We start from the raw sequence: 55,094 nt of genomic DNA, 5'->3' as shown, positions 1-55,094 counted from the left end.
CTCGACGCCCTCCGCGATGCCGGCGTCGACACGACGTTCGTCCGCTCGGTGGACGGACCGACCGGCGTCGCCCACATCCGCGTCGACGCGAGCGGCGAGAACGACATCGTGATGGTGCCGCTCGCCAACTCGTCGCTCGACGAGGCGCACATCGACGAGGCCGTCGCGGATCGGGCCGCGACGAGCTCCGTGCTGCTGACCCAGCTCGAGACGCCCATCCACCTCGTGCGACACACGATGGCGACGGCACGGGCGGCGGGTCTCACGACCATCCTCGATCCCGCGCCGGCGCAGCCTCTCGACGACGACATCTGGAGTCTCGTCGACGTCGTGACGCCGAACGAGACGGAGGCCGCGATCCTCACGGGCGCCACGGTGTCGGACGATGCCAGCGCCGAGGCCGCCGGCCGGTGGTTCGTCGACAGGGGTGTCCGCTGCGCGATCGTCACGCGGGCGGCCGACGGGGCCACGCTCGTCTCGGCCGACGCCGTGACGCACCTGCCCGCCATCGCGGTCACGGCCGTCGACACGACGGCGGCAGGGGACGCGTTCGCCGGCTACCTCGGCGCGGCTCTCGCCTCCGGGGCCTCGATGGACGAGGCCGCGCGGGTCGCCTCGGCCGCTGGCGCCCTCGCGGTGACGCGGCGCGGCGCCTCGCCGAGCATCCCGCGCCGTTCCGAGGTGGACGAGAGACGGCGGCACGCAGCGGGCTGACGTCCCGCCACGACTCGACCCGAAACGGATCCTCCACACCGAGGACGGATCCACCACACGGAGGATGTGGGATGTCGGAGGTCGGGAGTACGCTCGGCGATGCCGCTCACGGCACGATCGAACGGACCCCACCGTGGCTCTTCTCCGCATGTCCCTCCGCTACGCGAAGCCCTACACGCGCTTCGTCGTGGCCGTCGTCATCCTGCAGCTGCTCTCCACCATCGCGGCGCTCTACCTCCCGAGTCTCAACGCGCAGATCATCGATCGCGGCGTGGCCACGGGAGACACCGACTTCATCTGGTCGACGGGCATGACCATGCTCCTGGTCTGCGTCGCCCAGGTGGCCACCGCCATCGCCGCCGTCTACTTCGGCGCGCGCACGGCCATGTCGGTGGGCCGCGACATCCGCCGCGACGTCTATCGCAAGGTCGACGAGCTGAGCGGCCTCGAGATCGGCACCTTCGGCACCGCCACCCTCATCACGCGCGGCACCAACGACGTGCAGCAGGTGCAGATGCTCGTCCTCATGACCCTCAACTTCATGGTGTCCGCCCCGATCATGTGCGTAGGCGGCATCATCATGGCGCTCCGCGAGGACGCCGGGCTCTCGTGGCTCGTCTGGGTCTCCGTCCCCCTGCTCTTCATCATCGTGAGCGTCCTCGTGGGCATCCTGCTGCCGCTCTTCCGCCTCATGCAGGACCGGATCGACGGCATCAACGGCGTGCTGCGCGAGCAGATCACCGGCATCCGCGTCATCCGCGCCTTCGTGCGGGAGCCGTACGAGTCCGAGCGCTACCGGAAGGCGAACGAGCGGCTCACGCAGGTCTCGGTGCGGGTGGGCAACGTCTTCGTGCTCATGTTCCCGGTGATCATGATGGTGCTCCACCTCGCGACGGCCGCCGTCCTGTGGTTCGGCGGCCAGCGGGTCGACGCCGGCGAGATGCAGGTGGGTTCGCTCACCGCGTTCCTGCAGTACCTCCTGCAGATCCTCACGGCCGTCATGATGGGCGTGTTCATGGTCATGATGATCCCCCGCGCCATCGTGTGCGCCGAGCGCATCGACCAGGTGCTCGGCACCGACACCGGGCTCGCCGCTCCCACGGGCGGGGCGACGACGCCCACGGTCGGGCGGGTCGAGTTCTCCCACGTGAGCTTCGGCTACCCCGGCGCGGAGCGCCCGGTGCTTGACGACGTGTCGTTCACGGCGGAGCCGGGCAAGACGACGGCGATCGTCGGATCGACGGGCGCCGGGAAGTCCACGCTCGTCACCCTCATCCCCCGGCTGATGGATCCGCAGTCGGGCACCGTCTCGATCGACGGCGTTCCCGTGTCCGAGCTGACCCGAGACCAGATCGCCTCCGTCGTGGGCCTCGTGCCGCAGAAGCCCTACCTGTTCTCGGGCACCGTCGCCACGAACCTCCGCTTCGGGCGCGACGACGCGACGGATCCCGAGCTGTGGGACGCCCTCCGGGTGGCGCAAGGCGCCGACTTCGTCAACGCGAAGCCCGAGGGACTCGACACGCCGATCTCGCAGGGCGGGACCAACGTCTCGGGCGGCCAGCGACAGCGGCTCTGCATAGCGAGAGCGCTGGTGGCGCGGCCCCGGGTCTACCTCTTCGACGATTCCTTCTCGGCGCTCGACGTCGCCACCGATGCTCGACTGCGCGCGTCCCTCGGCGAGGCGACGGGAGGCGCGACGGTCATCATCGTGGCGCAGCGCGTGTCCACCATCCGCGAGGCCGACCAGATCATCGTCCTCGACGCCGGACGCATCGTCGGTCGGGGCACGCACGACGAGCTCCTCGAATCGAACGACACCTATCGCGAGATCGTGCAGTCACAGCTGAGCGTGGAGGGGGTGGCCTGATGGCCCGCCGCAAGAAGATCGACGCGCCGGACGACACAGCCGGGGTCGCCCCCGCGACGCCCGATCAGACGGGCGCCGAGGCTGACGAGTACATGCCGTCGAGCAGCGACGGCGACATGTTCGGCGACATGCCGGCGCGCAAGGCTCAGCAGTTCTGGCCGTCGGCGAAACGCCTCTTCGGGCTCCTGGCGCCCGAGAAGGCGAAGATGTGGCTCGTCGTCGGCCTCGTCACCGTCTCGGTCGTCCTCACCGTCATCGCCCCCAAGGTCCTCGGGCAGGCGATGGACGTGATCTTCAACGGCGTCATCGGGTCGCAGCTCCCATCGGGCGTTCCCCTCTCCCAGATCGTCGACCAGGCCCGCGCCGGCGGGAACGACGACTACGCCGACCTGCTGGAGAAGGCCCAGATCGTTCCGGGGGCGGGTATCGACTTCACGACGCTCGGCCGGCTGATCCTCATCGTGCTCGCCCTGTACGTGGTCGCCTCGACCCTCATGTGGGCCCAGGGGTTCATCCTCAACGCGCTCGTCATGCGGGTGGTGTTCCGGCTCCGGCAGGACATCGAGGCGAAGATCAACCGTCTGCCGCTCAGCTACTTCGACACCCGGCAGCGCGGCGACATCATGTCGCGTGTGACGAACGACGTCGACAACATCCAGACCGCCCTCCAGCAGGCCTTCTCCCAGCTCGTCCAGTCGGTGCTGACGATCATCGGCATCGCCGCGATGATGTTCATCGTCTCGTGGCAGCTCGCCCTCATCGCGCTCATCTCGTTGCCGCTCTCCGCCATCATCGCCGGTGTCATCGGCGTGCGCTCGCAGAAGCTCTTCGCCGCTCAGTGGAAGAACACCGGCTCCCTCAACGGCCACATCGAGGAGTCGTTCTCCGGGCTCGAGCTCGTGCGCGTGTTCGGCCGCGACCGGGAGATGCTCGCCGAGTTCGACGACCGCAACGAGAAGCTGTACCGCGCGTCGTTCGGGGCGCAGTTCGTCTCCGGCATGATCATGCCGTCGATGATGTTCGTCTCGTATCTCTCGTACGTGCTCATCGCGGTGGCCGGAGGGCTGCGGGTCGCGTCCGGACAGCTCACGCTCGGCGACGCGACGGCGTTCATCCAGTACTCGCGCGAGTTCTCGCAGCCGGTGAGCCAGCTCGCGGGCATGGCGAACATGCTCCAGTCGGGCGTCGCATCGGCCGAACGCACGTTCGAGCTGCTCGACGCGGAGGAGGAGAGCGACGACGCCCCCACCTCCACCCTCCCCGGACGCACGGACGGCCACGTCGAGTTCCAGGGCGTCTCGTTCGGCTACTCCGAGGACTCACCGCTCATCGACGACCTCTCATTCGCCGTGCAGCCCGGACAGACCGTGGCCATCGTGGGACCGACGGGAGCGGGCAAGACCACCCTCGTGAACCTCGTCATGCGGTTCTACGAGCTGAACGGTGGACGCATCCTGCTCGACGGCACCGACGTCACCACCCTGTCGCGCGCCGACCTCCGTTCCCAAGTGGGCATGGTCCTGCAGGACGCCTGGCTCTTCGAGGGCAGCATCCGGGAGAACATCCGCTACGGCCGTCTCGACGCCACCGACGAGGAGGTCCTCGACGCGGCGAAGGCCACGATGGTCGACCGCTTCGTCCGTCAGCTCCCCGAGGGGTACGACACGGTCCTCGACGCCGAGGGCGGGTCGGTGTCCGCGGGCGAACGGCAGCTGATCACGATCGCTCGCGCCTTCATCGCCCAGCCGTCGCTCCTCATCCTCGACGAGGCCACCTCGTCGGTCGACACCCGCACCGAGCTTCTCGTACAGCACGCGATGGCCGCTCTGCGCTCCGACCGCACGTCCTTCGTGATCGCCCACCGCCTGTCGACCATCCGCGATGCCGACACCATCCTCGTCATGGAGAACGGACGCATCGTGGAACAGGGCGACCACGACACGCTCCTCGGACGCCGCGGCCCGTACCACATGCTCTACATGACGCAGTTCCGCGGCGGGGAGAGCGACGCCGCAGACGCCGGGGCGGAGTCCGCCTCGACCGCGGGACCGACCCGCGGTCGCAGCTAGCGCAGCTCAGCGCGGGGCGCTACGAAGCCAGCGGCGAACCCATCGCCGGGCTCAGCATCTCGACCCCCACGGCGATGGCGCCGCCCATGATGAACAGGAACGTGCCGAACTGCATGGTCCGCGACTTGTTCCGGCTGGCGACGGGCACACTGACCTCGAGGATCGGGCACCCTGACCAGCCGATGAGGCCGACGCTGAGCGCCACGGCGAACGCACCGATCCACCAGATCGCCTGCAGAGGCTCGGGCAACACGGCGGGACGCCATCCAGACGAGATGAGCATGCCGACCGAGAGGGCGATGGAGACGACGACCGCAGCGAACCAGATCGTGCCCGTCCACATGATCCTCTGGACGTTCGGCTCCGGCTCCATCATGCGGTCCGTCGTCAGGTCCGTTCCGGTCTCCCGCAGGTCCTCGCTCATCGTGTTCACTCCTCACATCCGCTCTGACTCGGCGGCAGCATCAGGCTAGTCACCGACAGCCCGGCGCGGAGACCGTGGCAGCTCTCAGGAAAGCGTGACTACCATGCGCGTTGCGCGAAGACGTAGGCCTGCCGCACGCGCTCCGGCGGCGCCGGCTCGCGGACCGTGCGTGACTCGACCGTGAAGCCGGCGGCACCGAGGGCACTCTCGACGACGTCGACGTCGTGTCGGATGGCGTCGAGCTCCACGTCGTGACCGTATGGGCGCACGAGCCGCACGCGCTCACCACCGATCTGGAAGGCCAGCAGCACCCAGCCGCCGGGCACGACGACGCGGGCGAACTCCTCGAACACGGCCGCGAGGCCGTCGGTCTCCGTGTGGATGATCGAATACCAGGCGAGGACACCGCCCGACGAGGCGTCTCCGGTTTCGAGGGCACCGAGCGACCCGACAGCGAAATCGACGTCGGGGTAGGTGCGTCGCGCGATCGCGACCATGCCGGGTGAGAGGTCGACACCCGACACGTCGAGGCCGAGACGTCGAAGGTGTCCGGCGATGCGCCCGGGCCCGCAGCCGGCGTCGATGACCCGGACGTCCCCGGTGGCGGCGACCCGTTCGGCGAAGGCGCCGAGTAGTGCACGATCCAGCGGCTTGCCGCCGAGCTCGTCCCGGAGGAGCTCGGCGTAGTCCTCGGCGACCGCGTCATAGGCGCGCCGGACATCGTCGAGCGGTGAGGGATCAGCCATGCAGCGAGGGTACCGTCGGCGGTGGCGGCAGGGCATCGGACGTTGCGGCGGGGCGGCGCGGGGTCAGCGGAAGGCCTGGACCCCCGTGAGGGCGCGGCCGACGACGAGGGCGTGGATCTCGTCCGTGCCCTCGTACGTGCGCACGGCCTCGAGGTTCGCCATGTGGCGCATGACGGGGAACGCGTCCGTCACGCCGTCGCCGCCGAGGATCGAGCGGGCGAGGCCGGCGATCGCGATCGCCTCGCGCACGTTGTTGAGCTTGCCGACGCTGATCTGCTCGGGAGTGAGCGTTCCGGCCTCCTTGCGACGACCCGTGTGCAGCGCGAGCAGCACGCCCTTCTCGTACTCGAGGAACATGTCGGCGAGCTTCGCCTGCGTCAACTGGAAGCGGCCGATCGGCCCGCCGAACACCTGCCGGCTCGACGAGCGCTCCACGGCAGCCTCGAGGCAGCTGCGCGCCGCCCCCATGACGCCCCAGATGATGCCGTAGCGCGCCTCGTTGAGGCACGAGAACGGACCCCGCAGGCCGATCGCGTCCGGGAGACGGAGGGACTCGGGCACCCGGACGCCGTCGAAGACGATGTCGCACTGGATCGAGGCGCGCATCGCGAGCTTCCCGTCGATGGGCGTCGCGGAGAACCCGGCGCTGTCCGTCGGGACGATGAAGCCACGGACGCCGTCCTCCGTCTGCGCCCAGACGATCGCGATCCCCGCGATGCTCGCGAGTCCGATCCACCGCTTGGCGCCCGTGATGACCCAGTCGTCGCCGTCGCGGACCGCGCGCGTGCCCATGGACGCCGGGTCGCTCCCGCCGTCGGGCTCGGTGAGCGCGAAGCACCCGACGACCTCTCCGCTCGCCATCCGCGGCAGCCACTCCGACTTCTGCTCCTCCGATCCGAACTTCGCGATCGCACTCATGGCGAGCGACCCCTGCACCGACACGAACGTGCGCCACCCGCTGTCGGCCGCCTCGAGCTCGAGGCACGCGAGGCCGTAGCTCACGGCACCGGCGCCCGCCGTTCCGTAACAGGAGAGGTGCATGCCGAGGAAGCCGGCCGCGCCGAGCTCCGGGATGAACTCCGAGCGGAAGTGCTTGTCCTCGAAGTCCGCCTCGATGGTCGGGACGATACGGTCCTGCGCGAACGCACGCGCCTTCGCCTGCCAGGCGCGCTCGTCATCCGTGAGGAGGGAGCCGAGGTCGAGGAGGTCGTCGACGGAGGTGGAGGAGGTGAGGTCGGGGGCTGCGTGGTGGGACATGGGATTCTCTTCCGGTGCGGAGGGTCGGGTCTGCTGCTGGGTTCGGAACGGATTGGGGGGCGGGGTCCGGGGCCGGTCAGGTGGGACGGCCCGTCACCGCCTCGCCGAGATGCGGTGGGCGCGAGCGGTAGCGCACGGGTGTGGCCGACAGGGTGAGCGGACTCGCGACCTGCGGGCTGCCGTCGACGTCGACGACGGGACCGAGCCCGAGGCTCTCGGCGAAGGCGAACGCCTCGGAGATCGTGTTGATGGGACCGGCCGGCACGTCGTTGGCCGTCATCCGACCGAACCAGTCGTCGGCGGACGCCGCGGCGAGCACCGGTCCGACGATCGCATTCAGCTCCGCCCGGTGTGCGACGCGCTGCGTGTTCGTGCGGAAGCGCTCGTCGTCCGCGAGCTCCGGTCGCCCGATCGCTTGGGCGAACGCGCGGAACTGGCCGTCGGTGCCGACGGCCACGACGAGCGGCCGGTCGGCGGTCGCGAAGGTCTCGTACGGCGCGATGCTCGGGTGGGCGTTGCCGATGATGCCGGGCACGACCCCGGCGCCGACGAACCCGGATGCCTGATTGACGAGGGCCGAGAGCAGACTGGACAGGAGATTCACCTCGATGCGCTGGCCCTCCCCCGTGCGGGCACGGTGGAAGAGGGCGGCGAGGATGCCCGTGGTGGCGTGCAGACCGGTGACGACGTCGACGAGCGCGACGCCCGTCTTCGTGGGATCCCCCGGGTGCGTGCCCGTGATGCTCATGAGGCCGCCGACCGCCTGGACGAGGAGGTCGAAGCCCGGCAGGCCGGCGCCGGCGCCGCTGCCGAATCCCGTGATCGAGCAGTAGACGACGTCGGGGCGGATCGCGCGGACGTCGTCGTAGCCGAGGCCGAGCCGCTCCATGGCACCGGCCCGGAAGTTCTCGACGATGACGTCGGCTGTCGCCACCCGCTCACGGAGCTCGGCCAGCTGCGCGGGATCGCGGAGGTCGACCGCGAGCGACGACTTGTTGCGATTGACGGACGTGAAGTAGGTGGACGTGCCTGTCGCATCGAACGGCGGCCCCCACGCACGCGTCTCGTCGCCGACCCCGGCGCGCTCGATCTTGACGACCGTGGCACCGAGGTCCGCGAGCATCATCGTGGCGTACGGACCGGCGAGCACTCGACTGAAGTCGAGCACCGTCACGCCGTCGAGCGCTCCCGGCATGGTGTCCTCCGTCCTCGACCGTCATCGTGTCGTGTCCCTCGGGTGGAGCGTGGGCGCCCGGTGAGGGGTCCGGACGCCCACGGTTCAGTATCGGCGACGAAGCCGGATGTGGCGCTGCTGCATGAATCCGTGCAGGCCCTCCGGTCCCAGTTCGCGGCCGAATCCCGACATCTTCCAGCCTCCGAAGGGAGCCTGGAGTTCGGTGATGTCGTTGACGTTGACGCCGACACCGCCGGCGTGGATGTGCTCGGCGACCGACCAGGCACGATCGAGATCGCCGCCGAAGACGTAGGCGGCGAGACCGGCCGGGCTGTCGTTCGCGATCGCCGCGACGTCGGCGTCCGAGCCGAAGCGGTGCACGGCGACGACGGGACCGAAGGTCTCCTCCACGAGGGAACGGGCGCCGAGGGGAACACCGTCGAGCACCGTGTTCTCGAAGAACGTCCCGGCGTCGTAGTCGCCGCCGGAGAGACGCTTCCCGCCCGTCACGACGCGCGCGCCGCGCGCCACGGCGTCGGCGATGTGCGCCTCCGCCGTCTCGATGACGCCCGTCGTGGTCGTCGGTCCGCCCGTGACGCCGTGCTCGACGCCGTGCCCGATACGGATCGCGCGTGTGTGCTCGGCGACGGCGTCGACGAACTCGTCCGCGACCGCGTCGGCCACGAGGATGCGGTTGACGGCGATGCAGATCTGTCCGGCGTTCGAGAAGGACCGACGGGCGGCAGCGGCGGCCGCCTCGGCGATGTCCGCGTCGTCGAGCACGATGAAGGGGCTCTGCCCTCCGAGCTCGAGGGACACACGCTTCATCGTGGCCGCGGCCGAGCGCATGATCGCCTGGCCCGTGCGCGTCGAGGCTGTGGCCGTGATCATGCCGACGCCGGGGTGCGCCGAGAGCCGCTCCCCGGCCTCGAGACCACCCGGGAGGTCCGCGAGCAGACCGGCGGGCAGTCCCGCGTCCTCGAGGCACTGCACCACGAGGCCCACCGCGAGCGGTGACTCGAGCGGAGGCTTGACGACGATCGCGTTCCCCGCGGCGAGCGCCGGGGCGACCTTCCACGCGTAGAGGTCGACGGGGTAGTTCCACGGCACGACGGCCCCGACCACACCGATCGGCAGCCACTCCACGAGGGAGCGGATGTCGGCGCGCTGCACGGGGCGGATGCTCCCACCCACGCGGAGTCCCTCCTCGGCGTAGTAGTGGAAGACCTCGGCCCCGAACGCGATCTCCTTCACGCTGTCGGGCACGGGCTTGCCCTGCTCGCGCGTGAGGAGCTCGGCGATGTCGTCGATGCGCTCCATGATCAGGTCGGCGGCGCGGTGGAGGATGCGGGCGCGCTCGGAGGACGGCAGCGCCGCCCACGCGGGCTGAGCGCGCTGCGCCGCATCGACGGCCGCGTCGACGTCGGCTGCGCCGGCCACGGCCGACCGCGCGACGAGCTCGCCCGTCGCCGGATCGTGGACGTCGATCCGCTCCCCCGAGAGGCTCGGGCCCCAGGCTCCGCCGAGGTAGAGTCCGCGGTCGTCGAACCGCCCGCTCACTTGACCACCGGAGCCGAGAACTCGCGACTGCGGAGTCGACGCCAGAGTTCCGCGTAGTTGCGGTCGTTCTGCTGGTGCGCCTCCTTCGTGCGGTTGGAGTTGGTGTTGACCATGATCATCGGCTCCACGCCGCGGGCGACGAGGTCGGCGGTCGTCGAGGCGTTGATCGCGTGCGAGACGGCGACGGCGACCGACGTGGACGTCGGGCCGACGGGGTACTCGAGGCCGTCGATGAACTGCGACGCGTCCTCGAGCGGGATACCGGTGTCGATCGTGACGTCGGCGATCTCGAAGAGGCGCTTGCCGCTCGAGTGGCGGCTCGCCACCTGCGAGCTGTGCGGCACGCTCGTGACGCCGATGACCTTGAGACCGCGCTCCTGGAACTCCACCGCCATGTCGAGGATGACGGGGTTGATGCCCGAGTGGCTGAACAGGATGAGAGCGTCGCCGTCCTTGAGCTGGTGGGAGCGCAGGATCGCCTTGCCGTACCCCTCCTGCGTGTGGAGGAACCGGTACTGCGCCGTCCCCTGGTCGCCGAGGACGTGGTGCATGAGCGCGATCGACGACTCGACGATGGGGCGAAAACCCGTGACGCCACCGGTGCGCGGGAACGACTCGAGCGCCGCGAACCCGCCGTGGCCCGTCCCGAACGTGAAGACGAGGCCGTCGCCCGCGATCGTGTCTGCGCAGATGGCGCCGGCGGCGGCGATGTTCTCCGCCTGCGTGTCGCGGACCCACGCCATCTTCGCGATGACGTCGTCGAGGTAGGTCTGGGCGATGGTCATGGTGGACTCCTTCGGTGGCAAGACGCGGCTCAGGCCGCGGGGACGGGGGTGGGGTCGGCCGCGGCGGCCGACGTGGCGAGGGCGTCGAAGCCGGCGCGGAGGAGCTCGGCCTCGGCCGCGACGCGCGCCGAGTGCTCCATCTTCGAGTTGTCTGCGCCGGAGACGCTCGCGAGGCACAACGAGCCGGCCGCGACCCCGAGGGCTCGGGCGGCGACGAGCAGTGCGCTCGTCTCCATGTCCGCGGCGACGACGCCGACGCGGGCGAGGGCCTCGTACCGTTCGGCGACGGGTCGCGAGCCGAAGCCCGTCTCGAACATGTCGGTGTAGAAGCCGTCGTAGGTGGCGAATATGCCGGAGCGCGTCGGCACGCCCGCGGCGGCGACCGAGCGCTCGAGCTGCGCCGTGAGAGGGAAGTCGGGAACGGCGGGGAACTCGACGGGAAGGTAGCTCGCCGACGTCGACTCGCCGCGCACGGCGCCGTGGGCGACGACGAGCTCACCGAGCTGCGTCTCCCCGAGCGTCATGACGGTGCCGAGCCGGACGAAGCGGCGCACGCCGAGGCCCGCGAGCTCGTGCATGACGACGGCGGCGATGGGGGCGCCCATGCCGAAGGCGCTCACCGTGATGCGCTGGCCCTCGTGGTAGCCCGTGGCCGTCGTGAGACCCCGGTCCTCGTTGAGGATCACGGCGTCGTCGAGGAGGTCGGCGGCGAGAAGCACGCGGCCCCGATCCCCGACGAGGACCGCCGACTCGCCGACGTCCTCCGGTCCGCAGCGCAGGTACCAGGCGTTCGAGCTCGACATCAGTGGGTCTCCTTCTGTGGTGCTCCGGCGGATCCGCCGGGTTCGATTCGTGATCGCAGGAGCGCCGTCGCGGCACTCGAGGCGACCTGGATGAGGTCGGTGAGGGTGGTGTCGTCGAGCTCGGCGGCGGGTCCACGCGCGGCGAGAAGGGCGGTGAGCGCACCGATGAAGGTGTCGCCGGCCCCCGTCGTGTCGTGCACCGCGACGGCGTCGGCGCCGATGCTGCCGGCCCGCTCGCCTCCGTCCGGCGATCCGATCGACCACGCGACCCCGTCGGCCCCGCGCGTCTCGACGACGAGAGCACCGGGTCGCACGAGGCGCTCCGGCTCGACGCCGTCGAGGGTGAGCCACGGCCGCTCGCCCCGGCTGAAGCTCACGACGTCCACGCGGCCGAGGAGGCGGCGGACCGTCGCCTCGTCGTAGGCGTCGTCGTCGTGCTTGACCGCCCACACGACGGACTGGTCCAGGTTGACGGCGTCGAGGATCTGCGCCGTGATCGACCGCGGGGAGACCGTGAGGAGCACGGATCCGGCGGAACGGATGGTGTCGGTCTGCGCGGGAGCGAGGGCGCTCGTGTGGCAGTCACCCGGGTCGAAGAGGCAGATGGTGCCGCCCGTGCCCACCTCGATGAGGGTCGCGCTCGGGCTGCGCGTACCGGAGACGACGACGCCGTCGACCCCTCCTCCCGCTCGGGTGATCGCCTCCGTCCACGCCCGACCGCCGTCGTCGTGTCCGACCCAGCTCACGGCCTCCGCGCGCGCTCCCGCACCGAGGACCGCGGCGGCGAGGTGGGCGATGCCACCGGCTCCGGGCGCGGACGCGACGAGAGGACGCTGGAGGATGCTCGTGGCGTCGAGGCCGTGGAAGACCGGGATGGCCGTCGCTGAGTCGAGGCAGGCGTAGCCGATCACGGCGACGCGATACGCGCCGTCGGCCGCCCGAGCAGCCTGGAGGGAGGTGTCCGGAGTCGTCACAGCGTCGCGATCGCTTCCTCGAGCGTCGGCACCCGGCCGATGTAGCGTTCGATGTCCTCGAGGCTCGCCTCGGCGAGATGCGGTCGGTTGGAGTTCGTCGTCTCGCGCGGCACCCACACCTCGAAGCCTCCGGCGAAGCCGTCCTGCGCCGTCGCACGGATGCAGACGTTCGTCTTCACGCCCACGACGACGATACGGCGGATGCCCTGCTCGCGGAGGAGCAGATCGAGGTCTGTCGCGTAGAAGGCAGAGAACCGTCGCTTCGGCACCTCGACCTCGCGCCCGCCGGGGAGCGGCTCGAAACCGGGGACGTAGGCTGCGTCGGCCGCACCGATCTCGTGGTGTCGCGGCAGCTTCGCGAACTCGAAGTCCTCGAGGCCCGGGTAGTGGCGTTCCACGGCGTGCACCACGAGCGTGCCGTTGGCGCGGGCCACGTCGAGCAGCCGGCGGATGGGTTCGAGCACCTCGGCCGCCGCCGGGTAGGAGTTTGGCTGGGCCTCGTCGAAGAACGACGCGATGACGTCCACGAGGACGAGAGCGGTGGGCACGCGGGCGGGGTCGGTCATGTCAGCTCACTTTCCGGGCGGAGGTCAGGCGCTCGCGGATGCCGGTGACGGCGAGCACGACGACGACGGCCACGTACGGCAGCGTCGAGATGATGTCGGCGTTGAATCCGCCGACGGTCTGCAGGCGGATCTGGAGGGCGTCGAAGAATCCGAACAGCACGCACGCGAGAGCTGTGGGCAGGGGCCGGGACCGCCCGAAGTAGAAGGCGGCGAGCGCCACGTATCCACGCCCGGCCGTCATGTTCTCGTTGAAGAGCCCGACGGTGCCGAGGCTGAGGGCCACGCCGCCGAGCGCGGCGAGCGCTCCCGCGATGAGTCCGGCGCCGTCGCGCAGGCCGAGCGTGCGCAGACCGAGGGAGGTGGCCGCCCCTTCCGACGCGCCGGTGGCGCGCAGACGGACGCCCCAGCGGGTGTTGCGGAGCATCCACGCGAGCAGAGGGACGAGCACGACGCACAGCCAGAAGAGGGGGTCCTTGCCGGAGACGAGCGCCCCGAGGATGGGCACATCGTGCACACCGGGGATCACGATCTTCGGCAGTCGTTGGAGGCCGTCGATCTGGAGCGTGCCCGAGACGCCGAAGCCGGCGCGGAGCACGTAGCCGATCGTGCCGATGACAGCGATGTTGAAGCCGAGCCCGACGATGATCTCGTTCCCCTTGAGGCGGGTGATGAGGAGGCTCATGACCCACCCGGTGAAGGCGCCGGCGAGCATGCCGCCGAGGGCGCCGAGAGCCCAGTTCCCCGTCATGCCGCTGACGATCGCGCCGAAGAGCGCTCCCGTGAGCATGTGGGACTCGAGACCGATGTTCACGACGCCGGCGATGCGGTGGATCGCGCCGCCGAGTGCAGCGAGCACGAGCGGCACGGAGAGCGTGAGCCCGGAGGCGATGAGTGCGTCGATCATGCGTCACCCCGCTTCGCGGCGGCGCGGCGACGGGCGAGGCGCGGCAGGGTGAACACGGCGACGGCGAACACCATGACGGTTCCCTCGAGGATGTCGATGAGCTGGACGGGGAGGTCGATGAAGAGCTGCACGGTCGCACCGGCGGCGTTGAGGGCACCGAAGAGGATCGCCCCGACGAGGATGCCGATCGGGTTGAACCGGGCGAGGAGTGCGATCGCGATGCCCGTGAAGCCGAAGCCCGCCGAGAAGCCCTCCGTGTAGCGATGGACGAGGCCGAGCGCGTGGGCTCCGCCCCCGATCCCGCCGATGAGCCCGGCGCCGAGGAGCGCGATGAGCAGCACGGTGCGCACCCGGAGTCCCTGCGCGGCGGAGAAGCGCGGCGCGCTGCCGACGGCCCGGAACTCGAAGCCGATGGTCGTGAAGCGCATCCACACGGCGTAGCCCACGAGGAGGAGGAGCGCGATCACGAGGCCCCAGCTCGTCTGCCCTGGCGGGGCGAGGGCGGGGAGCTCGGCGTTCGCGGAGACGTAGGCGGTGGCCGAGTTCGCCTGGCCGCGCTCCTGGAAGAAGGCCTGGACACTCCAGCCGGCGACCCCGGCGACGATGAAGTTGAACATCAGGGTCGTCACGACCTCGTCGACGCCCCAGAGCGCGCGGAGCACGGCGGGTACGGCCGCGACGAGCACCCCGGCGACGGTCGCGCCGAGGAGAGGGAGGAGCACCGAGACGACCGGCGGCACACCCTCCATCCGTGCGCCGATGACGGCGGCGGTGAGCCCGCCGAGGACGAAGCTGCCTTCGACGCCCACCGTGAACACTCCGGCCCTGTAGGCGAACGCGGCGGCGACCGCCGTGAAGAGGATGGGCGTCGTGGCCGCGAGGGTCGCGTTGATGCGACTCGGCGTTCCGAAGGCCTCGGAGGCGAGGCGGCCGTAGACGGCGAGCGGGTCGTTGCCTGTGGCGGCGAGCACGATCGCGCCGACCACGAGGGCGATCCCCACCGGGAGGCCCGCGTACTGGAGGGTACGACCGGTGGCGACGAGCGCGCGGCGAACCGGCGACTGGCGCGGATCGGTCGGCGGTGCGGCGACGGGTGCGGAATGGCGCGGCGTGGTCGTCATCACTCGTCCTGTTCCGTGGGGTCGGTGGGGGTGGCCGCGGGGTCGTCGTCGTGGCGACCGAGCATGAGCGCTCCGATCTCGGCGCGGGTCGCCCCGGCGCCGCACTCCCCCGCGACGCGGCCGCGGTGGAGGACGAGGATACGGTCGGACAGCTCGCGCAGCTCGTCGAGCTCCTCGCTGAAGAGCACGATGGCCGTGCCGTCCTCCCGCGCCCGCCTCAGCAGGTCGTGGATGTCGGCGATGCCGCGGATGTCGACGCCGCGCGTCGGCTGGCTCGCGACGAGGACCGCGGGGCGGCCGATGGTCTCCCGTCCGAGGACGACGCGCTGCTGGTTTCCTCCCGACAGGCTCGAGGCCGGGTCGGAGACGGCGCCGTAGCGGACGGACGCGCGACCGAGCACCGCGGCGACCCTCTCGGCGACCCGACGTCGGTTCAGCCACCCTCCGCGCGCGAGCGAGGGGAGGTCGGGCGTCGCGATCGCGTTGTCGGCGAGGGAGAGGCCGAGGGCGAGCCCCTCGTGCTTCCGGTCGGCGCTCACGTAGGCGACGCCGGCGGCGCGACGGGCGCGCACGCGCATCCCGCCGAGCGACCGGCCGGACAGCACGACGTCGCCCGACGACGAGGCGCGGATGCCGACGAGCACTTCCGCGAGCTCCTCCTGGCCGTTGCCGGCCACGGCCGCGACGCCGAGGATCTCCCCGGAGCGGACGTCGAAGGAGACGTCGGCGAGGCGCTGGACGCCCCGATCGTCGGTGGCGTCGAGCGCCGACACCGAGAGGACGACGTCACCCGGCTCGCCGTGCGACGCGACGCGCTCCGTCGGGACCGAGTCGCCCACGATGTGGGCCGCGAGGTCGTCGCGGGTGAACGTTCCGCGCGTCAGGCTCGCGACGGTGCGACCGGAGCGGAGCACGGTCACGGCGTCGGCGACGGACACGACCTCGTCGAGTTTGTGGCTGATGAACACGATCGTGCGGCCGGCATCGCGCAGGGAGCCGAGGAGCCGCAGCAGCTCGTCGGCCTGCGCCGGCGCGAGCACGGCCGTCGGTTCGTCGAGGATCAGCACGTCGGCGCCGCGGTACACGAGGCGCAGGATCTCGACCTGCTGCTGGATGGCGATCGAGGCGTGCACGGCCGGCGTGCGCCAGTCGATCTCGATGCCGACCGAGCGGGCGAGTTCCGTCGCCCGCTCGGTGGCCGCGGTCCAGTCGATGCGTGGACCGGTCCGCGGCTCGGCGCCCAGGATGAGGTTCTCGAGGAGGTCGAGCTCCTGGACGATCGCGAGCTCCTGCTGCACGAGGCCGATCCCCCGCGCGATCGCGTCGCGCGGTCCCGTCAGAGACACGGGCTCGTCGTCGACGATCACCGTGCCGTCGTCCGGATGGTCGAGGCCGTACAACATGCGCATGAGCGTGCTCTTGCCCGCCCCGTTCTCGCCGACCACGGCGTGCACCGTGCCCGGGCGCACCTCGAGCGTGACGTCGACGTTGGCCCGCACGGGGCCGAACGACCGACTGACGCCGCGGGCGCCGATCCGGCACGTCGCGTCGGCGCGCGGGGCGGCCGAGGACTGCCGGGGATTCGCGATGCTCATGCTCGCCTCTCCTGGGGCTGGGGCTGGGGCTGGTGGTGGGTGGGGAGCCGGGGGCCGCATGGCCCCCGGCTCGACGGGTCATGACCCGCTGTAGAAGTCCGGGTAGCCGTCGGTGACGACGTTCCAGACGGTGATGTCTCCGTCGATGATCTGCTGCTTGAGGTCGTCGACCGCGTCGATCGTGTCCTGCCCGATCGCGTCCTTCGTGAACTCGAAGTCGCTGAGACCGACGCCGTCCTCAGCGAGGCCGAGGTTGACGGTCTCGCCGCCGGGGAAGTCGCCGTCGGCGTACTGGCCGAGGATCGTCTCCATGGCGACGTCCGTCTTCTTGAGCATGCTCGTGAGCACGCTGCCGGGGGCGACGGCGTCCTGGTTCGAGTCGACGCCGATCGCGTAGCGCCCCGCGTCCTCGGCCGCCTGGATCACTCCGGCGCCCGTTCCGCCCGCGACGGCGAAGACGATGTCAGCGCCCTGCTCGAACATGGACTCGGCGAGCTGCTGGCCCTTGGTGGGGTCGGCGAAGTCGTTCGAGTAGGCCGTCAGCACCTTCACGTCGGGATCGACGTCCATCGCGCCCTGGATGTAGCCGACGAGGAACTTGTCGATGCCGGTGGACTGGGTTCCGCCGATGACGCCGATCACCTTGTCCTCGTTGATCTTCGGGTCGGAGGTGTCGGTGGTGTGCATCGCGGCGAGCGCCCCAGCGAGGTAGGAGCCCTCCTGCTCTTGGAAGAGAACGGAGGCGACGTTGTCGCCAGAGGCCTCGGCGTTCACGAGCACCCAGTCGGTGTCGGGGTAGTCGCTCGCCACGGTGGGGAGCACCTCTGCGTGGGAGTATTCGAGGTCGATCACGATGCCGAGGCCCTCGTCGCCGGCGCGGCGCAGGATCTGCTCGCCCTGGCCGACGACGTCGTCCGACTCGATGGGCGTGCCCTCGATGCCGTTCTCCTCGAGGCCGCTCTGGAAGCCGGAGTACGCGAGGTCGTTGTAGGACTCGTCGCCGAGGCCTCCCTGGGCGACGACGAGAGCGGCGGAGCCGAGCTCCGCGTCGCTGCCGCCGGACGAGCCGCTACCGGCCGTCGTGCTCGAGCAGGCGCTGAGCAGCAGCAAGGCCGCCACCGGTACGAGCGCCAGAGCGGGTCGTTTCTTCATTGTGTCCTCCGGGTGAGTGGGATGAGGGGGCGAAGGTGATGTGGTACAGGTACTGCGTCCCGAGGTACCGGGCTCTGACGACCTCCACGAGGCGGCCGGCGGCGTCGCGCGATGCGCGGACGATCTCGATGAGCGCGACGCCTTCGTCGACTCCCAGGTGTTCGGCGTCGCGCGCGTCGGCGTTGATCGCACGCAGCGACTCCTCGCCCGAGTCGAGGTGGATCCCGTTCGTGCGGAGCGCCCCGTAGAAGGAGAAGTCGGGGCGCGCGGTGGTCTGCTCCGTCATGCCGATGGCGTCGGCGATGTCGGCGGGCACGAGTGTGCGGTGGATGCCGACGGGCTCGTCACCCACGGTACGAAGGCGCTCGACGACGACGAGCGCCTCATCCGGTTCGAACGCGGACGTTGGGCGGTCCGGGGCTCCGGCCGGAATGGACTCGAAGGAGAGGAGCGAGCTTCCGGGCGCCAGACCGAGGCCGTGCACGTGCTCGGAGAAGCTGTTGAGCTCGGGGAGCTGCCTCTCCATGGGGCGCGCGTTCACGAAGGTGCCCTTGCCCTGGCGGCGCGTGACGACGCCGCGATCGACGAGGGTGTCGAAGGCCTTGATGACGGTCGCTCGGCTGAGCCGGTTCTCGGTCGCGAGCACGTTCTCGCTCGGGAGGATGTCGCCGGGCTTGAGCTTCTCGAGGGCGATGAAGTCCTGCAGGGCGTTGGCGAGCTGCACGTAGAGCGGCTGCTCGCCGCGTCCGTGCTCAAGGTCTACACGCATGGTCTGGTTCCTCGTCGTCCACTCAACCGCTTGTCCGGTCAAGTGAACACTAAGCGAACGGAGGCCCACAAGAGGCGGACGAAATCTGCATTAAACACAGCGTTCACAATCGGCGCGGAGAGCGTCACCGGCGCGATCGCGTGCACCGTCCCGGCCGACCCGATAGCCTGGTTGGCTCGACGGTCGGGCGGAAACGAGGTCCGACGTGTCGGAGAATCTGGGGCTACACCGCGAGACGAATCGCGCGAACTGGGACGATCGAGCGGCCGCGCACGCCGCCGAGGGCGGGCTCGGCTACGGCATCGACCGCTTCGTCGCCGACAGACGACTCCTGTCGGACGTCGTGGAGTTCGACCGCGAACGGCTCGGCGACATCACGGGGCTGCGCACCGTGCACCTGCAGTGCCACATCGGCACGGACACCCTCTCGCTCGCGCGGCTGGGCGCGCGCGTGACGGGACTCGACTTCTCCTCTGTGGCGATCGAGAAGGCGCGCGTGCTCGTGGAACGCACGGGCGACGACGTCGACTTCGTGGAGAGCGACGTGTACGCCGCGGCCGACGTGCTCGGCACCGGCACGTTCGACCTCGTCTACACGGGCATCGGCGCCCTGTGCTGGCTGCCGAGCATCGACCGGTGGGCCGCCACGGTGTCGGCACTGCTCCGCCCCGGGGGCCGCCTCTTCATCCGCGAGGGTCACCCCGTGCTGTGGTCGATGAACGAGACGATCGACGACGACCTCCACCTGCGGTTCCCGTACTTCGAGCAGCAGGAGCCGCTCGAGTGGGACAGCGACACCACGTACGTGGCGACAGATCGCCCGATCGTCGCGACGAAGACCTACGAGTGGAACCACGGGATGGGCGAGATCGTGACGGCCCTCCTCGACCACGGCCTCCGCATCACGGGCCTCGTCGAGCACCGCACGGTGCCGTGGGAAGCCCTTCCCGGGCAGATGGTCGCGGTGGAGGGTGGCGAGTTCAGACTCGATGCCCTCGACGGCGTCGCTCCCCTCACCTACACGTTGCAGGCCGAGAAGGAGTGACGGCTCTCGGTGCCACCCGCGCTCGGCACACCCGGACTCGTGACGGCGCCTAGGCTCGTGCTGATGGACGAGGACGAGCGGGCTCAGGCGAGGCGCGAACAGGAGGAGCGGGCGAACCGCGCCATCGAGGCGATCATGCGCGGCGGCGATCAGTCGGCGGAGACGCAGGGGCTGTCGAACGAATTCACCGACAGGCAGACGGCTCGCCTCAGCGCCTGGTGGCGGCGCGTGACGCGGCGCCCTCCGCGCTCCTGACCCGGACGCTCGATCGCGCGGGCATCTGCGGAGGATCAGCCCGCGATGAGCTGACGCAGCGCGGGGTGCTCCGAGATGATCGCGTCGGGTGCAGCCACCATCTTGGCGATCTCGCGACCGAGGACGACCGCCTGGACGCGTGCTCCGAGGAGGTAACGGCGGGCGATGACGACGTCCGCGTCGGTGATGTCCCACTCGAAGCCGTCACCGAGGTGGGCGATCTGCTCGGTGGGGAGGCGGTTCAGGAGGCGGTCGGCCTTCGTGGCCGTGGTCCAGACGCTGTGCTCGTCGATGGCGATGTTCATGGGTGTCGTCCTTTCGGTTGCTCACCCTGAGAGAGCGCATCGGCCATGGTTGATGACGGCGATCCGGCATCTCGCGCGGACCCCACTTCGAGGGAGCGGAACCGGAGGGGGGTGACGGACGGCCGCTCAGGGACCGGACCGGCCGGTCAGCGCACGACGGCGGCGTAGGACGATCCGGACGGCGTGCGCTCGAGCAGCTCGTGGTCGACGAGGTGACGCCGCAGGATGGCGACGTCGGACGAGAACGGCTCGAGCCGCGCGTTCACGGCGGGCTCGTCGAGCTCCTCCCCCGGTGTGAAGGCCTCGGCCACGACCCACTCGAGGAGCTCACGCCGCTCGGCGGCGGAGGCGGGGTACTGGTCGATGCGCCCGTCGCGCAGGAACCGATCGATGCCGGTGGCGCGCTGCACGGGCTCGGCCGCGAGCATGGCCCGGAACATCTCGCCGGACGCGACGAGGACTCCGTCACGCTCCTCCGCGAGGCCGCTCGCCACGAGATCGGCGATCAGTCGTCCGAGTCGACGCGAACGAAGGCCCGTCGACCCCTCGTCGATCGCCTCTCCGAGCACGATGCGCGCATAGACCGCGCGGGCATCGTCGTTCGCGAGGATGCCCACGATCCGGCGCCACGCATTGAGCTCCGAGTGGGCGCGCTGACGCGCTCCCGTCGACTCGTTCCGACGTCGTTCCGATCGACTGCTCTCGCTCACACACCAACGCTAGTACCCCGCTCCGACACCGCGTTGAGCCTTTCACGGAACCCCGTAAACATCTGATCTTTCCGTGTCAAGGGGCTCTCAGGGCATCTCGATGGCCCCGAAAACACGATTCTGGGCGATAGAGTTCAGATGTTCAGTCACTCGGCGTCGACAGGGACGTCGCGAGCCACAGGAGACCCACCGATGAAGTTCGCCCGCCTCGGCCCCCTCGGCTCGGAGAAGCCCGTGCTCATCGACGGCGATGCCGTCTTCGACCTCTCTTCGCTCACGCGCGACATCGACGGCGACTTCCTCTCGAGCGACGGGATCGCGCGGGCCGCCGAGGCGCGGGCGAACGGGACCCTCGAAGAGATCGCCGACCCCGGTTCCCTCCGCATCGGCGCCCCCATCGCGCGCCCGAGCGCCGTCGTGTGCATCGGCATGAACTACGCGGCGCACGCCGCCGAGTCGGGCTCCGCGCCACCCGAGATCCCCGTGGTCTTCCTCAAGACGCCCAACACCGTCGTGGGACCGAACGACCACGTCCACATCCCCCGCCGCAGCGAGAAGACCGACTGGGAGGTGGAGCTCGGCATCGTCATCGGGAAGCGCGCGAGCTACCTCGATTCCCCCGACGACAGCGTCGCCCACATCGCCGGGTTCGTGGTCGCGAACGACCTCTCCGAGCGCACCTTCCAACTCGAGGAATCCGGCGGGCAGTGGTCGAAGGGCAAGATCGCGCCGGGCTTCAACCCCACCGGCCCGTGGCTCGTGACGCCGGAGGACCTCGACTACCAGAACCTCCGGTTGCGGAGCTGGGTCAACGGCGAGCCGCGGCAGGACTCGTCCACGGCCGACCAGATCTTCGGCGTCGACCACATCGTGTGGCACCTCAGCCAGTACATGACACTCGAGCCGGGCGACCTCGTCCTCACGGGGACCCCCGAGGGCGTCGCCCTGTCCGGCCGGTTCCCGTACATCCGGCCGGGCGACGTCGTGGAGATCGAGATCGACGGGCTCGGCCGACAGCGCCAGGAGTTCAGCGCGGCTCCGTGAGCCGTGCGATCCACTCGAACGGAAGGAACAGGGAATCATGGGTGATTTCGACGGACTCGTGGCCATCGTCACGGGCGGCGCCTCCGGCCTCGGGGCGGCGATCGCCGCTCGACTGGCCGACGACGGGGCCCGCGTCGCCGTCCTCGACCTCGCCGACTCGCGCGACGAACGGCACCTGTCCGTGCGCGCCGACGTGTCGGACGACTCCTCGGTGCGTGCCGCGGTGTCCCGGGTGGTCCAGGAGCTCGGCCGCCTCGACGTCGTGGTGAACAACGCCGGCATCGGCGCCCAGGGCACCGTCGCGGACAACGACGACGACGAGTGGACGCGGGTGCTCGACATCAACGTGATCGGGATGGCGCGCGTGGCTCGCGCGGCCCTCCCGCATCTGCGGCAGTCGCCGTCCGCGGCGATCGTGAACACGTCGTCGATCGGGGCGACGGCCGGGCTCCCGCAGCGGGCCCTATACAGCGCATCGAAGGGCGCCGTCCTCGCGCTGACCCGGGCGATGGCGGCGGACCACGTGCGCGAGGGGATCCGCGTCAACTGCGTGAGCCCCGGCACCGCCGACACTCCGTGGATCGGGCGCCTGCTGGACTCGGCGGACGATCCGGCAGCCGAGCGCGCGGCGCTCGAGGCGCGCCAGCCGCACGGCCGGCTCGTCTCGCCCGACGAGGTCGCGGGCGCCGTCGCCTACCTCGCGAGCCCGCGCTCCGGCTCCACGACGGGCGTGACCCTCGCCGTGGACGGCGGCATGCAGGAGCTCCGGCTGCGCCCCACGTCCTGAGCAAGAGAGCCCACTGACCGGCTGCGCCATCCGCGGACTGTCATACCCCGCCGGTAGAATCGAGTGAAGACGGAAGGACGCCTCGATGAGCATTACGTCGGAAGAGCGTGACCGCCGCGCACGGTCGGTAACCGATGCTCGGCAGGCTTCACAACTCGAAGGAGCCCGGAGCACCGAAGAGACCCGCCGAGACCAGGACGCCTATGTGCGCGGCGAGATCGACGTGGAACAACTCGGCCATCGGGTCAGGTCTCGATACGGAATCGGGTGACAACGGATCGTCCCTGGGAGAAGGGCACTCACGCGGAGCGCTGGGACGGGTACCTCATCGAGTCCGGGTCCTCCGTCCTACGGAACCTCGTCGGCGCCACCTCTGAGGCCCACCTCCGAGACGCCGAGAACGACTTCGTGGAGTACCGGCTCGTCGAGCTCCGCGAGCGACCCCAGCTGATCGTCCGGACGTTCGACCTCCCTCACATCCTGTCGATTCATCGTCAACTCTTTCAGGACGTCTACGCGTGGGCAGGTCAACTCCGCACCGTCGGACTGGCCAAAGGCGGTGGTGAATCATTCATGCCTCCGGCAGAGATTACGCGGCCCATTCTCCACGTGGCCGCGCGGATCAGAGAAACCGATCGGCTGGGGCTTGTTAGCGACGACGACCTCCCCACCGAGATCGCCTACCTCTACGACTACCTGAACTTCGCACATCCATTCCGTGAAGGGAACGGCCGAACCCAGCGCGAGTTCTTCTCCCATCTTGTCGAGGCCGCAGGGTATTCGATCGATTGGAACGGTGTAGATCGTGATGCGTTGCATCACGCATGTCATGTGGCGCGCAACGACTCCGACGATGGACCGCTCCGTCAGATCTTCACTCGGATCGTCTCCCACGATCTCGGGGCGACCCCGCTCGGTTCCATGGACGAGGAGAGGGAGACACGATGAGTGCACCGCGGATCGCGTCGATCACCCGCTATCCCGTGAAGGGGCTGCCCGGCGTCACCGCCGACGCGGCGGTCGCCCTCCAGCCGGGGCGCGGGCTGCGCTGGGATCGGAGCCATGCGATCGAGAACGGGCGGGTCCGGATCGATGATCCGGCGGCCTGGAACTCGCGCGATGGTTACTTCCACGTCGCCCGCCACGAGGAGATCGTGCGGTTCGGAATGGCGCTCGACGACGCCGAGGGAGACCGACCGACCCTCACGGTCACGGCGCCCGACGGACGCTCGGCCGGCGCGGCACTCGGCGACGCGACACGGAGCGACTCCGCGCTCGGAACGCTCCTCCGCGACACGCTCCCGTCCGGGCCGTTCGGTTCCCCTCGCCTCATCCGCACGGACGCGACGGGACTCTGGGACTGGCCGGATGCGCACGTGTCGTTCATCAACCTCGCGACCGTGCGTGCACTCGCCGAGGCGGCGGGTGAGCACGTCGACCCCCGCCGATTCCGCGGGAACGTGCTCATCGACGGTCTCGCGGCGTGGGGGGAGCTCGCCCTCCTCGGCCGTCGTTTCCGCATCGGGACGGCGGTGCTCGAGTTCTTCCAGCCGACCGATCGCTGCCGCGCGACCACGATCGATCCCGTTCGCGGCGTGTCCGACCTGAACGTGCCGGGGCTGCTCGCGAGCCGCTTCGGTCACATGTACTGCGGCGTGTACGCGCGCGTCGTGTCCGAAGGCGAGATGCGTGCCGACGACGTGATCGTCCCGATCGACGAGGCGCGCTCGGGGGCGGCCACGGAGACGGTCGCGACACCCACAGTCGTCGGCGAGGCGGAGTGGCCACGAACGGGACGCATCGTGTCGCGGGAACCGGCCGGTGCGCGCTCCGAGAGCTTCTGGATCGAGGATCCGAGCGGCCTCCTCGGCGCCGCGCGACCCGGTCAGCACCTCCGGGTGCACCTCGCGGACCAGCACGCGCCCAGCTGGCGTTCGTACACGATCTCCGCGACGGCCCCGGACCGCGCCCGCATCACCGTCCGACGCGACGGCCGCATCTCGAGCGCATTGCACGACGGGTTCACCGCCGAGACGGACCTCGTGGTCACCGGACCGTTCGGGGACGTCACACTCGATCGTGCGGAGGAAAGGGACGTCGTGCTCGTGAGCGCCGGATCGGGCATCACCCCGTCGGTCGCCATGCTGCGGGCGCTCGCGGCGGACGCCGACCCGCGTCGCGTGCGCGTGCTGCACGTGGAGCGCACCGCCGCCGATCTCGCGCTCTGGGACGAGGTAACGGCCGCGTGCTCGTCGCTCCCGGACGCCCGGGCGTCACTGCACCTCAGCCGCTCGGTCGAGGGCGCCACAGCGGACGGTGCGCGTGTCGGTCGCCCCTCCGCCGAGGACGTGCTGTCCACGATCGACGACCTCGATCCGGATGACGTCGACGTCTACGTGTGCGGGCCCGCGCTCCTCACGTCCGAGGTGCGCGCCGTGCTCCACGGGGCGGGGGTCTCAACGGAACACGTGCACGCCGAGGTGTTCTACTCCCCCACCACCGCCGAACTCACCGCGCCGCGCGAGCCGTCGAGCGAGGGACCGCACCGGATCACGGCCGGCCGTCGGAGGTTCACGTGGACCGCCGGCGCCGGCTCGATCCTCGATACCGTCGAGGGCGCCGGACAGGACTGGCCGAACGGGTGCCGGGTGGGGGCGTGCGGCACGTGCGTCCGGACCCTCGTGAGCGGCGAGGTCGAGTACCTCGTCGACCCGATCGTTCCGCCGCCGACCGGATCGGTACTCGTCTGCTGCTCGGCGCCGGTGGGCGACGTGGAGATCGACGAGCCGTAGCCGGGGCCGCGCCCCCGCGCAGAGGGTGGGTAACCCCCGACCGGGCCGGGAGGCCGCCTGATGGGGCCGGATGACCGATCTCGAGAGGCTGGAGTCATCCCGCCGAGCCGCCCGTGTTCTTCCGCGATGATGGATCTGTTCCCGTCGCCCCGAGAAGCGCGCAGCGCCTCGGCCGACGCGAACCGAGGAGATTCCATGACCACCGAAACGACCACGGCCCGACCGCCGGAGAAGCCGGCCGGGGAGACGCCGTCCGCGGCCGCCGATGGGCGACGACCGGGCGTGATCGCCGCCTACGGCCGCCTCTGGGCGAACGTGCCCCGCGAGCTCGGCTATCTCCTCCCCACCCTCCCTGTCGTGATCTTCGGCCTCGTCGTCACGTGGGCCCTCGTGAGCCTCGGACTCGGGACCGTGATCATCTACGTCGGCATCTTCGTCCTCTTCGCCGCTCTCTACGTGGGGCGCGGGTTCGGGGCGTTCGAGCTGCTGCGTCTGCGCGGGGCGGGAACGGCGCCGATCGAGGATCCGCGCTGGCCCGTGCGCGCGTCCGAGGGCTTCTGGAAGAACCTCGTCCGCCCGTTCACCGACCCGCACTCCTGGTTGCATCTCGTGCACACCGGGATCGTGAACCCGATCGTCGGTACGGTCACGTGGAGCCTCACGATCGCGTGGGTGTCCGGCGCGATCGGCGGGCTGCTCTCCTGGGTCCTGCCCGGGCGCCGCGGCAACTGGGTCTGGATCGAGCAGACGTTCCCGGGCGCGGACCCGCGTGCCGTCGACATCGTCCTGCAACTCGCGATCGGCCTCGTCTTCCTCGTCACGCTGCCGTTCGTGACCCGCGGGCTCACGCTCGCCCACCACGGCGTCGCGAGGCTGATGCTCGCCCGGTTCCGCAGCGAGGACCTCGCCGAGCGCGTCGCCGAAGCGCAGGCCACCCGCACGGCTGCGGCGGCCGCCGAGGGCACGGCGCTCCGGCGGCTCGAGCGCGACATCCACGACGGGCCGCAGCAGCGGCTCGTGCGCCTGCAGATGGACATCGCCGCCGCCGAGCGCCAGTTGGACACCGACCCGGAGCGCGCTCGCGCGCTGCTCGCCGAGGCCGCCGCCCAGTCGCGCGACGCCCTCGCCGAACTGCGCGCCCTGTCCCGTGGATTCGCTCCGCCCATCCTGCTCGACCGGGGACTCGTCGCCGCGCTCGAGTCGCTCGCGTCGCGCAGCACCGTGCCGGTCGACGTGCGCGCCGTTCTTCCGGCCGGCACCGTCCTCCCCGACGAGGTGGAACGTGCCGCGTACTTCGTGGCGAGCGAGGCGGCGGCCAACATCGCGAAGCACTCGGGTGCGCGACTCGCCTCCCTCCTCCTCGAGGTGGTCCCGGGCGACGACGGCTCCCGGTGGCTGCGGGTCGTCGTGGGCGACGACGGCCGCGGAGGGGCGCAGACGGTGCCGGGTCACGGTCTCGCCGGACTCGACGAGCGGGTGCGGGGTGTGGGCGGACGGCTCAACGTGTGGAGCCCGGCCGGCGGTCCCACGACGGTGACGGCGACGCTCCCCCTCCCCCCGGTCGCGTGAGTCGCCTCAGCGCACCGGAGTCCACCGTCCGTGCACGGAAGACCGAGCGCGGACGGCGCACTCCCGTGTGGGAGGGTGAGGGGATGACGAAGGAACTGCGCGTGATCGTCGTGGACGACTCCGTCCTCCTGCGCGAGGGGCTCGTGCGTCTCATCGAGGAGGCCGGGCACCGTGTGGTCGGCTCGGCGGGCTCCGGCGAGGAGTTGCACGAGCTGCTGACGCACACCGAGGCGGACATCGTGCTGCTCGACGTGCGGATGCCGCCGACCTTCCGCGACGAGGGCGTGACGGCCGCTCTGCGGGTGCGCACCGAGCACCCGTCGGTGGGGATCCTGCTGCTGTCGCAGTACGTGGAGGTCGCCTACGCCCGGGAACTCCTCGGGTCGGGTCGCGGCGGCGTCGGCTATCTCCTGAAGGACCGGGTGTCCTCGCTCGCCGAGCTCGAAGACGCGATCGAGCGGATCTCCGAGGGTGGCACGGTGCTCGATCCGGAGGTGGTCTCGCAGCTCCTCGGTCGACGCCGCGACCCGCTCGAAGCGCTCACGGCGCGGGAGCGCGACGTGCTCGAGCTCATGGCGGAGGGGCGCACCAACGTCGCGATCGCGTCGGCCCTCTTCGTGGGCACGGGCGCCGTGGAGAAGCACGTCACGTCGATCTTCCAGAAGCTCGGCCTCGAGGACTCCGGCTCCGACCACCGCCGCGTACTCGCCGTCGTCGCCTACCTCCACCGCTAACACCCCAAAAAGATCGCGATACAGCACGAAACCCGATGCTGTATCGCGATCTTTTTGGGGTATGGGAGGGGGAAAGGGCGGTGCGGGGGGGGGGTCAGAGGGCGTTGCGGCGCGCGACCTCTCCGAGCCACGCGAGGGACGGCTTCGGATGGCGGACGAAGGTCTCGCGGTCAACGCCGATGAGGCCGAAGGTCGGGCGGAAGCCCGATGCCCACTCGTAGTTGTCGAGCGCGCTCCAGTGGAGGTAGCCGCGCACGTCGATCCCGTCGGCCATCGCCGCGTGGAGCCCGCGGAGGGCGCCGTCGGTGTACGCGACGCGGCGCGTGTCGTCGCTCGTCGCGATGCCGTTCTCCGTGACGAGCACGGGCACGCCGCCGCTCAGCTCCCACGCGCTGCGCACGCCGAGTTCGAGCGCCGGCGGGAAGAACTCCCAGCCTGTGAGGGTCGTCTCGACGTCTTCGGCCACGGGCAGCGGCCCCTCAGGTCCGATGAACGTGCGGGTGTACGCCTGCACTCCCACGAAGTCGTCGCCCCTCGACGCCTCGAGGTACCAGTCGTCGCGCGGGTGGCCGTACTCGTGCAGCTTCTCGTCGGCTCCGGGTTCCCCGGTGGAGTGGAACGCCTGCGTGGCCACGGTCCAGCCGGACTGGATCTGCGGCAGCTGCGAGAGCACGCCGCGGGCGCGTGTGTGGGAGTCGAGCAGCGCGTCGGCGACGCCGAGGTCGGGGTTCGGCAGACCGTAGGCCACCAGGTTCGCGGCGTCCTCCCCGCCCGCGAGCATCGCGGCGATGTTCGGCTCGTTGATCGTGCAGACGTACCGCACGCCCTCCGAGACGATCGGCAGGGCCGTCTCGACGAAGCGCTCGAAGAGCTCCGGGGCCTCGGGGTTCCGCCAGAATCCGGCCTCGAACATCCACCGCGGCACGGTGAAGTGCAGGAGCGAGACGACGGGTTCGAGTCCCAGCTCGGCGGCCGTGTCGCGCATGCGCCGGTAGTGGTCGATCGCGGCGCGCGAGATGAAGCCCCGCTCCGGCTCGATGCGCGCCCACTCGATGCTGAAGCGGTACGACGTGAGGCCGGCGTCGGCCAGGATCTTCATGTCCTCGCGGTAGCGGTGATAGTGGTCGACGGCATCACCGGATGGCTCGACGATGCTCGTGCCGGGCGTGTGCTCCTTGAGCCACCAGTCGTTCGAGACGTTGCCACCCTCGACCTGGTGGGCGGCCGTCGCGGCTCCCCAGAGGAAACCGTCGGGGAACTGGAGGGGCTGCTGGTCGCTCACGCGGACCTCTTTCGTGGTCGTTCCACACCGCGAAGTGCGGACATCGGTCGTCGGATCGGGCAGGAAGGGGACCGGAGTCCGCACTTCGCGGGGTCGGAGGGAGGGTCTTGAGAGAGGGGGCTAGAGGGAGGCGTAGAAGGAGGTGAGGGCGTCGAGGGTGGCCTCCGGGGCCTCGGCCTGCGGCGAGTGGGCGCCTCCAGGGATCACGACGTAGCGGGCGCCGAGTCTCTCGGCCATGTCGCGCTGCCAGTCGATCGGCCACTTGTCGTCGTGCTCGCCATGCGCCACGAGGACGGGGACACCCGTTGCGCGGAGCTCGACCGTCGTGTCGTCCTCCGACCGCAGGAACGCGGCGCCCTGCAGGAGGTTCTCGTCGGCCGTCGCGGCGGCTCGATGACGGAAGAAGGCCTCGAAGGCGCCGATCTCATCGTCGCTCGCGTCGACCTTCTCGGGGTTGTCGCGCTGCCAGAGGCCGAGACTCCCCGACTGCGCGACCGTCTCCGTCGTGGAGTCGTGCCGACCGGGCCAGCCCTTCGGCCCGCTGCACAGCATGGTGAGGCTCGCGAACGCGCCCGGCTCCCGGATCACCGCGGCTCGCGCGACGACGCCTCCCAGGCTGTGGCCGATGACGTGGACCGGCGCGCCGTCTCCCACGATGCGTGCGACCTCGATCGCGTCTGCGGCGAGAGCGGCGAGCGAGTAGTCGTCGTCAGCCGGTCGGGCGGAGTCCGCCTGGCCCCGCTGGCTGTAGGCCCAGGCATCCCATCCGGCATCCGCGAGGCGCGGCAGGATCTCGTGTGCGTCCTCCTTCGAGCCCGTGAACCCGGGCACCCACAGGACGATGCCGCGCGCCTCGCCGCTCGGGCGCGCGCGGAGCGCCGTGAGCGCGCCGACGGCGGCCGCGAGGGCGAAGGCATCGCTGCCCGGCCGCATCGGCATGCCGCCGAAATGCGCGATCGGCGTGACGCCCGCGATCTCCGCGGTCACGCGACGTCCTCGCGCAGGCGGCGCGGGTTGGGAACCGCGTCGAGCAGGCGGACGGTGTACTCGTCCTGCGGGTTGCGCAGAACCTCGCTCGTGACGCCCCGCTCGACGACCTTGCCGTCGTGCAGCACCATGATGTCGTCCGTCACGAGTCGCGCGCTCAGCAGGTCGTGGGTGATGTAGAGCAGGCTCACCCCCCACTTCTCGCGGAGGTCCTCGAGGAGTGCGAGCACGCCGGCTCGCAGCGACACGTCGAGCATCGAGACGGGTTCGTCCGCGATGAGCACCTGCGGGTCGCTCGCGAGGGCTCGCGCGATGACGACGCGCTGCCGCTGCCCGCCCGACAACTGGTGCGGGAGCTTCTGCGCGAACGTCTCCGTCGGCGTCAGGCCCACGGTCTTCAGCAGGTCGTGGAGCCGGGCCCGCGCGTCGTCGCCGCGCAGATCGGTCATGTTGTGGATCGGACGCGACAGCGTGTACTCGACCGTGTGCAGGGGGTTGAGCGCCGAATACGGATCCTGGAACACCATCTGCACGTTGCTGCGCAGGTCGCGGAGCCCCTTGGAGCGGAGCCGCGTCACGTCGACGTCGCCGAAGCGCACGTCGCCCTGCGTGGGCTTCTCGATGCCCGTGATGAGCTTCGCGAGCGTCGACTTACCGCTGCCCGACGCACCGACGAGCGCGAGAGACTGACCCGGCTCGAGGGTGAAGGAGACGTCGTCGAGGGCGCGGACGGGCTCCTCCCCGCGCCGCGGCGGCGGGTACACCTTCGAGACGTGATCGACGACGATCGCGGAATCGGCGGAGCGCACACTGCGCGTGGCCACCGTCGGCTCGCTCGTCGCGGCCTGCGCACGTGTGATGCCCGCCTCCACGCGCGAGCGGCGATCGGGGAACCCGGGCAGCTCGACGACCTCGGCGCGCGGGTCGGCGTAGTGACTCAGCAGCATGCGCGTGTAGTCGTCCTGCGGCCGCTCGAGGATGTCGCGGCTCTTACCGTCCTCCACGATCCGACCCTCGTGCATCACGAGGACGCGCTCGGTGGCCTCGAGCACGATGCCGAGGTCGTGGCTGATGAGGATCGCGGTGAAGTTCTCGGACTTCTGGAGCGCCTGGATGGTGTCCATGACCGCATGCTGCACGAGCACGTCGAGCGCGGTCGTCGGCTCGTCGAACACCATGAGCTGCGGTTCGAGCGACAGGGCGAGCGCGATCGAGACGCGCTGCCGCATTCCGCCGGAGAGCTCCCCGGGGTAGCGCGCGAGGACCGACGGGTCGAGCTCGACCTTGCGCACGAGCTCGGCGGCCCTGGCCTCGCGGTCCGCCTGCGCGACGTGGCCGTGGGCGCGGAAGATGTCCATGAAGTGGTTGCGGATCGTGCGCACCGGGTTGAGCGCGTTCATACCCGACTGCAGCACCATCGCGAACCCGCCCTGGCGCTGCTTCCGGAGCGTCTCCGTGTCGAGCTCGCGGATGTCGGAGCCGTCGAAGAAGATGTTGCCGCCGTTCGTGCGCGCCGGGGGCTTCTGGAGTCGCGTGAGCGCGAAGCCGAGCGTGGACTTGCCGGAGCCCGACTCGCCCACGAGGCCCACGAACTCGCCGCGCTTGAGCGTGAAGCTCACGTGGTCGACGGCCTGGACCGGCTGGGCGCCGGCGCTCTCGTAGACGACGGAGAGGTCGCGCACGTCGAGGAGGACGTCGCTGGTGTCGTTGGTGGAGGTCATTTCTTCGTGGCCTTCCCGTCGCGCAGACGCGGATTGCTCACGGCGTCCACTCCGAAGTTGATGAGCGTGAGGCTGAGTGCGAGGAGCGCGATGCAGAGACCGGGGGCGAAGAGCAGCGCCCACTGACCGGTGAGCAGCGCGTTGGAGTTCTGCGCCCAGTAGAGCATCGTGCCCCAGCTGACGATGCTCGAGTCTCCGAGGCCGAGGAACTCGAGGCCGGCCTCCGCGAGAATCGCCGCCGTCGCCGCGCCGAAGAGGCTCCCGACGATGAGCGAGGTCATGTTGGGCAGGATCTCGCGGAAGACGATGCGCGGAGCGCGCTCCCCCGAGAACTGCGCAGCCGTCACGAAGTCGCGACCGCGGAGCGACTGCGTCTGGCTGCGGAGCACACGAGCACCCCACGCCCAGCCGGTCACCACGATGACCGCGATGATCATCAGGATGCCGCCGTTCTGCAGGTACGCGGCGATCACGATCATGAGCGGGAGGCCGGGGATCACGAGGAAGAGGTTGACGATGAAGCCCACGACCTCGCTCGCGAATCCGCGGAGGTAACCCCAGCTGAGGCCGATCGCCACGGCGATGAGCGTCGAGAGGATGCCGGCCGCGAGACCGACGAGCAGCGAGATGCGCGCCCCGAAGATCAGCTGGCTGAGCACGTCCTCGCCGGCGGCCGTCGTGCCGAGCCAGTGCGCCCCGGTGGCGTCGAGGTTGCGGTCGAAGGAGGTGTCCTTCGGGTCGTACGGGGCGAGGAGCGGGGCGAAGATCGCCACGAGCATGAACAGCCCGAGGAGGATGATGCCCACGCGGGCCTTGCCGTTCGACCACACGACACCGAGTGTCCGGCTGAACGAGCGCCAGCGGCTGGGTGCCGCCACGGCGCCGTCGGCTGCTCCGTCCGTGGGGATTCTGACGTTCTGCGTTGAAGTCATCGGCGGGTCCTTGGGTCGAGTACGCCGTACAGGATGTCGACGAGGAAGTTGGCGATGAGCACGCTCACCGTGATCATCAGGAAGAGGGCCTGCATGAGCGGGTAATCCTGCCCGATCACCGCGTTGAACAGCAGGTAGCCGATGCCCGGATAGCCGAACACCTGCTCCACGAGGATCGATCCACCGACGACACCGCCGAGCGCGAGACCGAAACCGGTGAGGTTCGGGAGGATCGCGTTCCGCGCGGCGTACCGGATGGCGACGGTGCCGCCCCGGAGGCCGTTCGCCTCGGCGAACGTCACGTAGTCGTCGCCGAGCGTGTTGATCATCGCGTTTCGCATGCCGATGATCCAGCCGCCGAGGCTCGTGAGCAGGATCGTGAGCGCCGGGAGCGCCGCGTGGATGAGCGCGTCGCCGAGGAACTCGAACGAGAACGCCGGGGTCGTCGTGGCCGAATAGGCGCCCGTCGTCGGGAACCAGTGCAGCACGTAGCCGAGGAAGAAGAGAAGCAGGAGAGCCGTCCAGAAGTACGGGAAGGTGCTCATGAAGCTGCCGCCGAGTGTGGGGAGCGAGTCGAGCCACGTCCCGCGCTTCCACGCCGCGGCCACGCCGATGAGCGTGCCGAGGACGAAGGCGAGGATCGTGACGATGCCCACGAGGATGATCGTGTACGGCAGCGCCGTGCTCACCATGCTCGACACCGTCTGCGGGTAGAAGGTGTACGAGACCCCGAAGTCGAGGGTGACGACCTGGCGGAGGTACGACACGTACTGCTCCCACAGGCTGCCGTCGGGCACACCGAGCTGGGCTTCGATCGCGGCGCGGGTGGCCTCGGTGACGGGACCGTTCTGAGACAGCTTCGCGATCGCGGCGTCGGCCGGCGAACCCGGCATGAGGCGCGGGAGGAAGAAGTTGAGCGTCACGGCCGCCCAGAGGGTGAGGACGAAGAGACCGAGCTTTCCGGCGATGTATTTCACTGGTCGTCCTCCTTCACGAGCGTGAGCCGCGTGAAGATCAGCAGCGGCGCCGAGTCGTAGTTCTGCGGTGCCATGTACGGGTCCTCTGCGCTCGGCCAGCCGGTGAACTTCCGATCGCTGAACAGTCCCCACGATCCGCCGTAGTACAGGCCGATCACGGGCAGGTCGTCGTAGACGATGTTCTGCAGCTGCTGGCTGAGCTCGACCTGGCGGTCGGGGTCCGAGGCCGCCTTGAACTCGGCGAGGAGCTCGTCGGCCTGCGGGTTCTGGTAGCGCTCGAAGTTGTTCTGCGTCGCCTCGCCGACGGGCACGTAGAACTCGCTCGAGAGGAGGCTGTTGAACGCCTGGTAGGCGTTGCCGCCGCCCATTCCGCCGATCGCGACCTCGTAGTCGCCGTTGCTGATCGCCTGCTGGTATCCGGCCGGCTGCGGGAGGTTGAGGGTCACCTCGATGCCGATGGCGCCGAGCTGGCGCTGAACCTCCTGGGCCGCGCGGGTCCAGTCGGAGTAGCCGTTGGCGGTCGTCAGGGCGAACGAGAACTGTTCGCCGTCCGGCCCGATGAGCCGGTCGTCCTGCAGGGTGTAGCCGGACTTCTCGAACTCGGCGAGCGCCGCGTCGGTGTCCTGCGCGATCATCCCCTGGTCGGGGATCGACGGGTCGAGCTGATCCTCCTGGTTGGGGAGGATGAGGCCCGTCTGTCCGGCCGGCTCCATGTAGCCCTCCGTCGCGGATTCGGCGACCGAGCTGCGCTCGAGGGCGAGGGAGATCCCGCGGCGCACGTTGACGTCGTCGAAGGGTTCGACATCGTGATTCGGCATGAGGCCGATGATCCCGGCGGCGGGGAACCACCACTCGTTGTCGTCGCTGGCCGCTCCCCACGTGCCCTCGACGTCGGAGATGAAGGAGTACGCCCAGTCGTAACCGCGTGTGACGGTGTCGAGCTGCGTGTTCGTGGCCGGGAGGATGAGGTGCTCGATCTCGATCTTGTCGGCCTGCCAGTAGTCCTCGTTCTTGTCCATCGAGTACTGCTGCTGGTTGTAGTTGCCGAGGGTGAACGGACCCGAACCGACGGGGTTCTCGTTGCGCCAGGTGCCCGGGTCGTCGACGTCCTTCCAGATGTGCTCGGGAACGATGTAGGTCGCGCCGATGATCGTGAGCGCCGGCACGTCGTCCGTGAGCAGGTGGAACGTGAGGGTGTCGCCGTCCACGTCGATCGACTCGATGTGCTGCCACGCGCCCTTGATGTCGACGGCAGGGAACTCCTTGAGCATCTCGAAGGTGAAGGCGACGTCGTCGGCCGTGAGGGGCTCGCCGTCGCTCCACTCCACGCCGTCGCGGATCGTCATCTCGATCGTCGCGGGATCCGGCAGGCTCCACTCGCTCGCGAGCCACGGCGTCTGCTCGTTGTCGAGCGGGTTGATCATGATGAGCGGCTCGTACATCCACCGCGACGCGGTGCGCGTGTTGGTGAGGTACGGGTTGAAGTTGCGGTCGAACAGCGGGTTGCCGCGGTCCGCGTTGATGAGCATCGTGTCGTCGGGGATCGTCGGATCCGGCTGGGACGTGACCTGGATGCTGCAGCCGGTCGCGACGAGCACGGCGGCCGCACCGACGGCGATCGCCGCGAGGGCGCGCCTCCGGAGGGAGCGTCGGGTCCGTGGCTGCGACCCGGGCGGGCGAGCGGTGGGGGAAGTGAGTGACACGGTGTCGAATCCTCATGTCGTCGTCGTCACGAGGCAGTCCGGGGGCTGCGCTGCGCCGGACGGGGATCCGTCCGTGGATGTCCCTACTGTATGCGCATACATCCGCCCGTCGCAACCCTCCCTCCCCCAGCGGGCTACTCCCGAGCGAGGGCTGCAGGTACACGTGGCGCCCTCGACGCCGAACAGGCGCCCTCGACCGACGCGACCGACCGCCGCGTCGTCAGGCCGTCGTGCTCTCGCGGACCAGGACGCGGACGGGCAACCGCAGGGTGACCGGCGCGTGGGACGGATCCGCCAGCCGCTCCGTCAGCACGTGCACGGCGGCGCGCCCGAGGTCCTCCATCGGCTGCTGCACCGTGGTGAGCCGCGGATCGGAATGCCGCCCGGCGTCGATCCCGTCGAAACCGGCGACGAGCACCCGCCCGGGCACGTCGACCCCGTGGTCGCGGAACGCGTCGAGCACACCGAGGGCCATCTGGTCGTTCGCGCAGATCACCGCGTCGGGGATGTGTCCGCTCGATGCGAGCGACGAGCCGATCACGCGCGCCCGCTCTCGCGAGAACTCCGCACTCACGACGCTCACGCCGGGTCGATCCGACGCCGGCCGAGCGGCGAGCGCCTCCGAGAATCCTTCGAAGCGCTCGGCGTCGTCCGGGGTGGAGCCCACACCTCGCACGTAGAGGACCCCGTCGATGTCGCGCGTGTCGAAGACGTGGTCGGCGAGGGCGCGCATCCCGGCCCTGTTGTCCACACTGACGTGATCGAAGTCGTCGTCGCGGCGGGGGCCGGCGATGAGGACCACGGGGATGCGGCGCGCGATGTGCTCGAGCATCTCATCCGGCACGCTGCCCGCGAGCACGGCGAGCCCGTCCACCCGTCCGGCGATGTCGGAGACGATCGAGCGCGAGTCGACCCCGCGGCCGACGCCGACGAGCAGCACGAGTCCGTTCCTCCAGGCCTCGATCTCGGCCCCGCGGAGCACCTCGTCGAAGTAGAGGAGATCGGATCCGGTCACGTCGTCCGCCGCCGGATCCGGGATCACCGGCACGGTTCCGCTGCGATCGGGCACGAATGCCGACGTCTCGCGCATGGCGTCGAAGTCGGGGAAGAAGAGACCGACGACACCCGTGCGGCGGGCGGCGAGTCCACGCGCACTGGCACTCGGCACGTACCCGAGTGCTTTGACCGACGCGAGCACGCGTTCGCGCGTCGACTCCCGGACCTCGTCCGGCCTGCGGAGGACGCGGGAGACGGTGGCGATGGAGACGCCCGCGTGCTCGGCGACGTCGTAGACGGTGGTCGCCTTCTCGCTCATGCGCCCACCTCCGCTCGTCGCCGCTCCGTCGTCCGCATCATCCTAAGCTCCCCCTCCACCCCAAAAAGATCGCGATACACCCCGAAACCCCATGCTGTATCGAAATCTTTTTGGGGCGGGAGGGGGGTCAGAGGGTGAGGAAGGCGTACCAGATGAGGAGCATCGTGACGAGGAAACCGGCCACGAAGTTGAGCCAGAGGAAGCGCTTCCAGCCGCGGTTCGCCGACTCGGCCGTCTCATCCGTGATGTTCCAGAACGGGGCGACGTTGAGGATGTACGGCAGCACCGCGATCGCGGCGAGCGGCCCGGGCCAGTCCGTTCCGAGGAGGAAGAGGGCGGCGGCGACGTACGCGACGAGGGCGATCCGCGTCGTCGCACGCGCCCCGAGGACCGTGCCCACCGAGGCGATCCCGCCGGCGCGATCCGCGAGCACGTCCTGCACCGCTCCGAACGCGTGGCTCGCGATGCCCCACAGGAAATAGGCCACGAGCAGCAGGACGAGCGCCGGGGTGAAGACGGCGCCGGCGAGGACGAGCCCGTAGACGGCGGGGCTCACGAAGTGCGTGCTCGACGTGATCGAGTCGAGGAACGGCACCTCCTTGAACCGCAGACCCTTCGCGCTGTAGGCGACGACGGCGAAGAGACTCACCGCGAGGACGGCCCACGACGCGGGGGATCCGAGCAGGACGAGAGCCACGATGAACGGGATGTTCGTCACGAGCACCGCGATGATCGTGGTGCGGTGCAGCGACCGGTCGAGCACCGCCCCCTCGACGCCGCCCTTCCGCGGGTTGCGCAGATCGGACTCGTAGTCGAACACGTCGTTGATGCCGTACATCGCGAGGTTGTACGGGATCAGGAAGTAGATGGTGCCGATCCAGAACGCGAGGTCCAGCTCACGCGTCGCGAGGTAGTACGCCGCGGCGAACGGGTACGCCGTGTTGATCCACGACAGCGGCCTCGACGAGAGGAGGAGCTGTTCAAGGGTGCGCACGGGACCTCCGACGGGACGGGCGGAGCAGGCTCCACAGCGACGGAAGGACGACCGCCGCGAACACAGCGTAGGAGAAGTCCTCGATCGGTGCGATTCCGACGAAGACACCCGAGATGTGGGCCGGATCGTAGGCGACGAGGCCGATGCCGATCATGACGTTGTCGAACACCGCCGTGAGGATGAGGACCGCGACGAGGGTGAGGCCGAGGGCGCGCAGGAAACGGCGGCGATCGGCCGCGCGGAGCGTCGCGACGACCGCGAGCGCGACGGCGGGGACGAGGAACACCAGGTTGAGGAGCGCGTACGTCATCGTCGGTCCCTCCCGCGATCCTCGGGTCGGGTCCGGTCGTCCTCGACGGGGTGCCCGTCGACAGGCTCAGGGAGAGGGTGGAGGTCCGCCGATGGACCGAGGCGGGTCGCCGCGCCGAAGACGTTCATCGAGAGGTAGCAGAGCAGGGTGAGGAAGAAGACCTCCTCGATCGGCAGCTCCGGCGCGATGAGCACTCCCGTCATGAACGGGGTCTGCCCGCGGAAGAAGATGCCGAGGCCGATGCCGAGCAGGTCCCACACGAGGAACAGGACGACGCCGGCGACGAGCACGATCGAGGCACGCCGGGCGTCGTCCCAGAAGAACAGGCGGAAGCGACGGTCGAGCATCACCATGCCGACGATCGACACCGAGAGCGCGGCGAGGTAGACGACGCTCACGACCGGCCGTCGGGAAGCGGTACCGGGAGGGCCTCCGTCGATGTGTCGCCGTTCAGCCGCTTGACCACGAGCTCCGCACTGATGAGGCACATCGGCAGGCCGATCCCCGGGATCGTCGAGCCGCCAGCATAGACGAGCCCGTCCACGCGCTTGCTCACGTTGCCGGCCCGGAAGAGCGCGGACTGCGCGAGAGTGTGCGCCGGTCCGAGCATCGTTCCGCGCCAGGCGTTGATCGAGTCGACGAAATCGGCCGGGCCGACGTCGTGCCGCACCACGATGCGCTCGGCGAGGTCGGGGATGCCCGCCCACTCGGAGATCTGCGCGATGGCGCGGTCCCCCGCTGCACGGATGGTGTCGCTGTCTCCGCCCCCGAGCGACGGCTCTGCGGGGATCGGGACGAGGACGAAGAGGTTCTCGTGCCCGTCGGGCGCGACATCGTCCGTCGCGCTCGGCTTGCAGACGTACAGCGATGCCGGGTCGGGAATATACGGGGCGTCTCCCCCGATGGCGTCGAAGTTGGTCCGCCAGTCCGACGTGAAGAAGAGCGTGTGGTGCAGCAGCTCCGGCAGCTCGCCGCGCACACCGAGCGACAGCAGCACGGCTCCGGGTCCCGGCGTCTTCCGGTCCCAGTACGACTGCGGATACGTGCGGAGCGACGGCGGGAGCAGTCGCGTCTCGGTGTGGTGGAGGTCGGCGGCCGACACGACGACCTCGGCCTGCTCGATGTGTTCGGCCCCCGCCTGGTCCGTCCAGCGGACGCCCGTGACACGCGTGTCCCGGCGGAGTCCGCGCCCACGCGACTCGGTGGTGATGCGGTCGACCGTCGCCCCGGTGACGATCCGAACGCCGGCGTCGCGGGCCACGTCGGCGATCGCCTCGATCACGCGAGCGAAGCCTCCACGGGGGTAGAACACACCGTCCTCGAGGTCGAGGTGGCTCATGAGGTGGTACATGCTCGGAGTGGTATACGGCGACGAACCGAGGAAGACGGCGGGGTAGCCGAGCACCTGGCGGAGCCGCGTGTCGCTCACGACCGTCCCGGCCGCGGTGTCGAGGTCCGTCCCGAACAGCTTCGCGAACCGCGGGAGCTCCGTCACCACGTCGCGCGTCATGAGCGGGGCGAGCGATTCGAACGTCGTGTAGAGGAAGCGGCGCTTCGCGAGCTCGTAGACCTCGCGGGCGGAGTCGAGGTAGCGCTCGAGGCGCGCACCCGAACCGGGCTCGACCCGGTCGAAGAGAGCCACGTTCTCCTCACGCGTCGCCGCGATGTCGAGGGGCTCTGCGTGCCCTTGCGAGTAGACGCGGTAGCCCGGGTCGAGCTGCACGAGGTCGAGCTGCTCGGCCGACGACGTGCCCATCAGGCGGAAGAAGTGGTCGAAGACCTCGGGCATGAGGTACCAGCTCGGGCCGAGATCGAAGCGGTACCCGTCGCGTTCGAGAAGGCCGGCGCGGCCGCCGAGCTGGTCGTTCTTCTCGAGGAGGACGACGTCGCGTCCACTCCGGGCGAGCAGCGCGGCGGTCGCGAGTCCGGAGATGCCGCCACCGATCACGATCGTGCGCTCACCGTTCGTGCGCTCGCCGTTCGTGCGTCGGGTGGTCATCGGGGCATTCCTCCTCGCGCCGCGCGAACGGCGATCTGGGCTTTCACGGGGTTCGGCACGCGCACGCGAGTGGTCACGAGGTCGGCGGCCGGTGTGGCGCGGATGCGTCGCGAGAGTTCAGCGAACAGCTCGTGGGCGAGGACGACGGCACGACGGGAGCTCCGCGGAAGGCCGGGAAGCGTCCGCGCCGACGCGGCGAGATCCGCGTCGATGTCGTCCAACAGACGCGTCTTGTCCGCCTCGGTGAACGCGTCGACGCGGATCCCGGGGAAGTAGCTGCGGCCGAGCCCGGCGAAGTCCGCCGCGAGGTCGCGCAGGAAGTTGACCTTCTGGAAAGCCGCTCCGAGGCGTCGAGCGCCCTCCTCGAGCTGCGCGACCTGCGCTGGGGTACGGCGCTCCCCCGCGAGGAAGACCTTGAGGCACATGAGTCCGACGACCTCGGCCGATCCGTAGACGTAGGCGTCGAAGCTCTCCTGGGTGTGCTCGACGTCGGTGATGTCGGCGCGCATCGATGCGAAGAACGGTCGCGTGAGGTCGGCGCCGATCCCGGCTCGGCGCGCGGCGAGCGCGAACGCGTGCACCACGAGGTTCGCGCTGTAGCCGATCGCCATGGCGCGCTCGGTCTCCCGTTCGAGCTCGTCGAGCGTACGCGTGATCGAGGCGTCGTCGAGGCCGGCGTCCTGGGCCGCGCCGTCGACGATCTCGTCGGCGATCCGCACGAGGGCGTAGATGTTGCGCACGTCCTGCCGCACCACGGGGCCGAGCAGCCGCGCGGCCAGCCCGAAAGACGTGGAGTAGCGGCGGATGACGACGGCGGCGGTCTCCACGGCCACCGCGTCGTACTGGCGGCCTCCCGTCACCGCGTGCGCTCCAGGACGGAACGGACGACGGGCGCGAGCTCCGCGCGGGTCGACGCGGGCACGCTGTCCTCGGCGAGAGCCTCCCACGCACGGTTGGCGAAGTCGCTCGCGAGCCGCTCTGCGTAGGTACGGGCACCGCTCGCGACGAGGACCTCGCGGATGCACGCGGCGTCCTCCTGGTCGAGGTCCGCGCTCCCGAAGAGGTGACGGACGGCGTCCCACTCCGGCCGGGTGGCGGCGTGCGCGATGAGCACCGTCCGCTTGCCCTCGCGGAGGTCCCCGACGGCGCTCTTGCCCGTGACGTCCTCCTCGCCGAACACCCCGAGGACGTCGTCCACGATCTGGTAGGCGATGCCGATGTTCCGACCGAAGCGGCCGAGGGCGTCGATCGTCGCGAGGCCGGCACCGGCGACGACCGCTCCCGCTTGGAGGGGGGCCTCGAACGAGTACCAGGCCGTCTTGAGCCGCTCCATCTCGATGACCTCGTCGACCGTCGGCATCGTGTTGTGCATCGAGAAGTCGACGTCGGCGAACTCGCCGGCCGCAGCGGCCGACACCGCGTCGTCGAGCAGTTCGATGAGGCGGCCCCGCGTGAGCTCGTCGGCTCCGCAGCCGTCGACGAGGCGGTAGGCGCCGGCGAGCGCGAGATCACCGGCGATCACGGCGACGGACATCCCGCGATGTTCGGCGAGCGGGAGCGAGATCCCGGCCGTCGTGGCACGGTCGCGGTAGCTGCCCGAGACGTTGGGCTGACCGCGGCGCACGAAGTCACGGTCGATGACGTCGTCGTGGACGATCAGGGCGGTGTGGAGGAGCTCGAACGCTGCGGCGACGCGGGCGGCGATCTCGAGGTCGCCCCCTCCGAGCGTCTCGAAGGCGGTCAGAACCATGCGCGGCCGGAAGCGTTTGCCGCCTGACGTGTTGCGTCGGAGGTTCTCGATCAGGTGGGCGTGGTGGGAGCCGAAGCGCTCGCCGCGTGCGGAGGCCACGTCGAACCACCCGTCGAGGACGTCCTCGACGCGTTGCAGTCGTCGCCCGGTGACGACCACGAGATCGTGGGGGTCCATGCCTCGACACTAACCGACCGGGCCGGATGGTTGAAACATTTAACTAGTTGCTCTAGTGACTTGCGCGGATCGCCGGGATGCTCTCTCAGCCGACGCCTCCGAAGAAATTTCCCATCGAGTGCATCCGGACCCCGTCCGGGGGCGGAAGTGGTGGCAGAAGCATTCCGCCGCCCGTTCGCGGGCTCGACACGGAGGTACCCATGCGCAAGATCCTCGGCGCCGGCATCGCAGCCAGCGCTCTCCTCGCCCTCACGACGGCCCTGCCCGCCACCGCAGCAGAGGGCGACGCGTCCCTGTCCGTCCTCCACGCCGTGCCGGACCTGACCGTGGACGTCTACGTGAACGACGAGCTCACGATCGACGACTTCGAGCCCGGCACCCTTGCGGGCCCGCTCGAACTCGCCCCCGGCACCTACACCGTCGCGATCACGGCCGCCGACGCCACCGACGCGAGCGACCCGGCGATCGGCCCGGTCGACCTCACGCTCGAGGCCGACGGGAACTACACGGCCGTCGCCCACCTCACGGAGGCCGGCGAACCGACCGCGACCCTCTTCACCAACGACGTCTCCACGCTCGCCGCCGGTGAGGGCCGACTCACCGTCCGCCACACGGCCGCCGCTCCCGCCGTCGACGTCCTGGCGGGTGGAACGCCCGTGATCGAGGGCCTGACGAACCCCGACGAGGAGGTCCTGACCCTCCCCGCCGGCACGATCTCGGCGAGCGTCGCCGCCGCCGGCACGACCGACCCGGTGATCGGCCCGGCCGACGTGAACGTCGCCGAGGGCGTCAACACGATCGTGTACGCGTGGGGCAGCCTCGAGGACGACAACCTCGACTTCGCGATCCAGACGATCGAGGGCCTGCACTCGAACCCCGACGGCGTGCCCGCCGGAGAGGCCGGCCTCGTCGCCACCAACGCTCCGGGTGCCGGAGCGCTCTGGGTCGGAGCCGGAGTGCTCGGCCTGATGGCCTTCGCCATCGCCGCCGTCGCTCGCACCAACCGCCGAGAGGCCGCAGCACAGAGGGCCGACCGCTGATCCGTCGTCACCCTCGCCGGACCGCCGCGGCGGGCGCATTCGCGCTCGTCGCGGCCATCCTGCTGTCGGGATGCTCCGCCACCGTCGAGGCGGCGCCCACCGGTGTCGCGAGCCCGACGAGCACGCCGACGGGGCAGACTCCGACGGCCGCGCCGCCGACCCCCGCGATCGACGTCCCCCGCGTCGACGCCGACACCGGGAACCAAGTGGAGCCCACTGTGGCACCGACGATCGTCGCCGTCGACGACCTCGACATCACCGTGACGGTCCGACCGGAGGGCCTCGCGGCCGACGGCTCCATGGCGCTCCCGGAGAACCCGTCGGTCGCCTCCTGGTACCGCTACGGCTCGGGACCGGCGAGTCCCGGTGGCGCCACGGTGATCGCCGCCCACGTCGACTCCTTCGAATACGACATCGGCCCGTTCGCGCGCCTCGTGAACGCGTCGGTCGGGACGATCGTCACGGTCACGAGCGAAGACGGCGCAGTGCACCGGTACGAGATCGACGCCGTCGAGCTCGCCGAGAAGACCGGGGTGCCGTGGGACACGGTCTTCGACCGGACCGGCGAGCCCCGGCTCATCCTCATCACGTGCGGCGGCGAGTTCGACGGCGAGACAGGTCACTACCGCAGCAACGTGATCGTGACCGCCCGCCTCCTCCCGTGAACCCCGACGCCGACTATGCTCATCGCACGACCGGCCCTACGCCGGCAGACCGGACGGACCTGATGCACCCCGCGGACGACGACGACGCGATCGGCGCGGCATTCCACGCCGGGGACGAACGTGCTCTCGCTGAGGCCTTCGCCCGGTGGTCCTCCCTCGTCTACAGCCTTGCTCTGCGCTCGCTCGGTGAACCCGCCGATGCGGAGGACGCGACACAGCGCGTCTTCGTCTCGGCATGGCAGAGCCGCCACACCTACGATCCCGAGCGGATCCGCCTTCCCGGGTGGCTCGTCGGCATCGCGAGGCACCGGATCGCCGACGTCCACGAGCAGCGCGCGCGCCAACGACGATCCGATCAGGCCTACGCGTCGAACACACACGTGAGAGAACGCGACGCGACGGAAGCCGTCGCGGACCGCATCCTCATCACTGCGGAGCTCGAGAAGCTCGAACCCACGCCGCAGGTGATCATGCATCTCGCCTTCTTCGACGACCTGACCCACAGCCAGATCGCGGAGACGCTCGGGCTGCCGCTCGGTACCGTCAAGAGCCACATCCGCCGCAGTCTCACGCGGATCCGGAAGACCCTGGAGGTGAACGATGGAGCATATTGACCCGCAGGAACTCGACGGGCTCGCCCTCGGCGAGGCCCAGCCCACTCCGCTCCAGAATGCGCACCTCGACGAGTGCGCCCGCTGTCGCGGGGAGCTCGACGCGGTGCGCCGCACCGCCGGGGCCGTGCGGTCCGCCCGCGATCTCGCCGTGAACGACGCGCCCGACGCCGTGTGGGCCGCCGTGCACGCCGAGCTCGGGCTGTCGGCGTCGTTGTCGGCCACGCCTCGGCGCGGGGTCCTCACCGATGGTGCGACCGTCACCGGTGCCGTGACGAGCGATCCGTCCCCGATCGCGACAGACGCCCAGCTCACGCGCCGCGGCGCCGGCGGTCCCTCGAGTCCTCGTCGGCGCCGACGTCCGCCGGCTCGACGCTGGATCCTGCCGTCCATCGCCGCCGGCGTCGCACTCGTCCTCGGTATCGGCGGCGGGTTCGGTCTGTCACGTGTCCTTCAGCCGACAGCGGGCGACGTCGTCGCGACAGCCAGTCTCGCGGCCCTCCCCGACTGGCCGGACGCCTCCGGAACGGCCACCGTGCGCGAACTCCCCGACGGCACCCGTCAAGTGGACGTGGAGGTCGACACCGACGGGGACGACGACGATGCCCCCCTGCGCGAGGTCTGGCTGCTCAGCCCGGATGCGAGCGGACTCGTCAGCATCGGGTTCCTGGACGGCAGCGCGGGCACGTTCACGGTCCCGGCCGGTGTCGACCTGGCGACGTATCCGATCGTGGACGTCTCAGCGGAACCGCAGGACGGCGACCCGACCCATTCCGGCGACTCGATCGTGCGCGGGGAGCTCGGCGCATCGTAGCGGCATCGGCGATCCGGCCCCTCGGCCCTGCGCTGTACCGGAGAATGGAGACATGAGCGTGGAACAAGTCGTCCTGTTGAGCGAGGAGGGCACCCCGACGGGTGTCGCGGACAAGGCGACGGTGCACACCACGTCGACCCCTCTCCACCTCGCGTTCTCGTGCCACGTCTCGGACGCCGACGGACGCATCCTCGTGACGCGACGCGCGCTCGAGAAGCTCACGTGGCCGGGCGTCTGGACCAACAGCTTCTGCGGGCACCCCGGTCCCGGCGAGGACATGGAGGCTGCGGTGCACCGTCGCGCCAAGGCGGAGCTCGGGATCGAACTCGACACCCTCACGCTCGCACTGCCCGACTTCCGATACCGCGCCGTCGACGCCGCCGGCATCGTCGAGAACGAGATCTGCCCCGTGTACCGGGCCACCACCACGAGCACGCTCGCACCCGCGCCGTCCGAAGTGGTCGAGTGGTTCTGGGCGGAGCCCGACGCGATCGACGCGGCGATCGCCGCCACCCCGTGGGCGTTCAGCCCATGGCTCACGCTCCAGCTGCCGCTGCTCGCGAGCGTCTGACGCCTCGTGCCCACCCAGACGGGTCTCACCGAGACGGGTGATGCACTGATCGGCCCGATACCCGCTCCCGATCTGCACGTCATGACGTTCAACGTCCGCCGTCCCGTCGGACGGCTCCCGGGCCGCAGCCCCGACATGTGGGAGACGCGCAAGCCGGCCCTGTCGGCACTTCTCGCGTCGGAACTCCCCGCCATCCTCGGAACGCAGGAGGTCGTACCGGGCCAGTCCCGCGCGATCAGGGCAGCGCTCGGGCGCACCTACCGCACCGTCGGGCACGGGCGCGGCGCGGACGGGCGCGGCGAGGGCTGCCCGATCTACTACGACTCGGCACGGCTCGTGCTCACCGAGTGGTCGCAGATCGCGCTCTCCGATCGACCGGACGAGCCGGGTTCGGCGACCTGGGGAAACAGGGTGCCGCGCATCGTCGTCTCGGCGACGTTCCGCGACCGGATCGGATCGGCGCGGTTCCGCGTCATCAACACCCACTTCGATCACATCTCGCGGCGGTCGCGCGTGCGGTCGGCAGCGCTCGTGCGGAGTGCGGTGGCGAACGGCGGCCTGCCCGCGATCGTGACGGGCGACCTCAACACGGGAGAGGGCTCCGAACCGGTCGACGAACTCTTCGCCGACGGCACCCTCGTCGACGCGTGGACGACGGCCGCCGAGCGCCTCACCCCGGAGTGGGGCACGTTCCCCAACTACCGCGAGCCCCGCACCGAGCGGAAGCGGATCGACTGGATCGTCACCACTCCCACCATCGAGGTCGAGCGCATCGGGATGAACGACCGCCGACCGGACGGCGTCTGGCCGTCCGACCACCTGCCCGTGCAGGCCGTCGTGCGCATCCACGCCGCGGGGGATCGCACGCCGTGATCGCGAACTTCCTGCGTCGTCCCATCGGTCCGCTCGAGTTCACGGCGGACGCGGTACGACTCGTCGGGCTGCTGAGCGTCTTCGTCGCAGCCGTCTGGTGGGAGCCGACGGACGCCGGGGTGCTCGCGCTCGCTCTGCCCGCGATCCTCCTCCCCCGCTTCATCGGCGTGCACCCCGGGTTTGACATCGTCTACGGGGCGATCATCCTCGTCGCCGCCTGGAGCAACGTCTTCGACCTGTACACGAGCATCGCCTGGTGGGACCTCGCGGTGCACTTCGCCTGCACGGGCGTCGTCGCCGCACTCGTCTCGCTCCTGCTCGCCCGGCTCGGCATCATCGCGGCGCCGCGGAGCCGCGACGTCACCGTCGCCGCCACTCTCGTTCTCACGACCGTCATCGGGCTCGCGGCGAGCGCCGTGTGGGAGATGATCGAGTGGATCGGCAAGGAGTTCGTGAGCGACGACATCTTCGTGGCCTACGACGACACGATCGGCGACATGGCTATCGGCGGCCTCGGCGCTCTCGTGGCCGGCTTCGCCCTCGCGCTGCTGCCGCTCCACCGGTACCGCTCCCCCGACGCCGCCGACAGGAGACGCGCAGACCGCCTCACCCTCGGCTGACGCCTCGCCCTAGGCTGAAGCGATGAGCCAGCAGCACGTCGCCCTCGTCACGGGCGCGAACCACGGAATCGGTGCGGCGATCGCGGAGCAGCTCGCCGCGGACGGACTCGCGGTCGTCATCACGTACCTCTCGATCGAGGAGCCAGCCGACGAGGGCACGCCGGAGCGCCTGCGCGAGAACCACCGACGCGACGCGAGCGAGGTGCTCGGTCGTATCGAGGCGGCCGGCGGGCGGGCGATCGCGATCTCCGCCGATCTGCTCGACGCCGCCGTCATCCCCGGGCTCTTCGACGCGGCGGAGGAGGCGTTCGGTCCGGTCGACGTGCTCGTCAACAACGCGACGAGCTCGCTCCAGGACACCTTCCGCTCCACCGACCGCGATTGGGCCGGCCGCGCCCTGACGCCCGTGACCGCGGCGAGCTTCGATCGCCAGTTCGGCGTGGACGCCCGCGCCGGCGTGCTCCTCATGGCGGAGTTCGCTGCGCGATTGCAGGCTCGCGCGGGATCGTGGGGACGCATCCTGTCGATGACGTCGGGCGGCGAGAAGGGGTTCCCCGGGGAGGTCTCCTACGGTGCCGCGAAGGCCGCGATTGTGAACTACACGATGTCGGCGAGCCTCGAGCTCAGCCGGTTCGGCGTCACGGCGAACGCGCTGCACCCGCCCGTGACCGACACCGGCTGGGTCACCGACGACGTCCGCGGGTTCGTGGAGCAGGACGACAACTTCTTCAGCGTGGCCGAGCCGTCCGAGGTGGCCGAGGTCGTCTCGTTCCTCGTGTCCGACGCGGGTCGCCGCGTCACCGGCAACGTCATCCGCATGGGCTGACGCCGTCCGCCTCACTGTCCGTTCAGGCGGTGCGGGTGCCCTCGTTGTGCTCCGCGAGCCACCACGTCTTCCCGTCGTCGTCGGAGACGAAGCTCTCCCACAGGTACGACGAGTCCGTGATGCTCGAGAAGTTCCAGCGGATCGCTTTGCCGTCGTTGCGCGTGCCGTCCTGGCGGATGCCGTCCTTCCGGTGGCCCGTGGCCAGGAGGTTGCAGTACTCGCCGCGCGCCGGCTCCATGTACGAGACCCGCCAGAGACCGATGTCGGCGTCGTAGACGCGGATCGCGGTGCCGATCGTCACGGGACCGTCTGGCGTCTCCCGGACGGAGACGTCCTGCACCGCCCGGCCGTCGAGGATGTAGGCGACGTGCCAGGCGAAGGAGTCCTCCGCCCACTCGCCCGTCCGCTCGTCGAGCCGGCGCGCCGACACGTCCCAGGACCCGACGAGACGGCCGAAGCGCGCGACGCGCTTCGCGTAGCGCGCCGATGGGGCCGGCGAGATGAGCGCCGCGGAGAAGCGGGCGTTGGCGCCCTGGTCCGGACTCGGGAACGCGGACGGAGTCTCGAGCGCGTCGGTCATGGCGGCACCCCTTCTGGCGGAATCGTGAGGACGTCCACCGGCCACCGTCGCCGATGGGGTCGGGTTCAGGGTACCGGCAGTACGGGGCGGCGCGCCCGAACGTCACCCCCTCGGTCGTCTCCCAGCGGGCGCGGCACTCGGCGTGGGAGCATCGTCCGAGATGTCATCCCCTCCCCCCACCAATCCCCTCCCGATCCAACGGGACAGCACCCCGCACTCGCGACGGTCCGCGGCCGGAACCGCCGTCCGCCGCATGCTGCGACCGGCCCGTCTCCTCCTGGCCGGAAAGACCGCCCTCGCCGGGACGGCCGCCTGGTACATCGGGCACCTGCTGCCGGGCGAGACCGCCGACTTCGCCTACTACGCGCCGCTCGGCGCGCTCATCGCGATGGCGCCGACGCTCATGGACTCGATGCGATCGAGCCTCCAGACGGTCGCCGGTCTCGCTCTCGGCATCCTCATCGCGTGGGGCCTCATCACAACGGGTGCGCCCGGGTGGGCCGTCGTTCCCATCGCGCTCGCTCTCGGCACGATCCTCGCGGGGCTGCCGATCCTCGGCACGAGCCGCGACTACGTGCCCATCGCGGCACTGTTCGTGCTCATCATCGGCGGGGCGAACGCGAACGACTTCTCCGTCGGCTACCTCCTGCAGATGGGTCTCGGGATGGCGATCGGCATCGTCGTCAACCTCGTCGTGGCGCCGCCCCTGCCCACGGACGATGCCGCCGTGGCGATCTCGGCGCTCCGACAGGCGGGCACGAACACCCTCGACGCGATGGCCGATTCCCTCGGTGCGGGCAACCGCGAGTCGGGCTGGACGGAGGAGCTCGCCGCCCTCGAGACGCGACTCTCCGACGCCGCGACGGCCGTGCGGAACGCGCGCGAGGGAAGCCGCGCGAATCCCCGCACCCGCTGGAACCACTACGACGTGGACGAGGACCTCGACGACGTCGCCGCGCTCCGCCGCATCCGCATGCACCTCTCCGCGCTCGGTGCGATCCTGCGCGGCTCGGAGCAGGAGAAGCCGCTCTCGGCGCTCGTCGACGACGAGGGCCGCGACCTCGCATCACGGCTGCTCTCCGCTCTCGCGCGCTCGTGCGAGCGGTGGGACGACGACAAGCGCGGAGCGGCGGCCGCCGACGCGGATGCGGACGCCGACACGGTCGCGGACCTCGAGCGCCGTCTGCGGGCCCACGCCGCCCCGACCGACGCCCAGCCGCTCGTGAGCGCGTTCGCCGTCGCCGCCGGGCGCCTGTCGGAGGAGATCGCCGACCGCGTCGCGTCGCACGCCGAGCACGAGGAGCGCGCCGGCCGGACTGCGTAGGACCGACGGGACTCGTCGAACGGTCGCGGCGGCGTCCCGGTCAGATGCCGGCGCCCGCGTCCCGTTCCGACTGCTGATCGCGCTCGGCGAGGTCGTCTGCGGCGTCGTGGTCGGCGGCGAGCGCCTCGGCCATGTCGGCGTCGAGTTCCGCGTTGAGGTCGTCGTCCGAGGTCCCGACCGGTCCGTGCGAGCCGTCCTCGCTGTGACCGTGGTCCGGTGCTGTGAGATCGCTCATGGTGTTCCTTCGGTGCGAGGGACCCGAGCGGATTCCACCGTGCGGTCGAACCTACGCCACTCGGCCATCCCCTCCGGGCATACTCGGCTTCCCCGGACCCGTCGACATACTCAGGGAGCGGGGCGTCCGTCCGGCCTAGAGCTCGCGGGATCCCACGTCGGTGCGGTGGAAGTTCTGGAACGAGCGCGACGCCGTCGGTCCGCGCTGCCCCTGGTAGCGCGACGAGTACGCCGCCGAACCGTACGGGTTCTCCGCGGGCGAGCTGAGGCGGAAGAAGCACATCTGCCCGATCTTCATGCCCGGCCAGAGCTTGATCGGCAGCGTCGCGACGTTGCTCAGCTCGAGGGTCACGTGGCCTTCGAAGCCCGGGTCGATGAAGCCGGCCGTGGAGTGCGTGAGTAGGCCAAGGCGGCCGAGCGAGCTCTTCCCCTCGAGGCGCGCGGCCACGTCGTCCGGCAGCGTGACGCTCTCGAAGGTGGAGCCGAGAACGAACTCGCCGGGGTGCAGGATGAACGGTTCGTCGGGCTTCGTCTCGATGAGCCGCGTGAGCTCCGGCTGGTCCTCGGCCGGGTCGATGAAGGGGTACTTGTGGTTGTCGAACAACCGGAAGAAGCGGTCGAGTCGCACGTCGATGCTCGACGGCTGGATCATCGAGGGGTCGTACGGGTCGAGCGCGATGCGCCCACTGGTCAGTTCGGCCGTGATGTCGCGATCGGAGAGAAGCACACGGTCAGTGTAGTGAAGGACGCGGTGGTGGCGGACTCGGTGACGGGCTGCCGTGTTTGCTAGGCTGGCGGAGCGCCTTCGGGCGTACGCGGATGTAGTTCAATGGTAGAACTTCAGCTTCCCAAGCTGATAGCGCGGGTTCGATTCCCGTCATCCGCTCCATCTCACAGCCGCTCCGCGGTTCCTCACCACGTCCGCCGCCAGGCCAGGATCGGCGGCTCAGCGTCCGGCAGGTCGCCCTCCGGGTGGCGGACGAAGCCGTGGCGCTGCGCGAAGCGCTCGGACGCGGCGTTGGCCGGCTCGATGTAGGCGTCGATCGTCGTGACGCCGAGCTCCTCCGTCGCCAGACGCAGCATCTCGCGCACCGCCTCCGAGGCGAGGCCGAGGCCCTCCCGGTCCCGGCGGACGACGTAGCCGAGATCCGCGGACCCGGCCGGCCCGCGCTTCAGGTCGACCTCGCCGATCACGCGACCGCTCGCGACCTCCTCGATCGCGAGCACGAGCCAGTCGCCCTCAGTCTCGGCGCGGTGCTGCGACAGCTTTTTCAGGAGCGCCGTGCGGGTGTCGTCCCGCGACCGCACCGGCCAGGGCAAGTGGCGCGTGGTGTGCGCGTCGCCGTGGAACTCCGCGAGGTCGTCGAGGTCCGTCATCCGGTGCTCGCGGAGTATCAGCCGCTGTGTGCGGAGGGGCAGCGTGGGGGCCCACGGGCGGGCGCGTCTGTCGTCGTCCACGGTCACCCGCCCAGGCTAGTGGCGTCACGGAGGCCGGTGGGTCGTCGAGAAGCTGCCAATGTCGGGAGGGATCCGGCTCCGTCCGGGCCACGGGGACTCGACTGCTCCGCGCGCCCCGCGACGGTCGCTAGCCTGCAGGGATGACCGGTCTCCCCCTCTCCGACGATGCGGTGCTCGTGGTGGTGGACGTGCAGCGTGGATTCGAGGACAGCGCCTACTGGGGCGCACGTGACAACCCCGACGCCGAGCACAACATCGCTGCCCTCCTCGCGGAGTGGCGGTCCCGCGGACGGCCCGTCGTGTTCGTCCGACACGACTCCATGGATCCGTCGTCGCCCCTCTACCCGGGAACGCCTGGCCACCTCTTCCAGGACGCCATCACCGGGGAGCCCGCTCTCCTCGTGCGGAAGTCGGTGAACTCCAGCTTCCACGGCGAGCCCGACCTGCACGCGTGGTTGCAGGAGCGCGGCGCGAGGCAGGTCGTGGTGTGCGGGATCACGACGAACCACTGCTGCGAGACGACAGCGCGCGTGGCCGGGAACCTCGGTTACGACACCTACTTCGTGCTCGACGCAACCCACACGTTCGACAGGCTCGCGCCCGACGGAGACCTCGTCCCCGCGGCGACCCTCGCGCGGATCACGGCGACCAACCTTCACGGCGAGTTCGCGACGGTCGTGTCGACGGCGGAGGTCGTCGCCGCTTGATCGGCGTAGCCCCGGTCACGGCCGGGAGCGCGCACCCGGAGCGTGCACCGGAGCGCCGATCCGACGACTCTCGCCGGTCCAGCGGATCGGCCATCTCATTGCCGTCGTGCCCGTCACGCGCCATGATCGGCACGGGGCCTCTCGGTCCTCCCGATGCGGAAGGCGCGCCATGAGCGAACCCCGATCCCTCTCCTCCCGTTTCGGGCTCGTGCGGATGGCGCCACGCGACCCGGCCGAGCCGCACCGCACGGCGTCCGGACTCGAGCTGTTCTTCGACCTCGTGTTCGTGGTCGCCGTCTCGATCGCTTCAGGGAGCCTGCACCATTTCGAGGCCGACGGCGAGATCGTGAGCGGCGTCGGCCAGTATCTCGCTGTGTTCTTCGCGATCTGGTGGGCGTGGATGAACTTCACCTGGTTCGCCTCGGCGTTCGACACCGACGACTGGTTGTACCGCGTCACGACGATCGTCCAGATGGCCGGCGCCCTCGTCGTCGCTGCGGGCGCCAAACCGGCGATGGAGCACGGGGACTTCGGGCTCGTGGTGATCGGCTATGTCGTGATGCGCCTCGCGATGGTCACGCAGTGGCTGCGTGCGGCGGCCGGATCCCCCGAGCATCGGGCGACCGCCCTGCGGTACGCCTCCGGCATCACCGTCGTTCAGGCGCTGTGGGTCTTGTGGTGGGCCGCGGACGTCGAGGCGCTGTACTACGTCGGCTTCGTGGTGCTCGCTGCCGCGGAGCTCGCGGTCCCGGTCTGGGCGGAACGGGCCGGACTCACACCGTCGCACCCGCACCACATCACCGAGCGCTACGGACTCTTCACCCTCATCCTGCTGGGCGAGTCGATCCTGGCATCGGCGAACGCGATCATCGACGCGATCGATCACGACGAGAAGCTCGCCCCGCTCGTGACCATCGCCGTGACGGGTCTCGTCCTCGCCGCCGGCATGTGGTGGGTGTATTTCGCACGGCCACAGCACGAGCGACTCACGACGATGCGCGGCACGTTCACCTTCGGCTACGTGCACTACGTGATCTTCGCGGCGGCCGGAGCGTTCTCCGCCGGCATCGAGGTGGCCATCGACCACGACACGCATCAGACCGACCTCGATGCGGCCGTCGCCGCCGCGACCACCACGGTTCCCGTCGCTCTCTTCGTCCTGGGAATCTGGTTCCTCGCCCTGCGCGACCTGCTGCCGCGCTGGGCGAACATCGCCTTCGTGGCGCTCGGGGTGGGGATCGGCGCGAGCGCGCTCGGCCCGTTCAGCCTCGTGGTGGCGGCCGCGGCGATGATCGCGATCGTCGTGATCCTCGAGGTCACCCGCACCCGCACGCACCCCTGACCCTCCCCCTCCCCCTCACGAAATGCAGCTTTTGAGCGTGTTTACGCCGGCGTACCGGTGTAAACACGCTCAAAAGCTGTATTTGGGGGGTCAGGGGTGGGCGCGGAGGAGGGCGGTGTGGGCGCCGAGGGTGAGGGTGTCCGTGTCGGACGTGATCGAGAGGAAGTCGGCGCCGTGGGCCGCGAAGGCCGCGGCTCGCTCCGGGATGCCGGCGAACGCGCCGAAGCGGATGCCGGCAGCCGCGGCCGCCGCGGCGACACGGGCGAGTGGCGAGTCCGCTCCCGTGTCGGCGAGCAGCTCGTCGATCGTGATGCCGAGGGCGGCGGAGAGGTCGAACGGACCGACGAACAGCATGTCGACGCCGGGGAGCGCCGCGATCTCGTCGACCGCCGCGAGCGCGCCGGCCGTCTCGATCATGATCGCGAGGAGGATGCCGTCGTTCGCCGCCGCCACATCGGCCGGGGCTCCGTACGGCGCACGGATCGGGCCGAAGCTGCGGCGGCCGAGCGGCGGGAAGTAGGCGGCCTCGACCACGCGGCGGGCGTCGTCGACGCCGTCGACCATCGGCACGATCACGCCGGCCGCTCCGGCGTCGAGTGCCCGCCCGATGAGCCCGAAGTCCGCGGCGCGGGGGCGCACGACGATGCGCGCCCGCTCGCCCTTCCCGGTCGCCGCGGGACCTGCGAGGTCGAGCGCGGCGAGCACGCTGCGATCGTCCCACCGCCCGTGCTGAGCGTCGAGGCAGATCCAGTCGAGACCCGTGGCACTGAGCGCCTCCACGGCCGCCGGTGAGTCGATGAAGCTGAAAGCGCCGTACTCGATCGAGTCCGTGGTCATGTCGTCTCTCCTGTCGTCGGTGACGTGGGACGTGCTGTCGATCCGGCGGGGGCCGGCGCCGTCGCGAGTTCGCGGGCCCGCGCCAGTCCGGCGTCGGCCGCCGCGATAACGCTACCGCCGAGGTCCCGCTCCTCGAGCACCGAGACGGCGTGGTGGGTGACCCCCTGCACGCTCGTGATGCGGCGTCGGAGCTCGGCGGGGTCGTCGCCCGTCTCGGCGATGAGCGCGCCGGCCCCGGCGAGCACGCCTCGAGCGATCCGCGCGGCCTGATCCGGAGCGAAGCCCTGATGCTCGGCCGCCGTCGCGAGCTTCTCCGCGAGGAGGAACATGAGCGCCGGGCCCGAACCCGAGAGCATCGTGAGGGCGTCGAGCCCGTCCTCGTCCACCTCGATGACGTCGCCGAGCGCCGCGAAGAGATCCCGGACGACGGCGACGTCCGCCGGGGCGGCGGCCCCGGCCGCGAGACCCGCGATCCCCGCGTTCACCTGCGACGGCGTGTTCGGGAGCACCCGCACGACGGGATTCGTCCCGCCGAGCGCCGTCCGCAGGGTGTCGAGGCGGACGCCCGCCATGACCGAGACGACGATCGCACCGGGTTCGAGGGCGCCGGCGATCCGCGGCGCCACCTCGTGGAGCATCCACGGCTTGACAGCGACGACGACGAGCCCGGCGCCACGGACGGCCCGCGTCGCGGCGGAGGCATCGTCCTCGAGCGACAGCGCGG

At 70.3% G+C, this 55,094-nt stretch carries 59 protein-coding genes and 1 tRNA gene (2 of these 60 running past the window's edge); 24 read left to right on the top strand and 36 right to left on the bottom strand.

All coding sequences use genetic code 11. From position 1 onward, the window contains the following. The 3 genes from rbsK to CLV49_RS10165 all read left to right on the top strand — a co-directional run. Positions 1 to 714, top strand: the 3' portion of a protein-coding gene (gene rbsK / locus CLV49_RS10175; protein ID WP_106563446.1) for a ribokinase. 243 nt of this gene lie to the left of the window's left edge; the window shows 714 of its 957 coding nt (coding positions 244-957); its start codon lies beyond the left edge, outside the window; its stop codon occupies positions 712 to 714. 148 nt (positions 715 to 862) lie between these two features. Next, the gene (locus CLV49_RS10170) at positions 863 to 2,581 is read left to right on the top strand and encodes an ABC transporter ATP-binding protein (protein WP_424978748.1); all 1,719 of its coding nucleotides are present in this window, start codon (positions 863 to 865) and stop codon (positions 2,579 to 2,581) included. Beyond that, positions 2,581 to 4,650 (top strand): ABC transporter ATP-binding protein, encoded by a 2,070-nt coding sequence (locus tag CLV49_RS10165; RefSeq protein ID WP_106563444.1) that lies wholly within the window; start codon positions 2,581 to 2,583, stop codon positions 4,648 to 4,650. Before CLV49_RS10170 ends, CLV49_RS10165 begins: the two co-directional genes overlap by 1 nt. Before the next feature lie 19 nt (positions 4,651 to 4,669). Here the strand turns inward: CLV49_RS10165 and CLV49_RS10160 are convergent, their stop codons facing one another. From CLV49_RS10160 to CLV49_RS10095, 14 genes are all read right to left on the bottom strand, one after another. Continuing rightward, positions 4,670 to 5,074, bottom strand: coding sequence for a hypothetical protein (locus CLV49_RS10160; RefSeq protein WP_127054343.1), 405 nt, complete (start codon positions 5,072 to 5,074; stop codon positions 4,670 to 4,672). Between the two features lie 98 nt (positions 5,075 to 5,172). Further along, positions 5,173 to 5,820, bottom strand: a complete 648-nt coding sequence (locus tag CLV49_RS10155; RefSeq protein WP_106563442.1) for a class I SAM-dependent DNA methyltransferase — start codon at positions 5,818 to 5,820, stop codon at positions 5,173 to 5,175. A gap of 63 nt (positions 5,821 to 5,883) precedes the next feature. Then, on the bottom strand, positions 5,884 to 7,077 hold the full coding sequence (locus CLV49_RS10150) for an acyl-CoA dehydrogenase family protein (protein WP_106563441.1): 1,194 nt from the start codon (positions 7,075 to 7,077) through the stop codon (positions 5,884 to 5,886). Positions 7,078 to 7,153: 76 nt separating this feature from the next. Continuing rightward, the gene (locus CLV49_RS10145) at positions 7,154 to 8,272 is read right to left on the bottom strand and encodes a CaiB/BaiF CoA transferase family protein (protein WP_106563440.1); all 1,119 of its coding nucleotides are present in this window, start codon (positions 8,270 to 8,272) and stop codon (positions 7,154 to 7,156) included. Between the two features lie 84 nt (positions 8,273 to 8,356). Continuing rightward, positions 8,357 to 9,811, bottom strand: coding sequence for an aldehyde dehydrogenase family protein (locus tag CLV49_RS10140; protein ID WP_106563439.1), 1,455 nt, complete (start codon positions 9,809 to 9,811; stop codon positions 8,357 to 8,359). Beyond that, a complete protein-coding gene (locus CLV49_RS10135; protein ID WP_106563438.1) occupies positions 9,808 to 10,596 on the bottom strand; it encodes a sugar isomerase domain-containing protein in 789 nt (262 codons plus the stop codon). The genes CLV49_RS10140 and CLV49_RS10135 overlap by 4 nt, the downstream gene beginning before the upstream one ends. Positions 10,597 to 10,625: 29 nt before the next feature. After that, positions 10,626 to 11,399 carry a phosphorylase family protein gene (locus tag CLV49_RS10130; RefSeq protein ID WP_106563437.1) on the bottom strand — a complete coding sequence of 258 codons (774 nt, stop codon included), beginning with the start codon at positions 11,397 to 11,399 and terminating at the stop codon, positions 10,626 to 10,628. Beyond that, positions 11,399 to 12,373, bottom strand: coding sequence for a PfkB family carbohydrate kinase (locus CLV49_RS10125; RefSeq protein ID WP_158261949.1), 975 nt, complete (start codon positions 12,371 to 12,373; stop codon positions 11,399 to 11,401). The genes CLV49_RS10130 and CLV49_RS10125 overlap by 1 nt, the downstream gene beginning before the upstream one ends. Then, positions 12,370 to 12,939: a cysteine hydrolase family protein gene (locus CLV49_RS10120; RefSeq protein ID WP_106563436.1), complete on the bottom strand. Its 570-nt coding sequence runs from the start codon at positions 12,937 to 12,939 to the stop codon at positions 12,370 to 12,372. The genes CLV49_RS10125 and CLV49_RS10120 overlap by 4 nt, the downstream gene beginning before the upstream one ends. Position 12,940: 1 nt before the next feature. Continuing rightward, positions 12,941 to 13,843: an ABC transporter permease gene (locus CLV49_RS10115; protein ID WP_106563435.1), complete on the bottom strand. Its 903-nt coding sequence runs from the start codon at positions 13,841 to 13,843 to the stop codon at positions 12,941 to 12,943. Continuing rightward, the gene (locus tag CLV49_RS10110; protein ID WP_106563434.1) at positions 13,840 to 14,964 is read right to left on the bottom strand and encodes an ABC transporter permease; all 1,125 of its coding nucleotides are present in this window, start codon (positions 14,962 to 14,964) and stop codon (positions 13,840 to 13,842) included. The genes CLV49_RS10115 and CLV49_RS10110 overlap by 4 nt, the downstream gene beginning before the upstream one ends. Then, positions 14,964 to 16,559, bottom strand: a complete 1,596-nt coding sequence (locus CLV49_RS10105) for an ABC transporter ATP-binding protein (RefSeq protein WP_106563433.1) — start codon at positions 16,557 to 16,559, stop codon at positions 14,964 to 14,966. Before CLV49_RS10105 ends, CLV49_RS10110 begins: the two co-directional genes overlap by 1 nt. A gap of 78 nt (positions 16,560 to 16,637) precedes the next feature. After that, positions 16,638 to 17,711 carry a BMP family lipoprotein gene (locus CLV49_RS10100; RefSeq protein ID WP_106563432.1) on the bottom strand — a complete coding sequence of 358 codons (1,074 nt, stop codon included), beginning with the start codon at positions 17,709 to 17,711 and terminating at the stop codon, positions 16,638 to 16,640. Further along, a complete protein-coding gene (locus tag CLV49_RS10095) occupies positions 17,629 to 18,480 on the bottom strand; it encodes a GntR family transcriptional regulator (RefSeq protein WP_106563431.1) in 852 nt (283 codons plus the stop codon). Before CLV49_RS10095 ends, CLV49_RS10100 begins: the two co-directional genes overlap by 83 nt. 205 nt (positions 18,481 to 18,685) lie before the next feature. On the opposite strand from CLV49_RS10095, the gene CLV49_RS10090 reads away from it, so the two are divergent. Both CLV49_RS10090 and CLV49_RS10085 read left to right on the top strand, forming a co-directional pair. After that, entirely contained in the window at positions 18,686 to 19,525 is an 840-nt protein-coding gene (locus CLV49_RS10090) for a class I SAM-dependent methyltransferase (protein WP_243696620.1), read from the top strand. A 63-nt stretch (positions 19,526 to 19,588) separates the two neighbouring features. After that, complete coding sequence (locus CLV49_RS10085; protein ID WP_106563430.1) at positions 19,589 to 19,780, top strand: hypothetical protein; 192 nt, start codon at positions 19,589 to 19,591, stop codon at positions 19,778 to 19,780. Positions 19,781 to 19,815: 35 nt separating this feature from the next. Here CLV49_RS10085 and CLV49_RS10080 read toward each other — a convergent pair whose 3' ends face one another. Together CLV49_RS10080 and CLV49_RS10075 are read right to left on the bottom strand one after the other, a co-directional pair. Next, positions 19,816 to 20,085: a hypothetical protein gene (locus CLV49_RS10080; protein ID WP_106563429.1), complete on the bottom strand. Its 270-nt coding sequence runs from the start codon at positions 20,083 to 20,085 to the stop codon at positions 19,816 to 19,818. Positions 20,086 to 20,231: 146 nt separating this feature from the next. Then, positions 20,232 to 20,795, bottom strand: coding sequence for a DUF2087 domain-containing protein (locus tag CLV49_RS10075; RefSeq protein ID WP_243696621.1), 564 nt, complete (start codon positions 20,793 to 20,795; stop codon positions 20,232 to 20,234). 192 nt (positions 20,796 to 20,987) lie between these two features. Between CLV49_RS10075 and CLV49_RS10070 the strand changes: the two genes are divergently transcribed. The 7 genes from CLV49_RS10070 (at position 20,988) to CLV49_RS10040 (ending at position 27,721) form a co-directional block, all read left to right on the top strand. After that, positions 20,988 to 21,839 carry a fumarylacetoacetate hydrolase family protein gene (locus CLV49_RS10070; RefSeq protein WP_106563428.1) on the top strand — a complete coding sequence of 284 codons (852 nt, stop codon included), beginning with the start codon at positions 20,988 to 20,990 and terminating at the stop codon, positions 21,837 to 21,839. A 37-nt stretch (positions 21,840 to 21,876) separates the two neighbouring features. Beyond that, positions 21,877 to 22,626: an SDR family NAD(P)-dependent oxidoreductase gene (locus CLV49_RS10065; RefSeq protein ID WP_106563427.1), complete on the top strand. Its 750-nt coding sequence runs from the start codon at positions 21,877 to 21,879 to the stop codon at positions 22,624 to 22,626. Between the two features lie 85 nt (positions 22,627 to 22,711). Continuing rightward, a complete protein-coding gene (locus CLV49_RS10060) occupies positions 22,712 to 22,897 on the top strand; it encodes an antitoxin VbhA family protein (RefSeq protein ID WP_106563426.1) in 186 nt (61 codons plus the stop codon). Next, complete coding sequence (locus CLV49_RS10055) at positions 22,894 to 23,574, top strand: Fic/DOC family protein (RefSeq protein ID WP_106563425.1); 681 nt, start codon at positions 22,894 to 22,896, stop codon at positions 23,572 to 23,574. The genes CLV49_RS10060 and CLV49_RS10055 overlap by 4 nt, the downstream gene beginning before the upstream one ends. Continuing rightward, positions 23,571 to 25,418, top strand: coding sequence for an MOSC domain-containing protein (locus CLV49_RS10050; RefSeq protein WP_158261948.1), 1,848 nt, complete (start codon positions 23,571 to 23,573; stop codon positions 25,416 to 25,418). Before CLV49_RS10055 ends, CLV49_RS10050 begins: the two co-directional genes overlap by 4 nt. 195 nt (positions 25,419 to 25,613) lie before the next feature. Then, entirely contained in the window at positions 25,614 to 26,987 is a 1,374-nt protein-coding gene (locus CLV49_RS10045; protein WP_106565008.1) for a sensor histidine kinase, read from the top strand. 83 nt (positions 26,988 to 27,070) lie between these two features. Next, positions 27,071 to 27,721 (top strand): response regulator transcription factor, encoded by a 651-nt coding sequence (locus CLV49_RS10040; protein WP_106565007.1) that lies wholly within the window; start codon positions 27,071 to 27,073, stop codon positions 27,719 to 27,721. A gap of 94 nt (positions 27,722 to 27,815) precedes the next feature. Here CLV49_RS10040 and CLV49_RS10035 read toward each other — a convergent pair whose 3' ends face one another. The 13 genes from CLV49_RS10035 to CLV49_RS09975 all read right to left on the bottom strand — a co-directional run bounded on the left by CLV49_RS10035 (position 27,816) and on the right by CLV49_RS09975 (position 41,868). Next, positions 27,816 to 29,003: a glycoside hydrolase family 1 protein gene (locus CLV49_RS10035; protein ID WP_106563423.1), complete on the bottom strand. Its 1,188-nt coding sequence runs from the start codon at positions 29,001 to 29,003 to the stop codon at positions 27,816 to 27,818. 120 nt (positions 29,004 to 29,123) lie between these two features. Further along, positions 29,124 to 29,990 carry an alpha/beta fold hydrolase gene (locus CLV49_RS10030; protein WP_106563422.1) on the bottom strand — a complete coding sequence of 289 codons (867 nt, stop codon included), beginning with the start codon at positions 29,988 to 29,990 and terminating at the stop codon, positions 29,124 to 29,126. After that, the gene (locus tag CLV49_RS10025; protein ID WP_106563421.1) at positions 29,987 to 31,711 is read right to left on the bottom strand and encodes an ABC transporter ATP-binding protein; all 1,725 of its coding nucleotides are present in this window, start codon (positions 31,709 to 31,711) and stop codon (positions 29,987 to 29,989) included. Before CLV49_RS10025 ends, CLV49_RS10030 begins: the two co-directional genes overlap by 4 nt. After that, positions 31,708 to 32,643, bottom strand: a complete 936-nt coding sequence (locus tag CLV49_RS10020; RefSeq protein WP_106563420.1) for an ABC transporter permease — start codon at positions 32,641 to 32,643, stop codon at positions 31,708 to 31,710. Before CLV49_RS10020 ends, CLV49_RS10025 begins: the two co-directional genes overlap by 4 nt. Then, a complete protein-coding gene (locus CLV49_RS10015) occupies positions 32,640 to 33,620 on the bottom strand; it encodes an ABC transporter permease (RefSeq protein WP_106563419.1) in 981 nt (326 codons plus the stop codon). The genes CLV49_RS10020 and CLV49_RS10015 overlap by 4 nt, the downstream gene beginning before the upstream one ends. Next, entirely contained in the window at positions 33,617 to 35,323 is a 1,707-nt protein-coding gene (locus CLV49_RS10010; RefSeq protein WP_106563418.1) for an ABC transporter substrate-binding protein, read from the bottom strand. Before CLV49_RS10010 ends, CLV49_RS10015 begins: the two co-directional genes overlap by 4 nt. A 220-nt stretch (positions 35,324 to 35,543) precedes the next feature. Further along, on the bottom strand, positions 35,544 to 36,638 hold the full coding sequence (locus CLV49_RS10005) for a LacI family DNA-binding transcriptional regulator (RefSeq protein ID WP_106563417.1): 1,095 nt from the start codon (positions 36,636 to 36,638) through the stop codon (positions 35,544 to 35,546). A 127-nt stretch (positions 36,639 to 36,765) separates the two neighbouring features. Continuing rightward, positions 36,766 to 37,632: a prenyltransferase gene (locus CLV49_RS10000; RefSeq protein ID WP_208019798.1), complete on the bottom strand. Its 867-nt coding sequence runs from the start codon at positions 37,630 to 37,632 to the stop codon at positions 36,766 to 36,768. Further along, positions 37,619 to 37,942 (bottom strand): lycopene cyclase domain-containing protein, encoded by a 324-nt coding sequence (locus CLV49_RS09995; RefSeq protein ID WP_106563416.1) that lies wholly within the window; start codon positions 37,940 to 37,942, stop codon positions 37,619 to 37,621. The genes CLV49_RS10000 and CLV49_RS09995 overlap by 14 nt, the downstream gene beginning before the upstream one ends. Beyond that, complete coding sequence (locus tag CLV49_RS09990) at positions 37,939 to 38,340, bottom strand: lycopene cyclase domain-containing protein (RefSeq protein WP_106563415.1); 402 nt, start codon at positions 38,338 to 38,340, stop codon at positions 37,939 to 37,941. Before CLV49_RS09990 ends, CLV49_RS09995 begins: the two co-directional genes overlap by 4 nt. After that, positions 38,337 to 39,941: a phytoene desaturase family protein gene (gene crtI / locus CLV49_RS09985; RefSeq protein WP_106563414.1), complete on the bottom strand. Its 1,605-nt coding sequence runs from the start codon at positions 39,939 to 39,941 to the stop codon at positions 38,337 to 38,339. The genes CLV49_RS09990 and crtI overlap by 4 nt, the downstream gene beginning before the upstream one ends. Further along, positions 39,938 to 40,801: a phytoene/squalene synthase family protein gene (locus CLV49_RS09980; RefSeq protein ID WP_106563413.1), complete on the bottom strand. Its 864-nt coding sequence runs from the start codon at positions 40,799 to 40,801 to the stop codon at positions 39,938 to 39,940. The genes crtI and CLV49_RS09980 overlap by 4 nt, the downstream gene beginning before the upstream one ends. Continuing rightward, positions 40,798 to 41,868 carry a polyprenyl synthetase family protein gene (locus CLV49_RS09975; protein ID WP_106563412.1) on the bottom strand — a complete coding sequence of 357 codons (1,071 nt, stop codon included), beginning with the start codon at positions 41,866 to 41,868 and terminating at the stop codon, positions 40,798 to 40,800. The genes CLV49_RS09980 and CLV49_RS09975 overlap by 4 nt, the downstream gene beginning before the upstream one ends. A 200-nt stretch (positions 41,869 to 42,068) precedes the next feature. Between CLV49_RS09975 and CLV49_RS09970 the strand changes: the two genes are divergently transcribed. Next, positions 42,069 to 42,908: a DUF4397 domain-containing protein gene (locus CLV49_RS09970; protein WP_106563411.1), complete on the top strand. Its 840-nt coding sequence runs from the start codon at positions 42,069 to 42,071 to the stop codon at positions 42,906 to 42,908. Between the two features lie 7 nt (positions 42,909 to 42,915). Here CLV49_RS09970 and CLV49_RS18345 read toward each other — a convergent pair whose 3' ends face one another. Continuing rightward, positions 42,916 to 43,104, bottom strand: a complete 189-nt coding sequence (locus CLV49_RS18345) for a hypothetical protein (RefSeq protein ID WP_158261947.1) — start codon at positions 43,102 to 43,104, stop codon at positions 42,916 to 42,918. A gap of 22 nt (positions 43,105 to 43,126) precedes the next feature. Between CLV49_RS18345 and CLV49_RS18340 the strand changes: the two genes are divergently transcribed. From CLV49_RS18340 to CLV49_RS09935, 7 genes are all read left to right on the top strand, one after another. Beyond that, positions 43,127 to 43,573 (top strand): class F sortase, encoded by a 447-nt coding sequence (locus CLV49_RS18340; RefSeq protein ID WP_158261946.1) that lies wholly within the window; start codon positions 43,127 to 43,129, stop codon positions 43,571 to 43,573. 62 nt (positions 43,574 to 43,635) lie between these two features. After that, complete coding sequence (locus CLV49_RS09960) at positions 43,636 to 44,187, top strand: RNA polymerase sigma factor (protein ID WP_106563409.1); 552 nt, start codon at positions 43,636 to 43,638, stop codon at positions 44,185 to 44,187. Next, positions 44,174 to 44,998, top strand: coding sequence for an anti-sigma factor domain-containing protein (locus CLV49_RS09955; protein ID WP_106563408.1), 825 nt, complete (start codon positions 44,174 to 44,176; stop codon positions 44,996 to 44,998). Before CLV49_RS09960 ends, CLV49_RS09955 begins: the two co-directional genes overlap by 14 nt. A 52-nt stretch (positions 44,999 to 45,050) precedes the next feature. Further along, positions 45,051 to 45,569 (top strand): isopentenyl-diphosphate Delta-isomerase, encoded by a 519-nt coding sequence (gene idi, locus CLV49_RS09950; RefSeq protein ID WP_106563407.1) that lies wholly within the window; start codon positions 45,051 to 45,053, stop codon positions 45,567 to 45,569. Positions 45,570 to 45,575: 6 nt separating this feature from the next. Next, entirely contained in the window at positions 45,576 to 46,442 is an 867-nt protein-coding gene (locus CLV49_RS09945; protein WP_243696622.1) for an endonuclease/exonuclease/phosphatase family protein, read from the top strand. Continuing rightward, positions 46,439 to 47,062, top strand: a complete 624-nt coding sequence (locus tag CLV49_RS09940) for a DUF2238 domain-containing protein (RefSeq protein WP_106563406.1) — start codon at positions 46,439 to 46,441, stop codon at positions 47,060 to 47,062. Before CLV49_RS09945 ends, CLV49_RS09940 begins: the two co-directional genes overlap by 4 nt. 22 nt (positions 47,063 to 47,084) lie before the next feature. After that, positions 47,085 to 47,888, top strand: coding sequence for an SDR family NAD(P)-dependent oxidoreductase (locus CLV49_RS09935; protein WP_106563405.1), 804 nt, complete (start codon positions 47,085 to 47,087; stop codon positions 47,886 to 47,888). Positions 47,889 to 47,910: 22 nt separating this feature from the next. On the opposite strand, the gene CLV49_RS09930 is transcribed toward CLV49_RS09935, so the two are convergent. After that, positions 47,911 to 48,468: a hypothetical protein gene (locus CLV49_RS09930; RefSeq protein ID WP_106563404.1), complete on the bottom strand. Its 558-nt coding sequence runs from the start codon at positions 48,466 to 48,468 to the stop codon at positions 47,911 to 47,913. A gap of 160 nt (positions 48,469 to 48,628) precedes the next feature. Here CLV49_RS09930 and CLV49_RS09925 point away from each other — a divergent pair, with 160 nt between their 5' ends. Further along, on the top strand, positions 48,629 to 49,792 hold the full coding sequence (locus CLV49_RS09925) for an FUSC family protein (protein ID WP_106563403.1): 1,164 nt from the start codon (positions 48,629 to 48,631) through the stop codon (positions 49,790 to 49,792). 40 nt (positions 49,793 to 49,832) lie between these two features. Here CLV49_RS09925 and CLV49_RS09920 read toward each other — a convergent pair whose 3' ends face one another. After that, entirely contained in the window at positions 49,833 to 50,027 is a 195-nt protein-coding gene (locus CLV49_RS09920; RefSeq protein WP_106563402.1) for a hypothetical protein, read from the bottom strand. A 135-nt stretch (positions 50,028 to 50,162) separates the two neighbouring features. Then, positions 50,163 to 50,753: a dCTP deaminase gene (gene dcd, locus CLV49_RS09915; protein WP_106563401.1), complete on the bottom strand. Its 591-nt coding sequence runs from the start codon at positions 50,751 to 50,753 to the stop codon at positions 50,163 to 50,165. 88 nt (positions 50,754 to 50,841) lie between these two features. Between dcd and CLV49_RS09910 the strand changes: the two genes are divergently transcribed. Beyond that, positions 50,842 to 50,915, top strand: a tRNA-Gly gene (locus CLV49_RS09910). A 23-nt stretch (positions 50,916 to 50,938) separates the two neighbouring features. On the opposite strand, the gene CLV49_RS09905 is transcribed toward CLV49_RS09910, so the two are convergent. Continuing rightward, a complete protein-coding gene (locus CLV49_RS09905; protein WP_106563400.1) occupies positions 50,939 to 51,490 on the bottom strand; it encodes a GNAT family N-acetyltransferase in 552 nt (183 codons plus the stop codon). Between the two features lie 134 nt (positions 51,491 to 51,624). On the opposite strand from CLV49_RS09905, the gene CLV49_RS09900 reads away from it, so the two are divergent. Next, positions 51,625 to 52,191: a cysteine hydrolase family protein gene (locus CLV49_RS09900; protein WP_106563399.1), complete on the top strand. Its 567-nt coding sequence runs from the start codon at positions 51,625 to 51,627 to the stop codon at positions 52,189 to 52,191. A 169-nt stretch (positions 52,192 to 52,360) separates the two neighbouring features. Further along, positions 52,361 to 53,533: a low temperature requirement protein A gene (locus CLV49_RS09895; RefSeq protein WP_243696623.1), complete on the top strand. Its 1,173-nt coding sequence runs from the start codon at positions 52,361 to 52,363 to the stop codon at positions 53,531 to 53,533. 90 nt (positions 53,534 to 53,623) lie between these two features. Here CLV49_RS09895 and CLV49_RS09890 read toward each other — a convergent pair whose 3' ends face one another. Continuing rightward, positions 53,624 to 54,370 carry an HpcH/HpaI aldolase family protein gene (locus tag CLV49_RS09890; protein ID WP_106563398.1) on the bottom strand — a complete coding sequence of 249 codons (747 nt, stop codon included), beginning with the start codon at positions 54,368 to 54,370 and terminating at the stop codon, positions 53,624 to 53,626. Next, positions 54,367 to 55,094, bottom strand: partial view of a pyrroline-5-carboxylate reductase gene (proC, locus tag CLV49_RS09885; RefSeq protein WP_106563397.1) — the 3' portion only. It continues 178 nt past the right edge of the window; the window shows 728 of its 906 coding nt (coding positions 179-906); the start codon falls outside the window, past its right edge — the gene reads right to left on this strand; its stop codon occupies positions 54,367 to 54,369. The genes CLV49_RS09890 and proC overlap by 4 nt, the downstream gene beginning before the upstream one ends.

Source organism: Labedella gwakjiensis (assembly GCF_003014675.1).
Classification (GTDB): Bacteria; Actinomycetota; Actinomycetes; order Actinomycetales; family Microbacteriaceae; genus Labedella; species Labedella gwakjiensis.
This window is presented reverse-complemented; position numbering and strand designations above follow the sequence as displayed.

Excerpts from the sequence above, each read along its gene's own strand:
- CLV49_RS10170 (WP_424978748.1), top strand. The coding sequence starts at position 863 with ATGTCCCTCCGCTACGCGAAGCCCTACACGCGCTTCGTCGTGGCCGTC.
- CLV49_RS10165 (WP_106563444.1), top strand. The coding sequence starts at position 2,581 with ATGGCCCGCCGCAAGAAGATCGACGCGCCGGACGACACAGCCGGGGTC.
- CLV49_RS10160 (WP_127054343.1), bottom strand. The coding sequence starts at position 5,074 with ATGAGCGAGGACCTGCGGGAGACCGGAACGGACCTGACGACGGACCGC.
- CLV49_RS10155 (WP_106563442.1), bottom strand. The coding sequence starts at position 5,820 with ATGGCTGATCCCTCACCGCTCGACGATGTCCGGCGCGCCTATGACGCG.
- CLV49_RS10150 (WP_106563441.1), bottom strand. The coding sequence starts at position 7,077 with ATGTCCCACCACGCAGCCCCCGACCTCACCTCCTCCACCTCCGTCGAC.
- CLV49_RS10145 (WP_106563440.1), bottom strand. The coding sequence starts at position 8,272 with ATGCCGGGAGCGCTCGACGGCGTGACGGTGCTCGACTTCAGTCGAGTG.
- CLV49_RS10135 (WP_106563438.1), bottom strand. The coding sequence starts at position 10,596 with ATGACCATCGCCCAGACCTACCTCGACGACGTCATCGCGAAGATGGCG.
- CLV49_RS10130 (WP_106563437.1), bottom strand. The coding sequence starts at position 11,399 with ATGTCGAGCTCGAACGCCTGGTACCTGCGCTGCGGACCGGAGGACGTC.
- CLV49_RS10120 (WP_106563436.1), bottom strand. The coding sequence starts at position 12,939 with ATGACCGACCCCGCCCGCGTGCCCACCGCTCTCGTCCTCGTGGACGTC.
- CLV49_RS10115 (WP_106563435.1), bottom strand. The coding sequence starts at position 13,843 with ATGATCGACGCACTCATCGCCTCCGGGCTCACGCTCTCCGTGCCGCTC.
- CLV49_RS10110 (WP_106563434.1), bottom strand. The coding sequence starts at position 14,964 with ATGACGACCACGCCGCGCCATTCCGCACCCGTCGCCGCACCGCCGACC.
- CLV49_RS10105 (WP_106563433.1), bottom strand. The coding sequence starts at position 16,559 with ATGAGCATCGCGAATCCCCGGCAGTCCTCGGCCGCCCCGCGCGCCGAC.
- CLV49_RS10100 (WP_106563432.1), bottom strand. The coding sequence starts at position 17,711 with ATGAAGAAACGACCCGCTCTGGCGCTCGTACCGGTGGCGGCCTTGCTG.
- CLV49_RS10095 (WP_106563431.1), bottom strand. The coding sequence starts at position 18,480 with ATGCGTGTAGACCTTGAGCACGGACGCGGCGAGCAGCCGCTCTACGTG.
- CLV49_RS10085 (WP_106563430.1), top strand. The coding sequence starts at position 19,589 with ATGGACGAGGACGAGCGGGCTCAGGCGAGGCGCGAACAGGAGGAGCGG.
- CLV49_RS10080 (WP_106563429.1), bottom strand. The coding sequence starts at position 20,085 with ATGAACATCGCCATCGACGAGCACAGCGTCTGGACCACGGCCACGAAG.
- CLV49_RS10070 (WP_106563428.1), top strand. The coding sequence starts at position 20,988 with ATGAAGTTCGCCCGCCTCGGCCCCCTCGGCTCGGAGAAGCCCGTGCTC.
- CLV49_RS10065 (WP_106563427.1), top strand. The coding sequence starts at position 21,877 with ATGGGTGATTTCGACGGACTCGTGGCCATCGTCACGGGCGGCGCCTCC.
- CLV49_RS10060 (WP_106563426.1), top strand. The coding sequence starts at position 22,712 with ATGAGCATTACGTCGGAAGAGCGTGACCGCCGCGCACGGTCGGTAACC.
- CLV49_RS10050 (WP_158261948.1), top strand. The coding sequence starts at position 23,571 with ATGAGTGCACCGCGGATCGCGTCGATCACCCGCTATCCCGTGAAGGGG.
- CLV49_RS10045 (WP_106565008.1), top strand. The coding sequence starts at position 25,614 with ATGACCACCGAAACGACCACGGCCCGACCGCCGGAGAAGCCGGCCGGG.
- CLV49_RS10040 (WP_106565007.1), top strand. The coding sequence starts at position 27,071 with ATGACGAAGGAACTGCGCGTGATCGTCGTGGACGACTCCGTCCTCCTG.
- CLV49_RS10025 (WP_106563421.1), bottom strand. The coding sequence starts at position 31,711 with ATGACCTCCACCAACGACACCAGCGACGTCCTCCTCGACGTGCGCGAC.
- CLV49_RS10020 (WP_106563420.1), bottom strand. The coding sequence starts at position 32,643 with ATGACTTCAACGCAGAACGTCAGAATCCCCACGGACGGAGCAGCCGAC.
- CLV49_RS10005 (WP_106563417.1), bottom strand. The coding sequence starts at position 36,638 with ATGAGCGAGAAGGCGACCACCGTCTACGACGTCGCCGAGCACGCGGGC.
- CLV49_RS09995 (WP_106563416.1), bottom strand. The coding sequence starts at position 37,942 with ATGACGTACGCGCTCCTCAACCTGGTGTTCCTCGTCCCCGCCGTCGCG.
- crtI (WP_106563414.1), bottom strand. The coding sequence starts at position 39,941 with ATGACCACCCGACGCACGAACGGCGAGCGCACGAACGGTGAGCGCACG.
- CLV49_RS09975 (WP_106563412.1), bottom strand. The coding sequence starts at position 41,868 with ATGGACCCCCACGATCTCGTGGTCGTCACCGGGCGACGACTGCAACGC.
- CLV49_RS09970 (WP_106563411.1), top strand. The coding sequence starts at position 42,069 with ATGCGCAAGATCCTCGGCGCCGGCATCGCAGCCAGCGCTCTCCTCGCC.
- CLV49_RS09960 (WP_106563409.1), top strand. The coding sequence starts at position 43,636 with ATGCACCCCGCGGACGACGACGACGCGATCGGCGCGGCATTCCACGCC.
- CLV49_RS09955 (WP_106563408.1), top strand. The coding sequence starts at position 44,174 with ATGGAGCATATTGACCCGCAGGAACTCGACGGGCTCGCCCTCGGCGAG.
- idi (WP_106563407.1), top strand. The coding sequence starts at position 45,051 with ATGAGCGTGGAACAAGTCGTCCTGTTGAGCGAGGAGGGCACCCCGACG.
- CLV49_RS09935 (WP_106563405.1), top strand. The coding sequence starts at position 47,085 with ATGAGCCAGCAGCACGTCGCCCTCGTCACGGGCGCGAACCACGGAATC.
- CLV49_RS09930 (WP_106563404.1), bottom strand. The coding sequence starts at position 48,468 with ATGACCGACGCGCTCGAGACTCCGTCCGCGTTCCCGAGTCCGGACCAG.
- CLV49_RS09925 (WP_106563403.1), top strand. The coding sequence starts at position 48,629 with ATGTCATCCCCTCCCCCCACCAATCCCCTCCCGATCCAACGGGACAGC.
- CLV49_RS09920 (WP_106563402.1), bottom strand. The coding sequence starts at position 50,027 with ATGAGCGATCTCACAGCACCGGACCACGGTCACAGCGAGGACGGCTCG.
- CLV49_RS09900 (WP_106563399.1), top strand. The coding sequence starts at position 51,625 with ATGACCGGTCTCCCCCTCTCCGACGATGCGGTGCTCGTGGTGGTGGAC.
- CLV49_RS09895 (WP_243696623.1), top strand. The coding sequence starts at position 52,361 with ATGAGCGAACCCCGATCCCTCTCCTCCCGTTTCGGGCTCGTGCGGATG.
- CLV49_RS09890 (WP_106563398.1), bottom strand. The coding sequence starts at position 54,370 with ATGACCACGGACTCGATCGAGTACGGCGCTTTCAGCTTCATCGACTCA.